This is a genomic window from Mycolicibacterium neworleansense, assembly GCF_001245615.1.
Classification (GTDB): Bacteria; Actinomycetota; Actinomycetes; order Mycobacteriales; family Mycobacteriaceae; genus Mycobacterium; species Mycobacterium neworleansense.
This window is the reverse complement of the sequence record NZ_CWKH01000003.1, coordinates 1-56596: the sequence shown is the minus strand read 5'-3', so window position 1 is coordinate 56596 and position 56596 is coordinate 1. Positions and strand designations below refer to the sequence as shown.

At 65.9% G+C, this 56596-nt stretch carries 54 protein-coding genes, 1 tRNA gene and 3 rRNA genes; 44 read left to right on the top strand and 14 right to left on the bottom strand.

Annotated features, from left to right (window positions below; all coding sequences use genetic code 11):
- Positions 1–76: 76 nt before the first annotated feature.
- Positions 77–568 (top strand): beta-class carbonic anhydrase, encoded by a 492-nt coding sequence (locus BN2156_RS24715; RefSeq protein ID WP_090517670.1) that lies wholly within the window; start codon positions 77–79, stop codon positions 566–568.
- A gap of 3 nt (positions 569–571) precedes the next feature.
- On the opposite strand, the gene BN2156_RS24710 is transcribed toward BN2156_RS24715, so the two are convergent.
- Entirely contained in the window at positions 572–985 is a 414-nt protein-coding gene (locus tag BN2156_RS24710) for a PaaI family thioesterase (RefSeq protein WP_090517669.1), read from the bottom strand.
- 95 nt (positions 986–1080) lie between these two features.
- On the opposite strand from BN2156_RS24710, the gene BN2156_RS24705 reads away from it, so the two are divergent.
- The 5 genes from BN2156_RS24705 to BN2156_RS24685 all read left to right on the top strand — a co-directional run bounded on the left by BN2156_RS24705 (position 1081) and on the right by BN2156_RS24685 (position 6701).
- Positions 1081–2415, top strand: a complete 1335-nt coding sequence (locus tag BN2156_RS24705) for an MFS transporter (protein ID WP_090517668.1) — start codon at positions 1081–1083, stop codon at positions 2413–2415.
- Between the two features lie 90 nt (positions 2416–2505).
- On the top strand, positions 2506–3447 hold the full coding sequence (cysD, locus tag BN2156_RS24700; RefSeq protein ID WP_090517667.1) for a sulfate adenylyltransferase subunit CysD: 942 nt from the start codon (positions 2506–2508) through the stop codon (positions 3445–3447).
- Positions 3392–5326, top strand: coding sequence for a sulfate adenylyltransferase subunit CysN (gene cysN / locus BN2156_RS24695; protein WP_264035269.1), 1935 nt, complete (start codon positions 3392–3394; stop codon positions 5324–5326). The genes cysD and cysN overlap by 56 nt, the downstream gene beginning before the upstream one ends.
- Positions 5323–6066 (top strand): 3'(2'),5'-bisphosphate nucleotidase CysQ, encoded by a 744-nt coding sequence (locus BN2156_RS24690; protein ID WP_090517665.1) that lies wholly within the window; start codon positions 5323–5325, stop codon positions 6064–6066. The genes cysN and BN2156_RS24690 overlap by 4 nt, the downstream gene beginning before the upstream one ends.
- Positions 6067–6104: 38 nt before the next feature.
- The gene (locus BN2156_RS24685) at positions 6105–6701 is read left to right on the top strand and encodes a cysteine hydrolase family protein (protein ID WP_090517664.1); all 597 of its coding nucleotides are present in this window, start codon (positions 6105–6107) and stop codon (positions 6699–6701) included.
- A 9-nt stretch (positions 6702–6710) separates the two neighbouring features.
- Here the strand turns inward: BN2156_RS24685 and BN2156_RS24680 are convergent, their stop codons facing one another.
- The gene (locus tag BN2156_RS24680) at positions 6711–7748 is read right to left on the bottom strand and encodes a hypothetical protein (protein ID WP_090517663.1); all 1038 of its coding nucleotides are present in this window, start codon (positions 7746–7748) and stop codon (positions 6711–6713) included.
- Positions 7749–7926: 178 nt separating this feature from the next.
- Between BN2156_RS24680 and BN2156_RS24675 the strand changes: the two genes are divergently transcribed.
- Positions 7927–8397, top strand: a complete 471-nt coding sequence (locus BN2156_RS24675) for an Rrf2 family transcriptional regulator (RefSeq protein ID WP_090518520.1) — start codon at positions 7927–7929, stop codon at positions 8395–8397.
- Here BN2156_RS24675 and BN2156_RS24670 read toward each other — a convergent pair.
- Positions 8388–9020, bottom strand: a complete 633-nt coding sequence (locus BN2156_RS24670; RefSeq protein ID WP_090517662.1) for a TetR/AcrR family transcriptional regulator C-terminal domain-containing protein — start codon at positions 9018–9020, stop codon at positions 8388–8390. The two genes, BN2156_RS24675 and BN2156_RS24670, sit on opposite strands and share 10 nt — an antisense overlap.
- A 74-nt stretch (positions 9021–9094) precedes the next feature.
- On the opposite strand from BN2156_RS24670, the gene BN2156_RS24665 reads away from it, so the two are divergent.
- Positions 9095–9997: an alpha/beta hydrolase gene (locus BN2156_RS24665; RefSeq protein WP_090517661.1), complete on the top strand. Its 903-nt coding sequence runs from the start codon at positions 9095–9097 to the stop codon at positions 9995–9997.
- A complete protein-coding gene (locus BN2156_RS24660) occupies positions 9984–10634 on the top strand; it encodes a maleylpyruvate isomerase family mycothiol-dependent enzyme (protein ID WP_090517660.1) in 651 nt (216 codons plus the stop codon). The genes BN2156_RS24665 and BN2156_RS24660 overlap by 14 nt, the downstream gene beginning before the upstream one ends.
- Here the strand turns inward: BN2156_RS24660 and BN2156_RS24655 are convergent.
- Positions 10612–10995 (bottom strand): VOC family protein, encoded by a 384-nt coding sequence (locus BN2156_RS24655; protein ID WP_090517659.1) that lies wholly within the window; start codon positions 10993–10995, stop codon positions 10612–10614. The genes BN2156_RS24660 and BN2156_RS24655 overlap by 23 nt on opposite strands.
- Before the next feature lie 55 nt (positions 10996–11050).
- On the opposite strand from BN2156_RS24655, the gene BN2156_RS24650 reads away from it, so the two are divergent.
- The gene (locus tag BN2156_RS24650) at positions 11051–11575 is read left to right on the top strand and encodes a GNAT family N-acetyltransferase (protein ID WP_090518519.1); all 525 of its coding nucleotides are present in this window, start codon (positions 11051–11053) and stop codon (positions 11573–11575) included.
- Positions 11575–12609, top strand: a complete 1035-nt coding sequence (locus BN2156_RS24645) for a nitronate monooxygenase (RefSeq protein ID WP_162490955.1) — start codon at positions 11575–11577, stop codon at positions 12607–12609. Before BN2156_RS24650 ends, BN2156_RS24645 begins: the two co-directional genes overlap by 1 nt.
- Here BN2156_RS24645 and BN2156_RS24640 read toward each other — a convergent pair.
- The 4 genes from BN2156_RS24640 to BN2156_RS24625 all read right to left on the bottom strand — a co-directional run bounded on the left by BN2156_RS24640 (position 12606) and on the right by BN2156_RS24625 (position 15974).
- Positions 12606–13502: a DUF4097 family beta strand repeat-containing protein gene (locus BN2156_RS24640; RefSeq protein WP_090517657.1), complete on the bottom strand. Its 897-nt coding sequence runs from the start codon at positions 13500–13502 to the stop codon at positions 12606–12608. The two genes, BN2156_RS24645 and BN2156_RS24640, sit on opposite strands and share 4 nt — an antisense overlap.
- A 32-nt stretch (positions 13503–13534) precedes the next feature.
- Positions 13535–14179, bottom strand: a complete 645-nt coding sequence (locus tag BN2156_RS24635) for a response regulator transcription factor (protein ID WP_090517656.1) — start codon at positions 14177–14179, stop codon at positions 13535–13537.
- Positions 14167–15477 carry a sensor histidine kinase gene (locus BN2156_RS24630; protein WP_162490954.1) on the bottom strand — a complete coding sequence of 437 codons (1311 nt, stop codon included), beginning with the start codon at positions 15475–15477 and terminating at the stop codon, positions 14167–14169. Before BN2156_RS24630 ends, BN2156_RS24635 begins: the two co-directional genes overlap by 13 nt.
- 83 nt (positions 15478–15560) lie before the next feature.
- On the bottom strand, positions 15561–15974 hold the full coding sequence (locus BN2156_RS24625; RefSeq protein ID WP_090517655.1) for a VOC family protein: 414 nt from the start codon (positions 15972–15974) through the stop codon (positions 15561–15563).
- A 50-nt stretch (positions 15975–16024) separates the two neighbouring features.
- Between BN2156_RS24625 and BN2156_RS24620 the strand changes: the two genes are divergently transcribed.
- From BN2156_RS24620 to BN2156_RS24595, 6 genes are all read left to right on the top strand, one after another.
- A complete protein-coding gene (locus tag BN2156_RS24620) occupies positions 16025–16906 on the top strand; it encodes an LLM class flavin-dependent oxidoreductase (RefSeq protein ID WP_090517654.1) in 882 nt (293 codons plus the stop codon).
- Positions 16907–17230: 324 nt separating this feature from the next.
- Positions 17231–17602, top strand: coding sequence for a hypothetical protein (locus BN2156_RS24615; protein WP_090517653.1), 372 nt, complete (start codon positions 17231–17233; stop codon positions 17600–17602).
- A gap of 124 nt (positions 17603–17726) precedes the next feature.
- Positions 17727–19082, top strand: coding sequence for an LLM class flavin-dependent oxidoreductase (locus BN2156_RS24610; protein WP_090517652.1), 1356 nt, complete (start codon positions 17727–17729; stop codon positions 19080–19082).
- 13 nt (positions 19083–19095) lie between these two features.
- Entirely contained in the window at positions 19096–20154 is a 1059-nt protein-coding gene (locus tag BN2156_RS24605; protein WP_090517651.1) for an ABC transporter substrate-binding protein, read from the top strand.
- 68 nt (positions 20155–20222) lie between these two features.
- Positions 20223–21026 (top strand): ABC transporter permease, encoded by an 804-nt coding sequence (locus BN2156_RS24600; protein ID WP_235625544.1) that lies wholly within the window; start codon positions 20223–20225, stop codon positions 21024–21026.
- Positions 21002–21769 (top strand): ABC transporter ATP-binding protein, encoded by a 768-nt coding sequence (locus BN2156_RS24595; RefSeq protein ID WP_090517649.1) that lies wholly within the window; start codon positions 21002–21004, stop codon positions 21767–21769. Before BN2156_RS24600 ends, BN2156_RS24595 begins: the two co-directional genes overlap by 25 nt.
- Positions 21770–21805: 36 nt before the next feature.
- On the opposite strand, the gene BN2156_RS24590 is transcribed toward BN2156_RS24595, so the two are convergent.
- The 3 genes from BN2156_RS24590 to BN2156_RS24580 all read right to left on the bottom strand — a co-directional run bounded on the left by BN2156_RS24590 (position 21806) and on the right by BN2156_RS24580 (position 24092).
- Positions 21806–22147, bottom strand: a complete 342-nt coding sequence (locus BN2156_RS24590; RefSeq protein WP_090517648.1) for a hypothetical protein — start codon at positions 22145–22147, stop codon at positions 21806–21808.
- Positions 22148–22261: 114 nt separating this feature from the next.
- Positions 22262–22903, bottom strand: coding sequence for a GntR family transcriptional regulator (locus tag BN2156_RS24585; RefSeq protein ID WP_235625493.1), 642 nt, complete (start codon positions 22901–22903; stop codon positions 22262–22264).
- A 31-nt stretch (positions 22904–22934) separates the two neighbouring features.
- Positions 22935–24092, bottom strand: a complete 1158-nt coding sequence (locus BN2156_RS24580; protein WP_210436713.1) for an acyl-CoA dehydrogenase family protein — start codon at positions 24090–24092, stop codon at positions 22935–22937.
- A 49-nt stretch (positions 24093–24141) separates the two neighbouring features.
- On the opposite strand from BN2156_RS24580, the gene BN2156_RS24575 reads away from it, so the two are divergent.
- On the top strand, positions 24142–24555 hold the full coding sequence (locus tag BN2156_RS24575) for a YybH family protein (RefSeq protein WP_090517646.1): 414 nt from the start codon (positions 24142–24144) through the stop codon (positions 24553–24555).
- 34 nt (positions 24556–24589) lie between these two features.
- Here BN2156_RS24575 and BN2156_RS24570 read toward each other — a convergent pair.
- Positions 24590–24662: transfer RNA gene (locus BN2156_RS24570), tRNA-Arg, on the bottom strand.
- A 105-nt stretch (positions 24663–24767) separates the two neighbouring features.
- On the opposite strand from BN2156_RS24570, the gene argS reads away from it, so the two are divergent.
- From argS to rho, 6 genes are all read left to right on the top strand, one after another.
- The gene (gene argS / locus BN2156_RS24565) at positions 24768–26417 is read left to right on the top strand and encodes an arginine--tRNA ligase (RefSeq protein WP_090517645.1); all 1650 of its coding nucleotides are present in this window, start codon (positions 24768–24770) and stop codon (positions 26415–26417) included.
- A complete protein-coding gene (gene lysA / locus BN2156_RS24560; protein ID WP_090517644.1) occupies positions 26414–27838 on the top strand; it encodes a diaminopimelate decarboxylase in 1425 nt (474 codons plus the stop codon). Before argS ends, lysA begins: the two co-directional genes overlap by 4 nt.
- On the top strand, positions 27835–29154 hold the full coding sequence (locus BN2156_RS24555; protein WP_090517643.1) for a homoserine dehydrogenase: 1320 nt from the start codon (positions 27835–27837) through the stop codon (positions 29152–29154). Before lysA ends, BN2156_RS24555 begins: the two co-directional genes overlap by 4 nt.
- On the top strand, positions 29151–30251 hold the full coding sequence (thrC, locus tag BN2156_RS24550; protein WP_090517642.1) for a threonine synthase: 1101 nt from the start codon (positions 29151–29153) through the stop codon (positions 30249–30251). Before BN2156_RS24555 ends, thrC begins: the two co-directional genes overlap by 4 nt.
- 5 nt (positions 30252–30256) lie before the next feature.
- A complete protein-coding gene (gene thrB, locus BN2156_RS24545; protein ID WP_090517641.1) occupies positions 30257–31204 on the top strand; it encodes a homoserine kinase in 948 nt (315 codons plus the stop codon).
- A 313-nt stretch (positions 31205–31517) separates the two neighbouring features.
- On the top strand, positions 31518–33533 hold the full coding sequence (gene rho / locus BN2156_RS24540) for a transcription termination factor Rho (protein WP_090517640.1): 2016 nt from the start codon (positions 31518–31520) through the stop codon (positions 33531–33533).
- A 49-nt stretch (positions 33534–33582) separates the two neighbouring features.
- Here rho and BN2156_RS24535 read toward each other — a convergent pair whose 3' ends face one another.
- Positions 33583–34188, bottom strand: coding sequence for a TetR/AcrR family transcriptional regulator (locus tag BN2156_RS24535; RefSeq protein ID WP_090517639.1), 606 nt, complete (start codon positions 34186–34188; stop codon positions 33583–33585).
- A 125-nt stretch (positions 34189–34313) separates the two neighbouring features.
- Between BN2156_RS24535 and fadD1 the strand changes: the two genes are divergently transcribed.
- From fadD1 to BN2156_RS24450, 16 genes are all read left to right on the top strand, one after another.
- Positions 34314–35867: a fatty-acid--CoA ligase FadD1 gene (gene fadD1 / locus BN2156_RS24530; protein WP_090517638.1), complete on the top strand. Its 1554-nt coding sequence runs from the start codon at positions 34314–34316 to the stop codon at positions 35865–35867.
- A 143-nt stretch (positions 35868–36010) separates the two neighbouring features.
- Positions 36011–36253: a 50S ribosomal protein L31 gene (gene rpmE, locus BN2156_RS24525; RefSeq protein WP_019344296.1), complete on the top strand. Its 243-nt coding sequence runs from the start codon at positions 36011–36013 to the stop codon at positions 36251–36253.
- A gap of 102 nt (positions 36254–36355) precedes the next feature.
- Positions 36356–37432, top strand: a complete 1077-nt coding sequence (prfA, locus tag BN2156_RS24520; protein ID WP_090518516.1) for a peptide chain release factor 1 — start codon at positions 36356–36358, stop codon at positions 37430–37432.
- Positions 37429–38274 carry a peptide chain release factor N(5)-glutamine methyltransferase gene (gene prmC, locus BN2156_RS24515; RefSeq protein ID WP_090517637.1) on the top strand — a complete coding sequence of 282 codons (846 nt, stop codon included), beginning with the start codon at positions 37429–37431 and terminating at the stop codon, positions 38272–38274. The genes prfA and prmC overlap by 4 nt, the downstream gene beginning before the upstream one ends.
- Positions 38275–38304: 30 nt before the next feature.
- The gene (locus BN2156_RS24510; protein ID WP_090517636.1) at positions 38305–38967 is read left to right on the top strand and encodes an L-threonylcarbamoyladenylate synthase; all 663 of its coding nucleotides are present in this window, start codon (positions 38305–38307) and stop codon (positions 38965–38967) included.
- A 7-nt stretch (positions 38968–38974) separates the two neighbouring features.
- The gene (locus BN2156_RS24505; RefSeq protein WP_090517635.1) at positions 38975–40222 is read left to right on the top strand and encodes a glycosyltransferase family 4 protein; all 1248 of its coding nucleotides are present in this window, start codon (positions 38975–38977) and stop codon (positions 40220–40222) included.
- Between the two features lie 266 nt (positions 40223–40488).
- A complete protein-coding gene (locus BN2156_RS24495) occupies positions 40489–40935 on the top strand; it encodes an ATP synthase subunit I (protein ID WP_090517634.1) in 447 nt (148 codons plus the stop codon).
- Between the two features lie 10 nt (positions 40936–40945).
- Positions 40946–41722, top strand: coding sequence for a F0F1 ATP synthase subunit A (gene atpB / locus BN2156_RS24490; RefSeq protein WP_162490953.1), 777 nt, complete (start codon positions 40946–40948; stop codon positions 41720–41722).
- A gap of 88 nt (positions 41723–41810) precedes the next feature.
- The gene (locus BN2156_RS24485; protein ID WP_003888102.1) at positions 41811–42071 is read left to right on the top strand and encodes a F0F1 ATP synthase subunit C; all 261 of its coding nucleotides are present in this window, start codon (positions 41811–41813) and stop codon (positions 42069–42071) included.
- Positions 42072–42080: 9 nt separating this feature from the next.
- Positions 42081–42596 carry a F0F1 ATP synthase subunit B gene (locus BN2156_RS24480; protein ID WP_090517633.1) on the top strand — a complete coding sequence of 172 codons (516 nt, stop codon included), beginning with the start codon at positions 42081–42083 and terminating at the stop codon, positions 42594–42596.
- Positions 42597–43934 (top strand): F0F1 ATP synthase subunit B/delta, encoded by a 1338-nt coding sequence (locus BN2156_RS24475; RefSeq protein WP_090517632.1) that lies wholly within the window; start codon positions 42597–42599, stop codon positions 43932–43934.
- 46 nt (positions 43935–43980) lie between these two features.
- The gene (atpA, locus tag BN2156_RS24470) at positions 43981–45630 is read left to right on the top strand and encodes a F0F1 ATP synthase subunit alpha (RefSeq protein ID WP_090517631.1); all 1650 of its coding nucleotides are present in this window, start codon (positions 43981–43983) and stop codon (positions 45628–45630) included.
- A gap of 7 nt (positions 45631–45637) precedes the next feature.
- On the top strand, positions 45638–46561 hold the full coding sequence (locus BN2156_RS24465; protein WP_090517630.1) for a F0F1 ATP synthase subunit gamma: 924 nt from the start codon (positions 45638–45640) through the stop codon (positions 46559–46561).
- Between the two features lie 41 nt (positions 46562–46602).
- On the top strand, positions 46603–48030 hold the full coding sequence (gene atpD / locus BN2156_RS24460; RefSeq protein WP_039323358.1) for a F0F1 ATP synthase subunit beta: 1428 nt from the start codon (positions 46603–46605) through the stop codon (positions 48028–48030).
- A gap of 54 nt (positions 48031–48084) precedes the next feature.
- Positions 48085–48450: a F0F1 ATP synthase subunit epsilon gene (locus BN2156_RS24455; protein ID WP_090517629.1), complete on the top strand. Its 366-nt coding sequence runs from the start codon at positions 48085–48087 to the stop codon at positions 48448–48450.
- Positions 48451–48465: 15 nt separating this feature from the next.
- Positions 48466–48912, top strand: coding sequence for a DUF2550 domain-containing protein (locus tag BN2156_RS24450; RefSeq protein WP_162490952.1), 447 nt, complete (start codon positions 48466–48468; stop codon positions 48910–48912).
- Positions 48913–48914: 2 nt separating this feature from the next.
- Here BN2156_RS24450 and BN2156_RS24445 read toward each other — a convergent pair whose 3' ends face one another.
- On the bottom strand, positions 48915–49493 hold the full coding sequence (locus BN2156_RS24445) for a cob(I)yrinic acid a,c-diamide adenosyltransferase (RefSeq protein ID WP_090517627.1): 579 nt from the start codon (positions 49491–49493) through the stop codon (positions 48915–48917).
- Positions 49494–49590: 97 nt separating this feature from the next.
- Here BN2156_RS24445 and murA point away from each other — a divergent pair, with 97 nt between their 5' ends.
- The 4 genes from murA (at position 49591) to rrf (ending at position 56586) form a co-directional block, all read left to right on the top strand.
- A complete protein-coding gene (gene murA / locus BN2156_RS24440; protein WP_090517626.1) occupies positions 49591–50847 on the top strand; it encodes a UDP-N-acetylglucosamine 1-carboxyvinyltransferase in 1257 nt (418 codons plus the stop codon).
- A 465-nt stretch (positions 50848–51312) separates the two neighbouring features.
- Positions 51313–52830, top strand: a 16S ribosomal RNA gene (locus BN2156_RS24435).
- 364 nt (positions 52831–53194) lie between these two features.
- Positions 53195–56320: ribosomal RNA gene (locus BN2156_RS24430) — 23S ribosomal RNA — on the top strand.
- Positions 56321–56472: 152 nt separating this feature from the next.
- Positions 56473–56586: ribosomal RNA gene (gene rrf / locus BN2156_RS24425) — 5S ribosomal RNA — on the top strand.
- Together the 16S, 23S and 5S rRNA genes form the textbook arrangement of a ribosomal RNA operon.
- Positions 56587–56596 lie beyond the last annotated feature (10 nt).

Below are 56596 nucleotides of genomic sequence, written 5' to 3'. Positions count from 1 at the left end.
GGACGGCCATCGCTTTATCGGATCAACCTGATTCTGCCTCTGGCCCGGCCACCCACCGCGGGGTTAGCGTCGGATCATGTCTGTCACCGATCAGTACCTGGCCAACAACGAGGTATATGCCACGACCTTCAATGGGCCGTTGCCGCTGCCGCCGAGCAAGCACGTAGCGGTCGTTGCGTGCATGGATGCCCGGCTGGACGTCTATCGCATCCTCGGCCTGGGTGACGGCGAGGCACACGTCATCCGCAACGCCGGCGGCGTCATCACCGACGACGAGATCCGGTCGCTGGCCATCAGCCAGCGGCTGCTGGGGACCAAGGAGATCATCCTTATTCACCACACCGATTGCGGCATGCTGACTTTCACCGATGACGGGTTCAAACAGCAGATCCAGGACGAGATCGGCATCAAGCCCAACTGGGCGGCGGAGGCGTTCGTCGACCTCGAGGAAGACGTCCGTCAGTCCTTACGGCGCATCGAATCGAGCCCATTCGTCACCAAGCATGAGTCGTTGCGCGGGTTCATCTTCGACGTGGCCACGGGCAAGCTCAACGAGGTGACGCTGTGAGGCTCACCCCACCTTGTACGTGGCAATGGCCTTGGCCACCGCCTCGCCGGCGGGCGTGACGATATCGACCTCGCAGCTCACCAGGGACCTGCCCTGACGCAGGACGCGCCCGAGGCCGATCAGGTCGGTGGCCCGCGCCGGTGCCAGATAGTTGATCGTCATCGAGACCGTCACTCCGCGAAGCGAACCCGGAACCTCGGCCTGTGCCCATGCCGCGGCCATCACCGTGACGTCGGCCAGTGCCGCGATCGCACCGCCGTGCACCATGTCGGCAATCGTGATGTTCGAGGGATCCCAGGGCATCCGCAGCCGAACCTCGGGTGCGTCAAGGGTATCGGCGACGATGCCGAGCTTGGTCACGAACGGCGACTGGGGCAGGAACTGCGCCATCACGGCCGGGCCGGTCTGGATGCTCATGGCCGCCAGTGTGTGCCGGCGGCGGTCAGCGTCTCAATTACCTGCGAGGTAACCGCGTGACGTCCGGACCTGGGAATCCGCCCTTCCCGCGGGGTATGGCGTTGCTGGTGGCCGGCGCGTTGTTCATGGAGATCCTCGACGCGACGATCATCGCGCCGGCCATCCCGCTGATCGCCGCGTCGTTCGGCGTCGCCGCCGTCGACGTCAACGTGGCGATCTCGGCCTACCTCGTCACGGTGGCGGTGCTGATCCCGGCCAGCGGATGGCTGGCCGACCGGTTCGGCACGCGGCGGGTGTTCGTCGGGGCCATCGCGGTGTTCACGCTGGCCTCGGTCGGCTGCGCGCTGAGCGTGTCACTGCCGATGCTGGTGTCGATGCGCATCCTGCAGGGGGTCGGCGGCGCCATGATGGTGCCGGTCGGCCGGCTCGCGGTATTGCGCCAGAGCGGCAAGTCGGACCTGGTGCGAGCCATCGCCTTGTTGACCTGGCCGGCGCTGACGGCACCGGTGCTGGCCCCCGTGCTGGGCGGTGCCATCGCGACGCTTGGCAGCTGGCGATGGATCTTCGCGGTCAACCTTCCGATCGGCGTCGTCGGACTCGTGCTGGCGCTCAAACTCGTCCGGGGCGGGCCGCAGCCCACGCTTCGATCGCTGGATTGGCCGGGCCTGCTGGCGCTCGGCTCCGGCATCGCCGCGGGGTTGATCGCCCTGGAGAACATCCGGGTTTCGGGGACCGACTGGGGATTGGTCACTGGGTGCGGTGCCGGAGCGGTCGTGCTGCTCGCCGGTGCGATGTGGCGGCTGCTCACCGCGGCGGCCCCGCTCGTGCAGTTGCGGGTGCTGAAGGTGCACACGCTGCGGATCACCGTGGTGGCAGGCTCGCTGTACCGCCTGGTGATCACCGCGGTGCCGTTCCTGCTGCCGCTGCAGTTCCAGCTGGAGTTCGGCTGGACGCCGCTGGCCGCGGGCGTCATGGTGGCGGCGCTGTTCGCCGGGAACCTGACGATCAAACCGGTCACCACACCGCTGATGCGCCGATTCGGCATCCGGACTGTGCTGCTGACCAACGGGCTGGCCTCGGTCGCCTGTTTCGGCCTGCTGGCGGCGTTGCGGCCGGGACTGCCGGTGGTGGTGATGGCTGTCGTGCTCTACCTGAGTGGCGCGCTGCGCTCGATCGGCTTCACCGCGTACAACAGCCTGGCGTTTTCCGACGTCGAGGGGGAGGAGCTGACGCATGCCAACACGCTCAATGCCTCGGTGCAGGAGCTGGCGGCGGGCCTGGGCATCGCCGTGGCCGCGCTGTTGCTCAGCCAGTTGACCTCGTATTCGTTGACCTACCTGGTGCTGGGCGGGTTGCTGGCGCTGACCCTGGTCGCGACCGTGCGGCTGCCCCATCTGGCCGGTGCCCACGTCACCGGGCACCGAGCCTGAGCGCAACCATTGACACCGCGGCGACCAGCCGGATACATTCCTGGCCATGCTTGCAATTCTGGCCATTCCTACCAACTTAATGGGGAAGTGATGACCACCGCGCAGAAATCCGAAGCGGGTCGAGCCGGCCGCTCAGGTAATTATGAGCTGAGCCACCTGCGGTCCCTGGAGGCAGAGGCCATCCACATCATCCGGGAGGTGGCCGCCGAGTTCGAGAAGCCCGTGCTGCTGTTCTCCGGCGGCAAGGACTCGATCGTCATGCTGCACCTGGCGGTCAAGGCGTTCGCGCCGGGACGGCTGCCTTTCCCGGTCATGCATGTCGACACCGGGCACAACTTCGACGAGGTGTACGAGGCTCGCGATGAACTGGTGGAGCACTACGGTGCACGTCTGGTCGTCGCCAAGGTCCAGGACGACATCGATGCCGGGCGCGTGGTGGAGACCATCCCGTCGCGCAACCCGATCCAGACCGTGACGCTGCTGCGCGGCATCCGGGAGAACAAGTTCGACGCCGCCTTCGGCGGTGCCCGGCGCGACGAGGAGAAGGCCCGCGCCAAGGAGCGCGTGTTCTCCTTCCGCGACGAGTTCGGCCAGTGGGACCCCAAGGCCCAGCGGCCCGAGCTGTGGAACCTGTACAACGGTCGCCACCACAAGGGTGAGCACATCCGCGCGTTCCCGATCTCCAACTGGACCGAGTTCGACATCTGGTCCTACATCGGCGCCGAGAAGATCAAGCTGCCCTCCATCTATTACGCCCACCAGCGCAAGGTGTTCGAGCGCGACGGCATGCTGCTCGCGGTGCACAAGTACATGCAGCCGCGCAAGGACGAACCGGTGATCGAGAAGACCGTGCGTTTCCGCACCGTCGGCGACGTCACCTGCACCGGCTGCGTCGAATCAACGGCTGCAACGGTTTCCGAGGTCATCGCCGAGACCGCGGTGTCCCGGCTCACCGAGCGGGGCGCCACCCGCGCCGATGATCGGATCTCCGAGGCCGGAATGGAAGATCGCAAGCGAGAGGGTTATTTCTGATGAGCGCTTGCGCGAAGAAGAGAGAGCACAGCTGATGAGCACGTTGTTACGCATCGCCACCGCGGGATCCGTCGACGACGGTAAATCCACGCTGATCGGCCGGCTGCTGTACGACTCGAAGGCTGTGATGGAGGACCAGCTGGCCGCGGTCGAGCGGACCTCCAAGGAACGTGGCAACGACTACACCGATCTGGCGCTGGTGACCGACGGCCTGCGGGCCGAGCGGGAACAGGGCATCACCATCGATGTCGCTTACCGCTACTTCGCCACGGCCAAGCGGAAATTCATCATCGCCGACACCCCGGGGCACATCCAGTACACCCGCAACATGGTGACCGGGGCCTCCACCGCACAGCTGGTCATCGTGCTGGTCGATGCGCGGCACGGCCTGCTCGAGCAGTCCCGCAGGCACGCGTTCCTGGCTTCGCTGCTGGGCATCCAGCACATTGTGCTGGCTGTGAACAAGATGGACCTGATCGACTGGGATCAGGAGCGTTTCGAGGCGATCCGCGACGAGTTCCACGCGTTCGCCGCCCGGTTGGACGTGCACGACGTGACCACGATCCCGATGTCGGCGCTCAACGGCGACAACGTGGTGACCAAATCCGACGTCACGCCCTGGTACGAGGGGCCGTCGCTGCTGAGCCACCTCGAAGACGTCTACATCGCCGGTGACCGCAACCTGGTCGACGTGCGTTTCCCGGTGCAGTACGTGATCCGTCCGCAGACCCACGAACACGCCGACCACCGCAGCTACGCCGGGACCGTCGCCAGCGGCGTGCTGCGTCCCGGTGACGACGTGATCGTGCTGCCGGCCGGAAAGCCCACGCGCATCACCCAGATCGACGGACCCAGCGGTGTCGTCGAGGAGGCGTTCCCTCCGATGGCGGTGTCGATCAGCCTGTCCGACGACATCGACATCTCGCGCGGTGACATGATCGCCCGGCCCAACAACCAGCCCCGCGTCACCCAGGACTTCGACGCCACGGTGTGCTGGATGGCCGACGACGCGTCCCTGGAGCCCGGACGCGAATACCTGGTCAAGCACACCACCCGGACCACCCGGGCCAAGATCACCGGCCTGGACTACCGCCTCGACGTCAACACCCTGCACCGGGACAAGTCCGCGAGCGCGCTCAAACTCAATGAGCTGGGCCGTATCTCGCTGCGTACCCAAGCGCCGTTGCTGCTCGACGAGTACAGCCGCAACGCGGCCACCGGATCGTTCATCCTGATCGACCCCAACACCAACGGCACCGTCGGCGCCGGCATGGTGCTGCGCGACACCCGCAACGAGGCCGCGAGCCCCAATGCGGTGCGGCACGAGTCGCTGGTCACCCCGGGGGACCGGCTCAGCCGCGGGCGCACGATCTGGTTCACCGGCTTGTCGGGGTCGGGCAAGTCCTCGGTGGCGATGCTGGTCGAGCAGAAGCTGCTCGAAAAGGGCGTGCCGGCATACGTTCTGGACGGCGACAACCTGCGCCACGGCCTCAACGCCGACCTCGGCTTCTCGATGGCCGACCGGGCTGAGAACCTGCGTCGGCTGGCCCACGTCGCCGCACTGCTGGCCGACTCCGGCCAGATCGTCCTGGTGCCCGCGATCAGCCCGCTGGAGGAGCACCGTGAGCTGGCGCGCAAGGTGGCCAACGAGGGTGGCGTCGACTTCTACGAGGTGTTCTGCGACACCCCGCTGGAAGACTGCGAACGCCGGGATCCCAAGGGGCTCTACGCCAAGGCGCGTGCCGGTGAGATCACCCACTTCACCGGCATCGACAGTCCATACCAGCGGCCGAAGAACCCCGATCTGCGCCTCACGCCGGATCACAGCACCGCTGAACTGGCCGACATGGTGATCGAGCTGCTGGAATTACCGTCGTGAACGATCACGAACTGGCCGCCCGGCTGGCCACCAGGGCCGGGGAACTGCTGCTCGATGTCCGCGCCGACTTCGCCGACGCATCACCCGCCGATCGAAAGGCAGCCGGGGACAAGCAGTCCCACGACTTCCTGATGGCCGAGTTGGCCAGGCTGGTTCCCGGTGACTCGGTGCTGTCCGAGGAGGCCACGGCCGACGAGCGGTCGGACCCGGCACGGCTGAGTGCCGAACGGGTCTGGATCGTCGACCCGCTCGACGGCACCCGCGAGTTCTCCGAACTCGGCCGCGACGACTGGGCCGTGCACGTCGCGCTGTGGAGTGCGGGTGAACTCTTCGCGGGAGCGGTCGCGTTGCCCGCCCAGAACACCACGCTGTCCACCCCCGAGGTAGCCGCACCGCGTGCCTTCGACGGCCCGCCCCGGGTCGTGGTGTCGCGTACCCGCCCGCCCGCGGTCGCGCTGGCCGTGCAGGAGGCACTCGAGGGAACGCTGGTGGAAATGGGTTCGGCCGGGGCCAAAGTCGCCGCGGTGATCCGGGGGATTGCCGACGTGTACGTGCACGCCGGCGGTCAGTACGAGTGGGATTCGGCCGCGCCCGTCGCGGTGGCCCGCGCGGCCGGCCTGCACACCTCGCGCATCGACGGCTCCCGGTTGGTCTACAACTCTGCCGATCCCACGCTGCCCGACCTGATCGTGTGCCGGCCCGAGCTGGCCGAGCGGGTTTTGGCCGTCACTGCGGGTTAGCGCCGTTTTCGCGGCGCCGGCCACCTAGGCTTGCCAAGATGACCCGCCCTACCTTGCGCGAACTGGCCAGCCTGCCGGCCGCACCGGCCCGCCTCGCAGATTCCACCCTGGTGCTGATCGACTGCCAGAACACCTACACCCAGGGAATCATGGAGCTCGAAGGGGTCCAGGCCGCGTTGGAGCAGACCGCGCAACTGCTCGACCGGGCCCGCACCGCGGGCATCCCGATCATCCACATCCAGCATTCCGACGGTCCGGGTTCGCTCTACGACATCGAGGGGGAAAGCGGTGCGATCGTCGCATCGGTGGCTCCGCGTGCGGGAGAACCGGTGGTGGTCAAGCAGTTCCCCAACTCATTCGTGCAGACCGACCTCGACGACCGCCTGAAGGGACTCGACGCGTCGAACCTGGTGCTGGCCGGCTTCATGACGCACATGTGCGTGAACTCCACCGCGCGCGGTGCTTTCAACCTCGGCTATGCCCCGACCGTGGTGGCCGCTGCCACCGCCACCCGCACGCTGGCCGGCCCGGACAGTGCGCCGGTGCCCGCTGCGGTCATGCAGTCGGCGAGCCTGGCCGCCATGGCCGATCTGTTCGCCGTCGTCGTCCCGGACGCCGCAGCCGTCCCGGACTGAACCCGGTCGTCACGGGCGCCTGCAGGTCTCGTACGCGTTCATCAGCGCCTGCTCGGCGGCCGGTGGCTGGTAGACGAGGTAATCACGGGTCGTGCACCCGCCGACGGTGATGGCGATGGGGCCCACCGCCCGCCCGTCACCGGTGATGTGCCCTTGTATCTGGTCGCTGGCGGTGTACAGCGTCGGGGCGGCAAGTGTGGCGACCAGCGGCAGGTGACGCTGCGCGAGCGCGACCGCGTCGGCCGGATCGTGGGACCGGGTTTGTTCGGCGAGCCAGACGGGTGTCTGCACCCGGCCGTTGACGGTCAGCTTGTTGGTGTGCGGGATGGTCTGGTCGGCGTTCATCTGATTCCAGATGTCGAGTTCGGCGGCGGTGGGGAAGCGGCGGGTGCTCTTGATCTCGGCTGGATGGTCGTCGCCTGCGCTGATCGTCCACGTCAGATGGGCCAGGCCGGCGAACTTCTCCGTGAGCGCGGTGACGGTCGCGGCCACGTCCCGGTAATCGGTGTTGTCGGCCAGCCGAATGGAACCGACATCGGAATGCCCCCATTCCTGCATCGGGCTCTCGCCGTGAGGGTGGGTCACCGTGGCGCGTAGACGCACTGCGGCCGTGGGGAATTCGCGGCGCATTGCCACCCAGTTCCGGGCCTGGGCAACGATCTGCTGACCGTTCCCGATCGGGAGCCTGCCGCCGTCGACGGCGAAGGCGTTCCAGCCGTGGTGCGCGATCAGCTCGGTGTGGTAGCCGGTGTAGTTGACCATCGTGAGGTCTTGCAGATAGCGGGATACCACTGCGGCGAGTTGGTTTTCGGTGATGCCCGCCTCGGTCTGGACGTCGACGACGAAGCGCACCACGCCCTGTGCGGGGCGATTGGTCACGGTGTGGCCGACCGTCAGCACACCGGGCATCTCGCCGAGCAGCCCCGCAAGGCGAGCGACATCGGCGTTGCGATCAGGCGGGGTGGCGTGGCATGCGCTCAGGACCGCGATGACGAACGCCAGGCAGAGGCTGATCGTCAGGCGGCGCCACGGGGTCCGGTGCCTCACGCGGCCGACGAGCGGTTCACAGGTACACCTGCCCGCTCAATCCGCTTGTCGGCCTTGTGTCTTTGATGACCTTCACGATCGCCGTCCTCCAGGAACCATCCGCGCCGCTGCAAAGCATTCCATACCGCAACGGACCGTATCGGTCCGGATGGTGGCCGGCCTGGCACAATCTGAGGGCATGCGGATGTCGGCGAAGGCGGAGTATGCCGTCCGAGCCATGGTCCAGCTCGCGACGGTCGGAGATGGCGAGCTGGTCAAGACCGATGACCTGGCCAAGGCGCAGGGCATCCCGGCGCAGTTCCTCGTCGACATCCTCACCGCCCTGCGGACCGACCGGCTGGTGCGCAGTCATCGCGGCCGCGACGGCGGCTACGAGCTGGCCCGCCCGGCCGGTGAGATCAGCATCGCCGACGTGCTGCGCTGCATCGACGGGCCCCTGGCCAGTGTGCGTGACATCGGTCTGGGCGATCTGCCGTACTCCGGCCCGACGGCGGCGCTGACCGACGTCTGGCGTGCGCTGCGGGCCAGCATGCGCTCGGTTCTGGAGGAGACCAGCCTGGCCGATGTGGCGGCCGGCTCGCTGCCCGGTCACGTCGACACGCTGGCCAACGCCTACCGCGATCAGGAACACGAGCGCGGTCACCGCTGACGTCGACGGCCCCGCATCGCGATGCCGTCGATCAGCATCCGCAGACCCCCGTCGAAATCGTCGTCGACCGACGTCGCTGCCGCCACCCGGGACAGCGCTTCGATGTGCGGGTATTCGCCGCCGGCCACCGAGCCGATCCGGGTCGCGGCCTCCGGCGCGCCGCCCGTCAATGGGCCGGCGAGTACGGCCTGAGCGCAGCCGGTGACCAATCCCATCACGGCGTGGAACCCCGACAGGCGATCGGTGTCGGACAGCCCGGCGCGGCCCAGGGCCGCCACCAGTGCGTCGGCGATGGCGAAGCCGGTCGCCGAGGACATCCGCCGGATCAGGACGAGGGGGATGGCGGCCGGATGCGCGCGCACGCCGAGCCACATCGCGGTCGCGATCGCGTGCACGTCGTGCTGCCAGTCGTCGCTGACCTGCGGCACGACGATCTGGGCTACCACGGCGGCGACGACAAGCTCCTCCAGCGCCTCCTTGTCGGCGACGTAGTTGTACATCGTCATGGGCCCGGTGCCCAGTGCGGTGGCCAGCGCCCGCATGCTCAACGCCGAGGGGCCGGATTCATCGACGATTCGTAGTGCGGCTGAGGCGATTTCGTCGACCGTGAAACGTGCGCGCATCAAAACTCCTTGACAAGTACACCGTACGTATCAGAGTCTATCCCATACGTACGCCGTACTTATGAGGAGCTTTCATGACGCGCACCGTCCCCACTACCCGCTCGGATTTCACCTCAGGCGCGCAGCGGTGCGCTGCCTGGCTGACCCTGCCCACCGGGCCTGGGCCGCACCCGGCCGTGGTGCTGGCCCACGGTCTGGGGGCCACCCACGAGATGATGCTCCCGCAGTACGAACAGCACTTCGCCGCGGCGGGCATCGCCACCCTGGCGTTTGACTACCTTCACACCGGCGCCTCAGAAGGCGCGCCGCGGCAACGTTTTTCGATACGGCGCCAATGCCGGGACGTGCACGCCGCGCTGAACCACGTACGTGCACATCCCGCTGTCGACGCGGGCCGGATCGGCCTGTGGGGCACCAGCCTCGGTGGCATGAACGCGGTGCGGGTGGCCGCCGAGCGCAACGACATCGCCGCAGCCGTCGTCCAATGCCCGATCGTGCACGGGCCCGCGGCGGCCCGCAGTCTGGGCCTGCCCGGCACACTGCGGATGGCCCCGGCGATCGGCGCTGACGCGCTGCGCGCACTGGCGCGGCGCGGTCGTCATTACGTTCCGATCGTCGGGCCGCCCGGCGGCAAGGCCATGGTCACCGCGCCCGACGCCGAGTCCGGCTGGAATTCCACGGTGCCGCCCGGCGGAAGTTTCGACAACCGGATCGCCGCGGCGGACATGACGGGGGTGGTGATTGCCTCCGCGTTGCGTCATGCGCGCCGGATATCGGCGCCGCTGCTGGTGTGCGTATGTGACCGGGAAAACCTCATGGACCCGCGCTACGCGGCGCTGGTGGCCGCACGTGCCCCACTGGGCGTTGCCCGGCACTACGATTCCGACCACTTCGCGATCTACCATCCACCGCTGGTGAGTCGGGTGCTCGCTGATCAGACCGCATTCCTCAGGGAGCACCTCGGTGTCCGCGCGTGAACTGCTGCGGGCCAACGACGCCCGGTTCATTTCGGTCGCCGAGACGTTGACGGCCGAGCAGTGGTCGGCCCCCAGCTTGTGCTCGGAGTGGACCAACCACGAGGTACTCGCCCACCTCGTGATCGGCTACAGCTGCGGCATCGGCACCTTCGTCTCGCACATGTATCGCTGCGGCGGATTCGACCCCGCCAATGCCGCCCTGGCCCGGGAACACGCCGCCACCCGCGGCCCGGGGGAGCTGCTGGCGGAATTGCGCAACCACATGGACCGCCCGATCGGCCTCGGCCGGTACTTTCCGGCCCGCCTGCTGATCGGTGACCATGTCACCCACGAGCTCGACATCCTCTACGCCCTGGACCTGGAACCACGAATACCCATCGAGGTTCTCGTCGCGGTGCTCAACACACAAGTGAGCTTTCCCAACCCGTTCGTGCCGGCCTACCGCAACAGCCGCGGGCTACGGCTGGTGGCCGCCGACGCCGACTGGTGCCACGGTGACGGCGATCAGCTCGTCGAGGGCCGCGCGGCCGAACTGGTCTCGGCACTGGGCAACCGGGCAGCCATGCTTCCACGGCTGCGCGGGCCGGGCGCACCGACGCTCGCGGAGCGGGTACTCAGCCCCCGTACGGGCGGGTGATGATCTCCAGGTAATGCCCTGACGGGTCCTGGAAATACACCCCGCGGCCACCGTCGTTGTGGTTGATCTCGCCCGGGTGCTGACCATGTGGATCCGCCCAGTGCTGCATGCCGCGGTCGCGGATCTTGCCGTAGATGGCGTCAAACTCGTCCTCGGACACCAGGAATGCGTAGTGCTGGGGCCGGACTTCCTCGCCGGCGCCGACCTGGGCGTAGTCGAGGTTGACCCCATGATTGAGCGTCACGGCGAGAAACGGCCCGAATTCCTGCGGGCCGGGCAGGCCGAACAACTCGGTGAAGAACTCGGCCGAGGTCCGCCGATCCTTGGCGGCGACAATGGTGTGGTTGAAGGTGATTGCCATATCCATCCAGTAAACCGCTGGACGGGCCACCCCGGCAACGGTGCAGGATGGGGCCATGCCCAACACCCAGATTCTGGCCGGGCCACAGGTGCGGCTGCGGCCACCGGTCGTCGAGGACGCCGAAGCCCTGTACGCCCGCATCGCCTCCGACGCCGAGGTGACGAGGTATCTGTCCTGGCGCCCGCATTCGGGGGTGGCCGAGACGCGCCGCGTCATCACCTCGTTGTTCAACGTCGGTGATGAGCAGACCTGGCTGGTCGAAGTCGACGGCGAGGTGGCCGGCCTGTGCGCGCGGCGACGGCCGCAGCCGTTCGCGGTGGAACTCGGTTACTGCCTGGCCCCGCAATGGTGGGGACGGGGCCTGATGTCGGAAGCGGTTTCGTTGATGCTGACCGATCTGAAGCCTGACCCCACCGTCTACCGGGTCACGGCGTACTGCCACGTCGACAATGCCGGCTCGGCCGGAGTCCTGCGGCGGTGTGGTCTGTCACTGGAGGGAAGGCTCGCGCGCTACGCGCTGTTTCCCAATATCAGTGAAGAACCGCAGGACGTCCTGCTGTTCGGGAAGGCGGTGCGGTGATGGGCACTTTCGACATTCGTGGGCTGCGACGTCCGGTGATCGTGGCACCGATGGCCGGCGGGCCCTCGACCCCGGAACTTGCCGCGGCGGGCAGCGCCGCCGGGGGCCTTGGGTTCCTCGCGGCCGGCTATCTCACTGCCGATGCACTCGCCGAAAGGGTCACTGCCGCACGAGGTTTGACCACAGAACCGCTCGGTGTGAATCTCTTTGCGCCCCAACCGAGCGCTGGCACGCCCGAGCAGATCCAGGCCTATGCCGCTGAACTGGCCGGTGAGGCGCAGCGCTATGGCGTGGCCCTCGGTGACCCGCGCTACGACGACGACGCGTGGGCCGCGAAGCTGGATGCGGTGTTCGACCTGCGCCCTGAGGTGGTGTCGTTCACCTTCGGGTTGCCGAGCGGACCGGAGATCGACCGGTTGCGCGGTGCCGGCATCAGCACGGTGGGGACCGTTACGACGCTCGACGAAGCACGACTGGCGGTGAGCCATGGCGTCGATGTGCTCGCCGTGCAGGGACCCGCCGCCGGTGGGCACCGGGGCACGTTCGACCCGGCCGCAGCGCCCGCGTCGCAACCGCTGGAGACGCTGCTGGCCGAGGTGGTGGCGACGGTGGATGTCCCGGTCGTGGCGGCCGGCGGGCTGGTCAGCTCCGACGACGTGGCGGGCGTGCTGGCCGCCGGTGCGGTGGCCGCCCAACTGGGCACCGCCTTCCTGCTGGCCGACGAAGCCGGCAGCAGCCCGGTGCACCGAGCCGCGCTGCAAAGCCCCGAGTTCACCGAAACCGTTGTCACCCGGGCATTCTCCGGTCGCTATGCCCGCGGCCTGCGCAACCGCTTCATCGCCGAGCACGATGCACAGGCCCCGCTGGGCTACCCCGAGATCCATTACCTGACCAGCCCGGTGCGCAAGGCCTCGGCGGCTGCGGGCGATCCGCAGGCCACCAACGTGTGGGCCGGAACCGGCTGGCGCCAGGTCCGGCCCGGTTCGGTGGCCGAGATCATGGATCGCGTGACCCCGGCCCCCGCCAACCGTTAAGGCCGCCCGAGACCCACACCTTCGACCACACTGTCCACCACGACGTCGCCGTCGTCAGAGCGGACGGTGACCTCCGCGGCCGCCGTGTCGGGCACGGTCGTTTCGGGCACCCGCACCTCGGTCGAGGAACCGGACTGGGCATGCACCAGATACGGTCCGCGCCCGGGCAGTCCGATGACCACATCACCGTTGCGGCTCACCGCATCGACACGCCGTGGTGCGGCGTCGCGGAAGTCGACGGTGATGTCACCGTCGGACGTGGTGGCGCTGAATTCCTCGGTGACCGCGATCGGGTCGCGCGAGACGATCTCACCCTCGACGGCGTGGGCCTCGATACGGCGGGCGGCACCGCGCAGGATGATCGCCCCTTCGGAGACGCGGGAGATCAACTGATCCACGTCGGCCTGGGCGATCACCGTGCCGAGCTCCTGGTCGGTGCGCACGGTCAGGCGCCGGGCCTGCTCGGGCGGCACGGCGATCGTGATCTCCCCGCCGCGGGCCCATTCGAGCATGCGCGAGGGTTTGCCGGCGATCGCGATCCGGGTCTCCTCGCCCGCATTGGTGATCTGCAGCTGGTGCGCGCCGCTGCGGGAGGTGTTCACCAGACGCAGATCCGCCACGGCTTCCCGGGTTTCGCGGTCCGCGGTGATGCGGATCGCGACGGGGATGCGTGCGGTGTCGATCACCAGCGTCCGCATCGTCGGCGGCAATGCCTGGTGATCGGTGACGACACGGACGTTGCTGACTGCCCAGGCCGCCACGCCGAGCGCGGCCACGGTGCCGACCACGAGCAGAGTCGCCGCGGCGATCAGCACGAGACGGAACGTGGTGCGCCCGCCGGGGTTCAACTGGGGCGGCGGGTTGACCGGTGGCGGAGCGGCGATGGTGGTCACGATGAAAGTCCTTCCCGGTAGGGATGTTCGGTCTAGGTCTCGAGGTAGCGCAGCACCGCCAGCACGCGGCGGTTCTCGCTCTCGTCGGGCGCGAGGTCGAATTTCGTGAAGATCGAGGCGATGTGTTTCTCGGCCGAGCCGACCGAGATGTGAAGCGCGGCGGCGATCGCCGAGTTCGTCTTGCCCTCGGCCATCAGCTGCAGGACATCGCGCTCGCGCGGCGTCAGCTGGTCGAGGGCGCTGCGGCGGGCCGAACGCAGCAACATCTGTGACACCACCTCGGGATCGAGTACCGTGCCTCCGCCGCCGACCACGGCGACGGCGTCGAGGAATGCAGGCACATCGGCCACGCGGTCCTTGAGCAGATAACCGAATCCCCTTGTGTCCGAGGCGATCAGATCGGCCGCGTAGCGCTCCTCGACGTAGTGGGAGAGCACCAGTACCGGCGACTCGGGGTTCTGGCTGCGCAACAGCGCCGCCGCCCGGATGCCCTCATCGGTGAATGTCGGTGGCATCCGGACGTCGAGGATGGCCAGGTCGGGGCGATGCTCGTTGACCAGGCGCAGCAGGTTGGTGGCATCGGGCACCCCGGCGACGATCTCGTGCCCGGCGTCGGCCAGGATCCGCTCGATGCCCGCCCGCAGCAGCGCCGAGTCCTCGGCGATCACGATCCGCATGGCAGCACCGCCGTGACGATCGTCGGGCCGGTGGCCGGGCTGGACACCCCGAAGGTCCCGCCTGCGGCGCGCACCCGTTCGTCCAGTCCGCGTAGACCGGTGGCGTTCTCGCCGGCGTCGACGACTGCGCCGCCCCGGCCGTCGTCGAACACCGACACGTGCAGCACGTTGGCCGCCGCATCCAACCGGACGGTGACGACCGCCTGAGAGGCGTTGGCGTGCTTGGCGATGTTGGTCAAGGCCTCGGCGACCACGAAGTAGGCAACCGATTCCACTTCGTCGGGCAGCCGGCGAGGCAACTCGATGTGCAATGTGGTCGGTACTCCGGAGTTCTCCGAACGTTGCACCACCGAGGACAATGCCGCGTCGAGACCGCGATCGGACAGGATCGTCGGGGCGATCCCGCGCACCACGTTGCGCAGTTCCACCAGTGCGCTCTTGGCGTCGTCGTGCGCCTCGGCGATCAATGCCTTGGCAGCGGGTGGATCCGAATCCAGCTTGGTCTGGGCCAGCCCGATCGTCATGGCCAGCGACACCAGCCGGGGCTGCACGCTGTCATGTAGATCCCGTTCGATGCGGTGGCGTTCGGTCTGCGCCGAGGACACGGCGCCCCGCCTGGCATCGGACAGCGCACTCACCTGGTACTCCAGAGCAGCGGTGGACGACGGGGACAGAAGCCATCGGTCGATCGCGGCATCCATGGCCGGGGCGAGGATCAGGATGGCGATTGCGGCGACGACGGCGACGACGGCCAGCAGCCAGGCGAGCGGCGGGGAGAGGAAGATCAGACCGGCGTCGGCGTCGCTCTGGCGGATGGCGGCCGCCGCCGCCGGGCCCACGAACGCGAACGCCAGTAACGCGAACGCGAGGCCGGTAGCCAGCATGTCGTACGTCATCCGCAGATAGTGGTGGCAGAAGCCCTTCCAGAACCGGGTACTGCTGATGTCCAGCCACAGCTGGTGCGCCCAGCCCTGGAATCCGGTGTGAGGCGACAGGTGCCGTGGCGGGATACCGATGCCGAGGCCGAATACCGCCTCACTGCGGGCGCGCTCCACCCACTCGACACCGCGCATCAGGTAGATGAACACCACCCCGGCGAGCAGGAAGCCGATCACCGACGGAATCGAGGAGAACCCGATGACCATGATGGACAACGGAATCCAGAACCACACCAATGCCACCGCGGCGCCGGTGATCATCGATGCGGTCGGTACGAGGCCGATGTTGGTTGATCTCCCCACGGGCTCGCGAGCCGGCTCGACGGGTGCGGGCAGGACGGTTTCGCTCATTGCGACCATGCCTTCAACCTACGAAGTTGTGCGGTCCGGCGACACAGCGTTTTCCCGACAGCCGGCTGGGGGATAACCCCCGGGTGGTGCACCTACTTCGGCGCGGTGAGCTCCAACGCGATGTTGTCGGGGTCGCGGAACTCCAGGATGTAGGCGGGGCCGATGTCCTTGACCGGTTCGTGGGCGATGCCCAGGTCGTCGAGGTGTCGTGCGGCCTCGTCCAGCTCGGCGAGGTTCTTGAGCCGGAAGGCCAAGTGGTCCAGCCCGGTTCGGTTCTCGTCGAACGCATCACGGCCGACCGGGCGCAGGCCGATCAGTGTGCCACCGGCGTCGTAGATGACCCCGCCGAACAGGAAACCCAGCCGTGCGCGGGTGATGGCGTCGGCATCCTGCGGCAGCTCGATCAGAACCGGCCAGCCGAAAACGCTCTCGTAGAACTGCCGGGACTGTTCGACGTCGGTGACCGTGAGCCGCACGTGCGCGACAGAGGACGTGGTGATGGCCATGGGTTCATGCTGCCACCCGAACGTGACAGAATCCCTGCGTGCGCGTGGGGATGACGATGCCGGTCATGGAGCCTCAGTTGGATGCGACGACGCTGCGGTCCTGGGCGCACGTCATCGACGGGGGCCCGTTCTCCTCGCTGTGCTGGGGTGAGCGCATCGCCTTCGACAACCCCGACAGCCTGACCCTGCTGGGGGCACTGGCGGCGTGGACCGACCGGGTTCGGCTGGTGACCACGGTGGTGGTGCCGCAGCTGCATGACCCGGTGATGCTGGCCAAAGGTCTGGCCACCGGTGATCTGCTCAGTGGCGGCCGATTGACCGTGGGCATCGGTGTCGGCGGCCGCCACGAGGACTATCACGCGGTCGGCGCCGACCCGGCCTCCCAGACGAGGCGGGGCATGGCCGAGCGCGTTGCGGTGATGAAGCGGGTGTGGGCCGGGGAGAAAGTCACCGAATCGGTACTTCCGGTCGGGCCGCCGCCGGTGCAGGCCGGCGGGCCGCCCCTGCACATCGGCACCATCGGGCCCAAGACCATCCGTGATGCCGCGGCCTGGGCCGACGGCGTGGCCGGCACCACCTTGGACCTGGATCTGTCCCGCCAGGCCGAATTGTTCGACATCGCCCGGAATGCCTGGGCCCAGGCAGGTAAGCCCAAGCCGCATCTGGCCACCTCGTTCTGGTTCGCGCTCGGCAAGCCCGAGGAAGCCCGCGCCCAGGTGCACCGCCACCTGCGCAGGTACATGAACTGGATCCCGGCCGAGTACGTCGACGCGATGGCTCCCATGACCGGCTGGGCGGGCACCGAGGAGGAATTGATCGAGGTGCTCGGCAAGTTCGAGGACATCGGCACCGACGAGGTGCACCTGATCCCGACCAGCTCCGATATCGACCAACTGCGTCGGGTGGCAGAGGTGGCGAAAGTCTTCGCCTGAGCTGCCCGACCTCGCCCACCTCAGCAAAACGTGATCAAGATCATGTCATGGGGCTCCGCGTAGCCTGGATCTCGAAAATGCAGTGGATCGGTGCGCGCCTGAAGCCGTCGTAAAACTCCTGTTCAATCGGCGTCGTTTCGCGGCGGGACACGACTGTTAACCTGCGCGTCGCCGTCCGTTCGGCATCGGCGGCGACGGTCCTGGGCCGAGCAGGCTACAGCAAACTATCTGGCGCGTCAGGCAGAACAGGCGTTCGGATGGTTTTGGCACTAGCGTGCACATCGTCGTCGTCAGACGGCGTCGGATACGACAGTTGGGGACCCCATGATTCAGAAGAGCTTGATCGCCACGACCCTCGCCGCGGGGGCCGTCGGCGCCGCGGTGGCGCTGTCCGCGCCCGCGTCGGCCGATACCAAGGGCAACAGCACCGTCGGGTGCTCGCCGTGTGACCGCGTCTCTTCGTCGGTCACCGATGCCGTCACCGATGCCGCCAAGAGCGCGCTCACCGGTGGGGTCGAGCTGCCCGAGAGCCCGATCGTCGACAAGTGGACCAACTTCCCCGGCGAGACCGCCGAGAAGTGGGGCGGCTTCCCCGGCAAGACTGCTGAGAAGTGGGCGACGTTCCCCGGCAAGACCGCCGAAAAGTGGGGCGGCTTCCCCGGCAAGGTCCTGAAGAAGTGGACCGGCCTGGGCTGACCCCGGCCGTCAGCGTCAGCTGCCTGGAGTTAGCTGAAATTTCGCTGATCCAAACTGTTCTCGCAGCGCAGCCCGCCCCCTGAAATGGACGCAGCCCGTACCTCGTCCAAAGGAGCTCGTCGCAATGGCTGCGCCAGCAAGGCAGTTGCACCTCAACGCATTCCTGCGCAACATCGGTCAACACGAAGCCGCGTGGCGCCTGCCCGAGACCGATCTGGCGGGCATCACCGACATCGCCCACTACATCGAGCTGGCCCGGATCGCCGAGCGCGGCAAACTCGATGCGGTCTTCTTCGCCGACCACCCGGTCCTCAAGGACCAGACCGAGTTTCGTCCCTTCGACGCGCTCGACCCGATCACCCTCGTCGCGGCGCTGGCCGGGGCGACCACCAAAGTCGGCCTGATCGCGACGGCGTCCACCACCTACAACGACCCGTACGGGCTGGCACGGCGGTTCGCCACCCTCGATCATGTGAGCCGGGGCCGGGCCGGCTGGAACGTCGTGACGACGGCCAATGCGTCGGCTGCGGCCAACTTCGGGGTGCCCACCCACCCCGACCCGGCGGCCCGCTACCGGCGTGCCGACGAGTTCCTGCAAGTGGCGCTGAAGTTGTGGGACAGCTGGGAAGACGACGCCATTGTCGGCGACAAAGACGCGCCGCGCTTCGTGGATCCGGCCAAGATCCACGCGATCAACCACTCCGGTCAGCACTTCGACGTGGCCGGGCCGCTGGAGGTACCGCGATCTCCGCAGGGGAACCCGGTGCTGTTCCAGGCCGGATCGTCCGAACCCGGCAAGGATCTGGCCGCCCGCTACGCCGAGGCCATCTTCACCGCGCAGCCCACCCTGGACGAGGCCCGCGACTTCTACCGCGACGTCAAGGCGCGCGTTCGCCGCTACGGCCGCAACCCCGACCAGGTGCACATCCTGCCCGGGCTGTCGGCGATCATCGGCGGCACCGAAGCCGAGGCGCACCAGCGTCAACGCGAACTCGAAGAACTCACCGTGCCCGATTACGGGCTCGATCAACTGAGTGCCATCGTCGGATTCGCGGTCACCAAGGACGATCTCGACCGCAAACTGAGCTTCCCGGCCGAGGATCCCGGCGACACGTTCATCAAGAGCCGGCTGGCCCTGGTGAAGCGGTTGGTGGAAACCGAGAACCTCACCGTCCGTGAGTTGTTGCTGCGGCTCAGCAGCGGTCGGGGGCATCGCCTGTTCGCCGGCACCCCCGAACAGGTCGCCGACACCATCGAGGAATGGTTCCGCACCGGCGCGGCGGACGGTTTCAACCTCATCCCGCCGGCGCTGCCGTCCTCGCTGACCGACTTCGTCGACCAGGTCGTCCCAGAGTTGCAGCGCCGCGGCATCTTCCGCGAGGACTACACCGGCACCACACTGCGTGACCATCTCGGCTTGGACCGCCCGGCCAGTCGATTCAGTACCGGCACGGACGCCCCCGTGTCGGCCGCGAGCTGACAGGGGACCTGACATGCGTAATCCGTTGACCCGCTTGACCCGGGTGGTTGTTGCCGCCGGCCTCATCGCGGGCATGGTCAGTGCCTGCCAGACATCGGGCTCCGGCACGTCGAATTCCGGCGGACTGTCCGCCGACGCACCGATCCCCGTGGCGGTTCCCGCGGGAACCAGCCTGGTGGTGGCCGACGACGCGAACCGGCTCAAGACCCTGTTCAAACTCTCCGGCGAGCAGGACCGGCTCAGTGCCGACGTCACCTACGCCAACTTCAGCAGCGGGCCGCTGCGTCTGGAGGCGATCCGTTCGGGCAACGCACAGCTGGGCCGGGTCGGCGATGTCCCGCCGATCCTGGCGCAGTATTCGGACGCCGGGGTACCCATCGTCGGCGCGGTGAGATACGACGGAAACGGACTGGTGCTGGCGACCTCGCCGGGTTCGGGCATCAAGACGTTGAAGGACCTGGCCGGCAAGAAGATTGCGATCAACGAAGGCACGGCACAACAGGCGGTCGTGCTGCGTAACCTCAAGTCGGTCGGTCTGAGTATCAAGGACGTGCAGCCGATCAATCTGGGATTGGCCGAGTTCGCCGACGGCTTGCGGGCCGAACAGGTCAACGCCGCGGTGCTCAAGCAACCGGACCGCGTCCGCTACCTCGCCTCCACCGCGGGGGAGGGGAGCATCGAAATCCCCAACGCCCCAGGCGCTTACCCAGGCCTGTACTACGTCTACGCCAGCCGGGACGCGCTGTCCGATCCGGCTCGCGCGGCCGCCATCCGCGAGTTCGTGATCGCGTGGTACCGCGCCGAGCAGTGGCTCAACGACAACAAGCAGACCTGGATCGACGAGTACCTGATCAAGGACCAGAAGGTGAGTCCGGAGGACGCCAAGGCGATTGCGGCGGCCGACGGAAAGTCATCGGTGCCGGGATTCACCGACGAGCTGATCAACACCCAGCAGGAGACCATCGACCTGCTGCAGCAGGCCGGCGCATTCTCCGGGAAACAACTGCACGCCAAGGACGAGTTCGATTCCCGGTTCGCCGATCTGAACGCGACGTCGACGGGCAAGCAGTGACCGCTGTGCACACGGTGCCGGCTACCACGGCGGTACCGGAATACGTTAAGGCCCGGGACTATCCGCATCTGGAGCACCGGTCGGGTACCCAGCGTCGCCGGCGGCTGGGACCGGGGCGGGTCATCCCCGGGGCATTGGCGATCGGACCGCTTCTGCTGGTGGCCGTCTGGATAATCACCTCGCAACTGGGCATCCTCGATCCGCGTACCCTGCCGCACCCCCTGGACATCGTGCGCACCATCGGCGAGATGTGGTCGGACGGACGGTTGCCCACGAACATCCTCGCCTCGCTCAAGCTGGCCTCGATCTCCTTGGCCATCGGGGTCGTACTCGGGCTGGCGCTCGCGCTCATCTCGGGGCTGAGCCGCATCGGGGAGGCCATCGTCGACGGGCCGATCCAGGTCAAGCGGGCGGTGCCGACCCTGGCCATCATCCCGTTGGCGATCATCTGGTTCGGCATCGGTGACACCATGAAGATCATCATCATCGCCACCAGCGTGTTGATTCCGGTGTACATCAACACCACCGCTCAGCTCAAAGGTGTCGACCTGCGCCACGTCGAACTGGCCGAAACCGTTGGGCTTTCCCGCAGTCAGTTCATCCGCAAGGTGGCCATCCCTGGTGCCCTGCCCGGATTCTTCACCGGACTGCGGCTCGCCGTCACCATCTCCTGGACCGCCCTGGTGGTCGTCGAGCAGGTCAACGCCACCAGCGGTATCGGTTATCTGATGACCCAGGCGCGTCTGTACGGGCAGCTGGACATCGTGGTGGTCGGCCTGCTGGTGTACGCGGTATTCGGACTCACCGGCGACTACGTCGTCCGCGCCATCGAGAGGAGGGCCCTGTCGTGGCGGCGCGCACTGGGAACCTGACCGAGGAAGTCGCCGTCGTCCGCCAACTCAGCCGATCATTCGGTGGCACAACGATTCTCGATGCGGTCGACCTAACCATCCGTAAAGGCGAGTTCGTGGCCCTGCTGGGGCGCAGCGGCTCCGGCAAGAGCACGCTGCTGCGCGCCCTGGCCGGGCTCGACCACGGCGTCGCCGGGACAGGCGATTTGTACGTCGCCCGCGACGTGTCGGTGGTGTTCCAGGATTCCCGGCTACTGCCGTGGTCGCGGGTGCTCGACAACGTCGCGCTCGGACTGTCCGGCCGCGAGGTCAGGCAACGGGCGAGCGCGGTGCTGGCCGACGTGGGGCTGGCCGGACGAGAAAACGCCTGGCCGTACGAACTGTCCGGTGGTGAGCAGCAGCGCGTGGCGCTGGCCCGCTCACTGGTGCGCGATCCGGCGCTGCTGCTGGCGGACGAGCCGTTCGGGGCCCTCGACGCCCTCACCCGGGTCCGCATGCACCAACTCCTCAAGGAGCTGTGCGCCAAGTACGAACCCGGGGTGCTGCTGGTGACCCACGATGTCGACGAGGCCGTGACACTGGCCGACCGGGTTCTCGTGCTCGACGGGGGACGTTTCGTCGTTGACCGGAAGCTGGACTTCCACACCCCCGATGCCCGCACTTACCGCAACCCGGAGTTCATCGCGCATCGCGAGGCACTGCTCGCCGCGCTCGGGGTCGGAGAATCAGGCCCCCATAAACAGATCAGTGGTGATCCGCTGTAAACGGATCACCACTGATGTAGGGCGGTGTGCGGAGGTTTACTCCTCTTCACCACCACCGGACCACTTGTCCTGAAGATTCTTGGGGAAGTCGTTCCACTTCTTGGCGACCTCGCCGGGCGCATTGGCCCACTTATCTGCGGTGTCGGCGGGGAAGCTGCCCCACTTACCGGTGATGCTGTCGGGGAAGGTGGCCCACTTGTTCGCCTGGATCTCGGTGGCGCAGGCCCACTTCTCACCGCTGGTGGGCGTGTAGCCGTCCTCGCTGTTGATCTTGTCGACGATGTCGGAGCAGTTCGGTGCGGCCGCGGCCGGTGCGGCGAGCGCGAGCCCCGCGCTGATGGCGCCGGCGGCCACCGCCGCTGCAACGAGCTTGTGCATCGCTTGTCCCCCCATGGAATGTCGAAACGTTGGGGCAACTGTATACCGTGCCGGCCCAGTTTGCTGAAGTTGTTTTTTCATTGCCAACACACCAGTAATCGGTGCGTTTCCGCGTCAGCCGGCTTCGCCGTCTTGTGCCAGGTGATCGGCCAGCAGCGCACCGGCGTTGCGGATGTGGCGGGCCATGGCGGCGCGGGCCTGCTCGGGATCGCCTGCCCGCAGGTGCTCGATGATGGCGCGGTGATCCTGGGCCGAGGCCTCGGGCCAGCCCTCCACCGCGGCGAAGAACTTGCGCGGTGCGTATGCCAGCGTCGTCTTGATCAGCCAGCGCATCTTGCGTGACCCGCTCAGTCGGTAGATCAGGGCATGGAACTCATGGTTGAGACGTTCTTCCTCGTCGAAATCTCTGGCGGCAGCGGCACGTTCGAGCGCGTCCTGGATGCGCTCGAGTTCATCGACGGTTGCGGGGGTGATCGTCGCGGCGGTGCGGGCGGTGAGCTCGCCGCCCAGCAGCGCCTGGGCGTCGTAGATGTCGCGGATGTCCTCGCTCGACAGCGCGGTCACCATGAAGCCGCGCCGAGGCTCCACCGACAGGAAGCCCTCGGTCTGAAGCTGGAGCAGGCCTTCGCGCGCCGGGGTGGCGCTGATCCCGAGTTCGTCGGCGACCATCTCCGGACGGATGAACTCCCCGGAATGCAGCTGCCCCGAAACGATGAGCTCACGAACGTGGGCCGCCGCGACGTCGGACAACCGCATCGGTGTGCGTCTCCTGTTCATCTCGGTGGCCTCAGATGTCCAGCCCGCCGCGTTTGACCAGCTGCTTGGCGATCACGCCGCGCTGGATCTCGTTGGTGCCCTCTCCGACGATCATCAGTGGTGCGTCACGGAAGTAGCGCTCGACGTCGTATTCGGTGGAGTAGCCGTAGCCGCCGTGGATCCGGACCGCGTTCAGCGCGATCTCCATCGCGGTCTCGGAGGCGAACAGTTTGGCCATCCCGGCCTCCATGTCGCAGCGGCCTCCGGCGTCGATGCGCTCGGCCGCATCGAGCAGCAGGCTGCGGGCGGCGTAGAGCTTGGTGCCCATGTCGGCGAGCATGTTGCCGACGGACTGGTGCTGCCAGATCGGCACCCCGAAGCTCTCCCGGTCCTGCGCGTATTGCAGTGCGTCATCGAAGGCGGCCCGTGCCACCCCGGTCGCCCTGGCCGCGACCTGGATCCGCCCGACCTCCAGGCCCTTCATCATCTGGGCGAAGCCGCGTCCTTCGACGTCACCGAGGACGGCGTCCGAATCCACCCGGCAGTCAACGAAATTGATCTCGCAACTCTCGACACCCTTGTAGCCCAGTTTGGGCAGGTCCTTGGAGACCGTGAAGCCGGGCACCTTCTCCACCAACAGGATCGACACACCCTTGTGCGCAGGCGTGGCGGAAGGATCGGTCTTGCACAACAACGCGACGAGACCGGCTTTACGCGCATTACTGATCCAGGTCTTCGACCCGTTGATGACGTAGCCAGACTCGTCCTTTGTCGCCACCGTGCGCATGGCCTGCAGGTCGGAGCCGCCGCCGGGTTCGGTGAGCGCCATCGTCGCGCGCAGCTCGCCGGTGGCCATGCGGGGGAGGTAGCGCTGCTTCTGCTCTTCGGTGCCGAACTGCAGCAGCAGCTTGGAGACCACGGTGTGCCCGCCCATGGCGCCGGCCAGGCTCATCCAGCCGCGCGCGAGCTCCTCGGTGACCTGCGCATAGCAGGGCATCGAAACCGCGGCGAACCCATACGGTTCGGGGATCGCCAGGCCGAAGATGCCCATCTCCTTCATCGCCTCGATGAGGTCTTCGGGATAGGTGTTCGTGTGCTCGAGTTCCCGGACGACGGGCCGGACCTGCTTGTCGACGAAGTCGTGGACGGTGGTGACGATGGCCTGCTCTTCGGCGGACAAGGTGATCACTGTGGCTTTCCTCCCTAACTTTATAGAAAATATTCTATAGAGTTTGGGTATGTCTGACTCGACCGATCCGATGGCGGCGGTCCGCCGGTATATCGACGCCTTCAACAACGGTGATGCCGACGCGATGGCCGCGGTGTGCGCTGATCCCATGCAAATTCTCGACGGCATGGCGCCGCATGTGTGGCAGGGGCCGAGGGCAACTCAAGACTGGTGGCGCGATGTGCTCACCGAAGGGCAACATCTCGGCGCATCGGGGTACCGCATCACGCTCGATGAGCCACGGCATGTCGACGTCAACGGGGACTGCGGCTATGTCGTCGTTCCGGCGACGATGACGTTCGACCTCAAGGGGCAGACGGTCGTGCAGACCGGGGGAGTCTTCACGGTCGCACTCCGCGATGGTGCCGACGGATGGCGGCTGAGCGCCTGGGCGTGGGCCAAGGGAACCAACAGCCCTGCATGAGCTGTTTGTACAGGTGAGAGTGGATTTTGAAGAGTGCCCCCGGCAGGATTCGAACCTGCGGCCTTCTGCTCCGGAGGCAGACGCTCTATCCCCTGAGCTACGGGGGCGCGGGCTGAAGATCAGCTGCGCCGATTGGGCTTGCATAGCGTAGCGCATAGAAGAGCGAATACGGATTCGGGGCGCGGGGACCCCAGACCATAGGATGGACCCTCGTGACCCCCGCCGACCTTGCAGAGCTGCTCAAGGCTACTGCCGCCGCAGTGCTGACCGAACACGACCTGGACACCGCCGCGTTGCCCGACACCGTCACGGTCGAGCGCCCGCGCAACCTTGAGCACGGCGACTACGCGACCAACCTCGCGCTGCAGCTCGGTAAGAAGGTCGGCGTCAATCCGCGCGAGCTGGCCGGCTGGCTGGCCACCGCCCTGACCGCAGCCGACGGCGTCGCCGCCGCCGAGGTCGCCGGGCCCGGGTTCGTCAACCTGCGCATCGAGGCGTCCGCGCAGGGCGTCATCGTCACCAACGTGCTGGGTGCGGGTGCGGCCTACGGCAATTCCACCGAGCTGAACGAGAAGGTCAACCTGGAGTTCGTCTCGGCCAACCCGACCGGACCCATCCATATCGGCGGCACCCGCTGGGCCGCCGTGGGCGATGCGCTTGGCCGGCTGCTGTCCACCCAGGGGGCCGACGTCACCCGCGAGTACTACTTCAACGACCACGGCGCCCAGATCGACCGGTTCGCCCGCTCGTTGGTCGCCGCGGCCAAGGGGGAGCCGGCCCCGGAGGACGGCTACGCCGGTACCTACATCAACGACATCGCCGCGTCCGTGCTGGCCAAACGCCCCGATGTGATGAGCCTGCCCGCCGACGAGCAGCAGGAAACCTTCCGTGTGATCGGCGTGGACCTGATGTTCACCCACATCAAGGAATCGCTGCACGAGTTCGGCACCGACTTCGACGTCTACACCCACGAAGACTCGATGCACACCTCCGGCCGCGTGGACCAGGCCATCGCCAAGCTGCGCGAGACCGGCAACATTTACGAGAAGGACGGCGCAACCTGGTTGCGCACCACCGAATTCGGCGACGACAAGGACCGCGTCGTCATCAAGAGCGACGGCAACGCCGCCTACATCGCTGGTGACCTCGCCTACTACCTCGACAAGCGCCAGCGCGGATTCGACCTGTGCATCTACATGCTCGGCGCCGACCACCACGGTTACATCGCCCGGCTGAAGGCGGCCGCCGCGGCGCTCGGGGACAACCCGGACACCGTCGAGGTGCTGATCGGGCAGATGGTCAATCTGGTCCGCGACGGCCAGCCGGTGCGGATGAGCAAGCGGGCCGGCACCGTCATCACCCTCGACGATCTGGTCGAGGCAATCGGCGTGGACGCCGCGCGGTACTCGCTCATCCGGTCTTCGGTGGACACCCCGATCGACATCGATCTGGCGCTGTGGTCCAGTGCGTCCAACGAAAACCCGGTCTACTACGTGCAATACGCACACGCCCGGCTGTCGGCCCTGGCGCGCAACGCCGCCGACCTCGGCGTCACCGCCGACACCGCCCACCTGGATCTGCTGACCCATGAGAAAGAGGGCATCCTGATCCGCAACCTGGGCGAGTTCCCCCGGGTGCTCAAGGCCGCTGCCGCGCTGCGGGAGCCGCACCGGGTGTGCCGGTACCTGGAAGACCTGGCCGGGGACTACCACCGGTTCTACGACGCCTGCCGCGTGCTGCCGCAGGGCGATGAAAACCCGGGCGAGCTCAATTCGGCACGGCTCGCCCTGTGTGACGCCACCCGTCAGGTGATCGCCAACGGTCTGGCCATCCTCGGTGTCACCGCCCCGGAGCGGATGTGAACGCGCATCCCGCCGGACCCAGGCACGCCGAGGAGATCCACCACCCCGGCGCGCCCGAGAAGCCGCAGACCCCTGACGAAATCCTGCTGCTGGCCCCGAACGTGTGGCCCCGCAACCTGGTTCGCGGCAACGACGGAGTGGTGACGATCGCCGGGGTACCCGTCACCGAGCTGGCGGCCCAATACGGCACCCCGCTGTTCGTGATCGACGAGGACGACTTCCGGTCCCGCTGCCGCGATATCGCCGCGGCCTTCGGCGGTGGCGACTACGTGCACTACGCCGCCAAGGCGTTCCTGTGCAGCGAGATCGCGCGGTGGGTCGACCAGGAGGGCCTGTCCCTCGACGTCGCAACCGGGGGAGAGTTGGCCGTTGCCCTGCACGCGAACTTCCCGCCCGAGCGAATCACCCTGCACGGCAACAACAAATCCGTCGCTGAGCTGACCACCGCGGTCAAGGCCGGGGTCGGGCACGTGGTGGTCGATTCCCTGATCGAGATCGAGCGCCTGGACGAGGTCGCCGCAGCGGCGGGCATCGTCCAGGACGTGCTGGTCCGGGTTACCCCGGGCGTGGAGGCGCACACCCACGAGTTCATCTCGACCGCGCACGAGGACCAGAAGTTCGGCCTGTCGCTGGCCAGCGGTGCGGCGATGGAAGCGGTCCGCAAGGTGTTCGCCACCGACAACCTGCGCCTGGTCGGATTGCACAGCCACATCGGCAGCCAGATCTTCGATGTGGCCGGCTTCGAAGTGGCCGCCCACCGGGTGATCGGCCTACTGCGCGATGTCGTCTCCGAGTTCGGGGTCGAGAAGACGTCGCAGATGTCGGTCATCGACCTGGGTGGCGGTCTGGGCATTTCCTATGTGCCGCAAGATGATCCGCCGCCGATGCAGGAGCTTGCCGACAAGCTCAAGGCCATCGTGCGCAGCGAGTCCGAGGCCGTCGGGCTGCCCACGCCCAAGCTGGTGGTGGAACCGGGCCGCGCCATCGCCGGTCCGGGCACCATCACGCTCTACGAGGTCGGCACCGTCAAGGACGTCGCGGTCAGCGCCTCGGCGCAGCGGCGCTACGTGAGCGTCGACGGCGGGATGAGCGACAACATCCGCCCGGCCCTGTACGACGCCGAATACGACGCGCGACTGGTCTCCCGCGTCAGCGACGCACCCGCGGCCCTGGCGCGCATCGTCGGAAAACACTGCGAGACCGGTGACATCATCGTCCGCGATACCTGGGTCTCCGATGACATCGCGCCGGGCGATCTGCTGGCAGTGGCCGCGACCGGCGCCTACTGCTACTCGATGTCGAGTCGGTACAACCTGCTGTGCCGGCCCGCCGTGGTGGCGGTGAAGGACGGCAAGACGCGGTTGGTGCTCCGCCGGGAGACCGTCGACGATCTTTTGAGCCTGGAGGTGAGTGGTCAATGAGTGAGAAGTCCATCGGCGTAGCGGTCCTGGGGCTGGGCAACGTCGGCAGCGAAGTGGTGCGCATCATCAACGAGAGCGCCACCGATCTCGCAGCCCGTATCGGTGCCCCGCTCGAGCTGCGCGGTATCGGAGTGCGCAAGGTCTCCGGTGACCGTGGCGTGCCGAAGGATCTGCTCACCGACGACATCATGGAGTTGGTGTCACGCGACGACGTCGACATCGTGGTGGAGTTGATGGGTCCGGTGAAGCCGGCCCGCAAGGCCATCCTCGCCGCGCTCGAACAGGGCAAGTCGGTGGTCACCGCCAACAAGGCGCTGATGGCGCAGTCCACCGGTGAACTCGCGCAGGCCGCCGAAAAGGCGCGCGTGGACCTGTATTTCGAGGCCGCGGTGGCGGGTGCCATCCCGGTCATCCGGCCGCTCACCCAATCGCTGGCCGGCGACACGGTGCTGCGGGTGGCCGGCATCGTCAACGGCACCACCAACTACATCCTGTCCGAGATGGACAGCACCGGCGCCGATTACACCTCGGCCCTGGCCGACGCCGGCGCGCTGGGTTACGCCGAGGCCGATCCCACCGCCGACGTCGAGGGCTACGACGCCGCGGCCAAGGCCGCGATCCTGGCCTCGATCGCCTTCCACACCCGGGTCACCGCCGACGACGTGTATCGCGAAGGCATCACCAAGGTGAGCGCGGCCGACTTCGAGTCCGCACGCGCGCTGGGTTGCACCATCAAGCTCCTGGCCATCTGTGAGCGGCTGACCAGTGATGAAGGCAAGCAACGTGTTTCGGCCCGGGTCTACCCGGCACTGGTGCCGTTGTCCCACCCGCTCGCCGCGGTCAACGGCGCCTTCAACGCGGTGGTGGTCGAGGCCGAGGCGGCCGGCCGGCTGATGTTCTACGGCCAGGGCGCCGGGGGAGCGCCGACCGCATCGGCGGTGATGGGCGACGTCGTGATGGCCGCGCGCAACCGGGTCCAGGGTGGCCGTGGCCCGCGCGAATCGAAGTACGCCAAGTTGCCGATCGCCCCGATCGGGTTCATCCCCACCCGTTACTACGTCAACATGAATGTTTCGGACCGGCCCGGCGTGTTGTCCGCCGTGGCAGCCGAATTCGCCAAGCGTGAGGTCAGCATCGCCGAGGTGCGCCAGGAGGGCATGGTCGACGAGGAGGGGCAGCCGTGTGGCGCCCGGATCGTCGTGGTCACCCACCAGGCCACCGATGCCGCGCTCTCGGAAACCGTCGAGGCGCTGGCCGATCTCGACGTGGTGCAGACCATCAACAGCGTGCTGCGTATGGAAGGAACGACCGCATGAACCCCGGGACGCAAGGAAAGACCAGCGCAGGGCCGGTGCACCGGCCCTGGCCGGGATTGATCGAGGCCTACCGTGACCGGCTGCCGGTCGGCGACGACTGGACGCCGATCACCTTGCTCGAGGGCGGCACGCCGCTCATCCACGCCAAGCGTCTGAGTGAACTCACCGGCTGCACAGTGCATCTCAAGGTCGAGGGGCTCAACCCGACCGGGTCCTTCAAGGACCGCGGGATGACCGTGGCGGTCACCGAGTCGCTGGCCCGTGGGCAGCAGGCCGTGCTGTGTGCCTCCACCGGCAACACCTCCGCTTCTGCGGCGGCCTACGCCGCCCAGGCCGGGATCACCTGTGCGGTGCTGATTCCGCAGGGCAAGATCGCGATGGGCAAGCTGGCGCAGGCAGTGATGTACGGCGCCAAGATCATTCAGGTCGACGGCAACTTCGACGACTGCCTGGAGCTGGCCCGCAAGATCACCGCGGACTTCCCGACCATCGCCCTGGTGAACTCGGTCAACCCCTACCGCATCGAGGGCCAGAAGACCGCCGCATTCGAGATCGTCGACGCCCTCGGCACCGCCCCTGACGTGCACTCACTGCCTGTGGGCAACGCGGGCAACATCACTGCCTACTGGAAGGGCTACCGCGAGTACCACCGCGACGGCCTGTCCGAACGGTTGCCGCGCATGCTCGGCACCCAGGCAGCCGGAGCCGCTCCGCTGGTGCTCGGCGAGCCGGTGAAGGAGCCCGAGACCATCGCCACCGCGATCCGGATCGGTTCGCCGGCGTCGTGGTCCGGAGCTGTCGAGGCTCAGCAGCAGTCCAACGGCCGCTTCCTGGCCGCCACCGACGAGGAGATCCTCGCCGCGTATCACCTGGTCGCCCGCAGCGAAGGCGTGTTCGTCGAGCCCGCGTCGGCGGCCAGCATCGCGGGCCTGCTCAAGTCGGTCGAGGACGGGTGGGTCAAGCGTGGCTCCACCGTGGTCTGCACCGTCACCGGCAACGGTCTCAAGGATCCCGACACCGCGCTCAAGGGCATGCCCACCGTCACCGCGGTGCCGGTGGATCCGGTGGCCGTCGTCGCCAAGCTCGGACTGGTCTGAGCCTGGTGACTCAGACCCTGCCCGCCGGGCTCACGGCCACTGCTGTCGTCGCAGCGTCCAGCGCCAACCTCGGCCCAGGCTTCGACAGCCTCGGGCTGGCGTTGAGCCTGTACGACGAGATCATCGTCGAGACAACCGAATCCGGCCTTCAGTTGGAGGTCGAGGGCGAGGGGGCAGGCCAGGTTCCGCTTGATGCGACCCATCTTGTGGTGCGGGCCATCGAGGCGGGGTTGCAGGCCACCGGCCATCGCGCTGCCGGGCTGATCGTGCGCTGCCGCAACGAGATTCCCCATTCTCGTGGCCTCGGGTCATCAGCTGCCGCCGTTGTCGGCGGTCTGGCGGCGGTCAACGGCCTTGTGGCGCAAGCTGGTTCGGACCCGATGAATGAAGAGCAGCTGATTCAGCTGTCCAGCGAGTTCGAGGGGCATTCGGACAACGCCGCGGCAGCGGTGCTGGGTGGAGCGGTGGTGTCCTGGACCGAGACCGGTGACGACGAGCGGCCGCGGTACCGCGCGGCACCGGTGCGGGTGCATCCGGACATCCGGCTGTTTCCCGCGGTTCCGCAGGTACGGTCGTCCACCGCCGAGACCCGCGCGGTGCTGCCCGAGGAGGTCAGCCACCTCGACGCGCGCTTCAACGTCAGCCGGGCGGCCCTGCTCGTCGTGGCGTTGAGCGAGCGCCCGGATCTGTTGATGGCCGCCACGCAGGATGTGTTGCATCAGCCACAACGCGCCGCGGCGATGCCGGCCTCGGCGGAATACCTGCAGCGGTTGCGGCGTTGTGGAGTGGCAGCAGTGCTGTCCGGGGCCGGACCTACGGTCCTGGGGCTGAGTTCGCAGGTGGGACTACCTGATGAGGCCATCGAATACGGCACTGCGCAGGGGTTCACCGTCAGGGAAATGTCGGTCGGAGCGGGCGTCCGCTGGACGTCGGGCGTGGCCGCCAGGAACTGACGATTGAGCGACACGAGAAGAAGCAAACACCACACGCCCAGCGTTGACGTTGCTTGATTACTTCACCAAAGCGGGTTATTCTCGCTCTCGTCCAGCACTCGCAGCGTTTCTGCCTGCGTCGACACCAGGACGACCACCCAATCTTCTTGTGTTCTACTCGTGGACTGACGGTTCGCCGTATATCGGCGAATCCTGGCGATCGCCGTTGCACAGGCGACGGTGTGAGCTACGCGCTCAGCGGTTCAGCTGAACGCGCATCGACCTTTGGGGAACCCTCGTACGACCTGATGCGCGAGGGAAAGAAAGGAAATCCGTGACAGATACGGACCTCTTCACGGCTGACAGCGCCAATGGCGCTGGAGATATACCGAACGCCGTGACATCTGAAAGCACTGCGACCGCTGACACCGCGGCCCCGGCTGCTGCCTCTGCGCCCGGTTCGGACACCGCGCGGCGCGCTTCGAGCGCCCGGCCCGCGTCGCTGTCGACCATGGTGCTGCCTGAGCTGCGAGCGCTGGCCAAGGAAATCGGTGTTGAAGGCGCGTCCGGTTTGCGCAAGAGTGAATTGATCGCAGCCATTCGCGCCCACCGCGGCGAATCCAACGGCGCCACCCAGGCCCCGGAGAACGCCCCCGCCGACGTCCAGCCGGACGCCGGCGCCGAGGCCGCTGAGCAGCCCGCGACCCGTCGTCGTGAACGCCGGGGTTCCTCGCGTCAGGCCGGTGCCCCGGTCGCCGAGGCCACTCAGGACGACTCGGCGGCCGCAGCCGCCGAGGCTCCCAAGGGCGAGGCTAAGGCGCAGTCCGCGGCCGAGGCCGACACCAAGGATGCCGAACCTGCCGCTGAGCAGCAGGAAAAGCCCGCCAAGCAGGACAAGCGTGACCGCCAGGAACGGCGTGAGAAGCGCGAGCAGCGCGACCAGTCCGACGGCGAGAACAAGGGCGACAACAAGGGCGACCGCGACCAGAAGCAGGACAAGGGCCAGGCCCGCGACCAGTCCGATCAGCAGGACAACCAGCAGAACCGGGGCGGAAACTCGTCAGGCAACAACGATGGCGATGACGACGGCGAGGGCCGTCAGGGCCGCCGCGGCCGCCGGTTCCGTGACCGTGACCGTCGCCGCCGTGGAGAGCGCGGCGCCGAGGGTGGAAACGAGACCGAGCTGCGTGAGGACGACGTCGTCCAGCCGGTCGCCGGCATCCTCGATGTCCTCGACAACTACGCATTCGTCCGTACCTCGGGCTACCTGGCCGGGCCGAACGACGTCTACGTGTCGATGAACATGGTGCGCAAGAACGGTCTGCGCCGTGGCGATGCGGTCACCGGCGCGGTGCGCGTGCCCCGAGAGGGCGACGGCGGTGGCAACAACCCGCGGCAGAAGTTCAACCCGCTGGTGCGCCTGGACAGCGTCAACGGTGGTCCCGTCGAAGCGGCCAAGAACCGCCCCGACTTCACCAAGCTGACCCCGCTGTACCCGAACCAGCGGCTGCGCCTGGAGACCACGCCCGAGCGGCTGACCACCCGCGTGATCGACCTGATCATGCCGATCGGTAAGGGCCAGCGCGCCCTGATCGTGTCGCCGCCCAAGGCCGGCAAGACCACGATCATGCAGGACATCGCCAACGCGATCACCAAGAACAACCCGGAATGCCACCTCATGGTGGTGCTCGTCGACGAGCGTCCGGAAGAGGTCACCGACATGCAGCGTTCGGTGAAGGGCGAGGTCATCGCCTCGACGTTCGACCGTCCGCCGTCAGACCACACCCAGGCCGCCGAGCTGGCGATCGAGCGGGCCAAGCGCCTGGTCGAGCAGGGCAAGGACGTCGTGGTGCTGCTGGACTCGATCACCCGGCTGGGCCGCGCGTACAACAACGCGTCCCCGGCCTCGGGCCGCATCCTGTCCGGTGGTGTGGACTCCACCGCGCTGTACCCGCCCAAGCGGTTCCTCGGCGCGGCGCGCAACATCGAGCACGGCGGCTCGCTGACCATCATCGCCACGGCGATGGTCGAGACCGGTTCGACGGGTGACACCGTGATCTTCGAGGAGTTCAAGGGCACCGGTAACGCCGAGCTCAAGCTGGACCGCAAGATCGCCGAGCGCCGGGTGTTCCCCGCGGTCGACGTCAACCCGTCCGGCACCCGCAAGGACGAGCTGCTGCTGTCCCCGGATGAGTTCGCGATCGTGCACAAGCTGCGCCGCGTGCTGTCCGGCCTGGATTCGCACCAGGCCATCGACCTGCTGATGAGCCAGCTGCGCAAGACCAAGAACAACTACGAGTTCCTGGTGCAGGTCTCCAAGACCGCCCCGGGCTCGATGGACGTCGACTAAGTACGACAACGTGAAAGGCCCCCGATATTCGGGGGCCTTTTGCGTGCCGTCAGGAAGTTGTCGCCGGGCGCAGCGCGGGCATCAGGTAGCGCCGAACCTGGGCGAGGACCGCGTCCCCGTCACTGGGATCCAGTGTGTTGCCCGGCACGGTCGCCAGCGAGATCAACACTCGCGCAACCCATTCCGACGCCTCGGGGAGGTTGATGTCGGCGCGGACCTCGCCGCGGTCGCGGGCGGCCGCCAGGTAGGGCGACCAGAATTCGGCGAGATCGGGGATCATGCCCTGTACGCCGGCGCCCGCACAGGCGGCGAACTCCTCGGGCTCGTCGGTGCGGAGCTTCATCAACACCGCGCCGGGATCGTCGTACGCCCGCAGGCCGTTGGCGACACCCCAGGCGATCTGCCGGTCCAGCCCGTCGATCTGCTCGAGCATGGCCTGGGCTTCCGACCAGAACGTGTCGTTGAGCCGCACGATCACCGCGCCCAGCAGGGTCACCTTGTCAGGGAAGTGGCGGTACAGCCACCCGCGCGATACGCCTGCGGCCTCGGCCACCTCGGAGACGGTGGTGGCGCGAATGCCCTTGGTGCGCAGACATTCCTCGGCAGCGTCTATCAGTCGATCTCGCACGCTGCGCGGGGCCGTGGTGCTGGTCAACTGTGGTGTCTCCTGGTCTTCTGGCGGTGGTTAGGTACATGATTCTGCCAAGGGTGTATCCCGTCGCGCCACAACCATGGTAGACAGTTTTCTAAATCTGTTCACTAATCTTTGGGGATCATCGGATGGCCGAAACGCTGCAGCAGCTGCTCCGCGAGCGCGAAGGAGGCGACACGGTCGCCGTCAAGTACGGCGACCGTACCTGGACCTGGCGCGAGCACATCGGCGAGGCGAAGGCCCAGGCGGCCTCCCTGATCGGCATGGCCGATCCGCAGCGCCCGCTGCATGTCGGCACCCTGCTGGGCAACACCCCCGACATGCTGACCGCGCTGGCCGCCGCGGCACTCGGCGGCTACGTGCTGTGCGGGATCAACAACACCCGCCGGGGCGAGGCGCTGGCCCGCGATATCGCCCGGGTCGAATGTCAATTCGTGCTCGTGGACCCGCAGCACCGCGAGCTGCTCGACGGTGTCGAGCTGCCGGGGGTCACCGTCATCGACGTGTCGGAAGCAGTCTGGTCGCCGCAGGAACTCACCCCGCACCGCGAGGTCGGGCCCGACGACACCTTCATGATGATTTTCACCTCGGGCACCAGCGGTGAGCCCAAGGCGGTCGAGGTGGCACATTCCATCGTGCTGTTCTCGGCTGCGGCACTGGTACAGCGTTACGACCTCACCGAGGCGGACACCTGCTACCTGGCCATGCCGTTGTTCCACTCGAACGGCGTGTACGCGGGCTGGGGCGTGGCACTCGGATCCGGTGCCGCCATGGCGCCGGCACAGTTCTCCGCGTCCGGTTTCCTGCCGGACATCCGCCGCTACGGCGCCACCTACATGAACTACGTGGGCAAGCCGCTGGCCTACATCCTGGCCACCCCCGCCCACGACGACGACCACGACAACACGCTGCGGGTGGCGTTCGGCAACGAGGCCGCCGACCGCGACATCGACGAGTTCAGCCGGCGGTTCGGCTGCAGTGTGTGGGATGGGTTCGGCTCTACCGAGCTGGCGATCATCATCACCCGCTCCGAGGGCACCCCGCCCGGCAGCGTCGGCCAGGGATTTCCCGGGGTGGCGATATACAACCCGGAAACCGTTGAGGAGTGCGAGGTCGCCCGGTTCGACGAGACCGGCGCGCTGGTCAACGCCGACGCCGCCACCGGCGAGCTGGTCAACACCAACGGCAGCGGGATGTTCCGCGGCTACCACAACGATCAGGACGCGACCGACGAGCGGCTCCGGCACGGCATGTACTGGTCGGGCGACCTGGCCTACCGCGACGCCGACGGCTGGATCTACCTGGCCGGGCGGACCGCGGACTGGATGCGGGTGGACGGCGAGAACATCACCGCCGCGCCGATCGAGCGGATCCTGTTGCGGGAGGCGGTCATCAGCCGCGTCGCGGTCTACCCTGTCCCCGACGAATTCGTCGGCGATCAGGTGATGGCGGCCATCGTGCTGCGCGACGGTCAGACCCTGACACCGGAATCGTTCGCGGAGTTCCTCGCCGCGCAAGCGGACCTGTCGCCCAAGTCCTGGCCGCGGTACGTCTGGCTCGCCGACGATCTGCCCAGCACCGCGACCAACAAGATCCTCAAGCGTGAACTGGTCGCGCTCGGTGCCGATCCGGCCGGTCGCGTGCTGTGGAAGCGCGACGGCACGGCCTACACAGCCATGTGACCGAACCGGCGAGGAATAGTGGCCGGTCATCGCGCGTTTAGGCTGTTGGCGGTTGACCTGGCATAATGGACCGCCGACCCTCGGTCCCGGTTCACGTCCATCTGAATTGCGGGCGACCCGGGCCAACGATTGAAGAGGAACCCATGAAAACAGGCATTCACCCTGAGTATGTCGAGACCACGGTGCACTGTGGTTGCGGCAATACCTTCCAGACCCGTAGCACCAAGCAGAGCGGCCAGATCGTGGTCGAGGTCTGCTCGCAGTGCCACCCGTTCTACACCGGCAAGCAGAAGATCCTCGACAGCGGCGGCCGCGTGGCCCGCTTCGAGAAGCGGTACGGCAAGCGCAAGCCTGCCGGTGATCAGGCTGCCGCAGCCGACAAGTAGCTACGTCAACGGCGCCCGATCTGTCGCATATGCGTCAGATCTGGGCGCTGTTCTCGTTTTCAGGAACGAGTTGGCGGCATAAGTGGAAAGGATGTGGCTGACGTGACGGATACCGCTCCCGCGATCGAGGCGCTGCTCGCTGAGCACGCGGACCTGGAGCGCCAGCTCGCCGATCCCAACCTGCACGCCGATGCCTCGGCCGCGCGCAAGGTGGGCCGCCGTTTCGCCCAGGTGTCGCCTGTCGTCGGCACCTACCGCAAGCTCGAAGCCGCTCGCGGCGATCTCGAGGCGGCCCGTGAACTCGCGGCCGACGATCCCAGCTTCGCCGACGAGGTGGACGAGCTGACCGCCAAGGTCACCGAGCTCGACGCGCAGCTGACCGACCAGCTCGCGCCCCGCGACCCGCACGACGCCGATGACATCGTGCTTGAGGTCAAGTCCGGGGAAGGCGGAGAGGAATCGGCGCTGTTCGCCGCCGACCTGGCCCGGATGTACATCCGGTACGCTGAGCGGCACGGCTGGACGGTGACCGTGCTCGACGAGACGTGGTCCGACCTCGGCGGCTACAAGGACGCCACGATCACCATCGCCAGCAAGGGCGATTCCGCCGACGGCGTGTGGTCGCGCATGAAGTTCGAGGGCGGCGTCCACCGCGTCCAGCGGGTGCCCGTCACCGAATCGCAGGGCCGCGTGCACACCTCGGCCGCCGGCGTCCTGGTCTATCCCGAGCCCGAAGACGTCGAGCAGGTGCAGATCGACGAGTCCGATCTGCGCATCGACGTCTACCGGTCCTCCGGCAAGGGCGGACAGGGCGTGAACACGACCGACTCCGCGGTCCGCATCACCCACCTGCCCACGGGAATCGTCGTGACATGCCAGAACGAGCGCTCGCAGCTGCAGAACAAGGCCCGGGCCATGGTGGTGCTCGCCGCGCGACTGCAGGCGCTTGCCGAGGAGCAGGCGTCGGCCGACGCATCGGCCGACCGAGCCAGCCAGATCCGCACGGTGGACCGCAGCGAACGGATCCGCACCTACAACTTCCCCGAGAACCGGATCGCGGATCACCGCATCAACTTCAAGGCGCACAACCTCGATCAGGTGCTCGACGGGGACATGGACGCGTTGCTCGATGCGCTGGGTGCCGCCGACAAACAGGCCCGGCTGCAGCAGCAGTCATGACCCGTCTGCGGCAGGCGATCGAGGCCGCAACGGCACGCCTGGCCGCCGCCGGCGTCGCCTCCCCGCGTATCGACGCCGAGCTGCTGGCCGCACACATCGTGGGTGTCGACCGCAGCCGGCTGATGTTTGTCGACGAGCCCGGCGGCCGGTTCGAGCAGGACTATGACGAACTCGTCGCCGCCCGGTCCCGCCGCATCCCTTTGCAGCACCTGGTCGGCACCGCGCCGTTCGGTCCGTTGACGCTCGCCGTCGGCCCCGGTGTGTTCATCCCGCGCCCGGAAACCGAGGCGCTGCTGGAATGGGCGTGTGCACAACGGCTACCGGACAACCCGCTGATCGTCGACCTGTGCACCGGCTCGGGCGCGTTGGCGTTGGGGCTGGCCGCGCGGTGGCCCGATGCGCGGGTGCTGGCCGTCGAGAACTCGTCGGCGGCCCTGGAATTTGCGCGACGCAACGCGGCGGGCACGCCCGTCGAAATCGTCGAAGCCGACGTCACCACGCCGGGCCTGCTGGCCGAGCTCGATGCCCGGGTGGACCTGCTGGTATCCAACCCGCCCTATATCCCAGAGGCTGCGATCCTGGAACCCGAAGTGGCCGAACATGATCCCGCTGCCGCGCTGTTCGGCGGCCCGGACGGCATGTCGGTGATCCGGCCGATCGTCACCCTCGCCGCGCGGTGGTTGCGCGACGGTGCGCCGTGCGGCATCGAACACGATGACACCACTTCCGAGCTGTGCGTCGGCACTTTCGCCGACGACGGACACTTCACCGGGGTCACCGCGCGTCGTGACCTCGCCGGGCGACCCCGCTTTGTCACGGCGACGCGGATTGCGAGAAGCTGAGTTGATGCGCGCACCGACCGGGGAGCCGACATGACCATCTTCGATTGCACCGATGCCGATCAGCGTGCGACCGGCATCGCCTCGGCGGTCAGCGCGGTCAAAGGTGGCCGGCTCGTGGTGATGCCCACCGACACCGTCTACGGCATCGGGGCCGACGCGTTCGATTCGGAAGCGGTGGGTGCACTGCTGGCGGCCAAGGGCCGGGGCCGCAACATGCCCGTCGGTGTGTTCGTCGGTTCGTGGAACACCATCGACGGGCTGGTGTACTCCGTGCCGCCGGCCGCCCGCGAGTTGATCCGGGCGTTCTGGCCGGGTGCGCTGAGCCTGGTGGTCACGCAGGCACCGTCGCTGCAGTGGGATCTCGGTGACGCCAACGGCAGCGTCATGCTGCGGATGCCGCTGCACCCGGTGGCCATCGAGTTGCTGCGGGAAGTCGGGCCCATGGCGCAGTCCAGTGCCAATGTCTCGGGCCAGCCGGCCGCGGTGACCGCTGCCGAGGCCCACGAGCAACTCGGTGACAAGGTCGAGGTCTATCTCGACGGCGGGCCCGCCGAACAACAGGCCGCATCCACGATCGTCGACCTCACCGGCGTCCAGCCGCGCATCCTGCGGACGGGCCCGATCAGTGCGGCGGACATCGCCAGGGTCGTCGGCGTGGAAACGTCCACGCTCACAACAACACCTACGGAGTGATCTCAGCTTGCTGCAGTACGGTTCATCGGTGATGTCGGCCGGTGACGTAGTGATCCCCGCGGTCAATTCCGGCCTTCTCGCGCTGTCGGACCGGGGGGCCGGTGTGCCGCTGCGTGAGCTGGCTCTGGTCGGGCTGACCGCCGCGATCATCACGTACTTCGCCACCGGCTGGGTGCGGGTGCTGGCCATTCGCGTCGGCGCCGTCGCCTACCCGCGGGAACGCGACGTCCACGTACAGCCGATCCCGCGCATGGGCGGGTTGGCCATGTACATCGGGGTCGCCGCGGCGGTGCTGCTGGCCTCGCAACTGCCGGCACTCACACGGGGATTCGTCTACTCGACCGGTATGCCCGCGGTCGTGGTGGCCGGCGGGCTGATCATGGCCATCGGGTTGATCGACGACCGCTGGGGGCTGGACGCGCTGACCAAGTTCGCCGGCCAGATCACCGCGGCCAGCGTGCTGGTCACCATGGGTGTGGCCTGGAGCGTGCTCTACATCCCGATCGGGGGAGTGGGCACGATCGTGCTCGACCAGGTCTCGTCGATCCTGCTGACGCTGGCGCTCACGGTGTCGATCGTCAACGCCATGAACTTCGTCGACGGACTGGACGGTCTGGCCGCCGGGCTCGGACTCATCACCGCGCTGGCCATCTGCATCTTCTCGGTCGGGCTGCTGCGCGATCACGGTGGCGACGTCCTGTTCTACCCGCCGGCGGTGATCTCGGTGGTGCTGGCCGGGGCCTGCCTGGGTTTCCTGCCACACAACTTCCACCGGGCCAGGATCTTCATGGGAGATTCGGGGTCCATGCTGATCGGTCTCATGCTGGGCGCGGCGTCGACGACAGCCGCCGGACCCATCTCACAGAACGCCTACGGGGCGCGTGACGTCTTCGCGCTGATGTCGCCATTCCTGCTCGTGATCGCCGTGATGCTGGTGCCCGCACTGGACACGTTGCTCGCGATCGTGCGACGCACTCGCGCCGGCCGCAGCCCGCTCAGCCCCGACAAGATGCATCTGCATCACCGGTTGCTGCAGATCGGGCACTCGCATCGCCGCGCCGTGTTGCTGATCTACCTGTGGGTCGGCATCATCGCCTTCGGCGCGGCAGCCACGATCTTCTTCGATCCGCGCTACACCGGCGCGGTCGTGGTGGCCGCAATTCTGGTGGCGATCGTGGTGACTCTCATTCCGCTGCTGCAACGCGGGAACGAAGCCGCCGAAGACGAGCACGAGGCGAAGTACGACGAAAAGTAGTAGGCCACGTTTAGGGGTGCCTACCATGTGTTAGGGTGCTGCCAGAACCCGAAAAACCTCGCGGGTTGCCGGCCCGGCCCATCGGTTCGACGAACCGTCAGGTGCCGATCAACGACCGACAAAGGGAGCTACCCCGTGGGTGATTCAAGCCCGCCCGCCGCCCTCCGATATTCTCGGCGGGCACGCACAGGGTTTTGCCAGGGGGCAGCAACCGTTGGCATCTCCGAGTGTGCAGCTTTTCGTGACAGCGGGATTGGGGTGAAGCAGTGACGACGCCAGCGCAAGACGCGCCGTTGGTGTTCCCGTCGGTGGCCTTCCGGCCGCTGCGTCTCCTGATCGTTTGCGTCGCACTGACCGCGCTGGCCATTCTGGCCGCCGGATTCACCGGACACATCTTCTTCGGCGTCTTCTTCGGCGTCGGCCTGGCACTCGGCTTGGTCAACGCCCTACTGGTGCGCCGCGCCGTCGAATCGATCACGGCCGAGGACCACCCGCTCAAGAAGAAGATGGCCGTCAACTCCGCGACGCGGCTGCTGATCATCACCGCGATCGCACTCGGCATCGCATTTGTCTTCAAAACCTCGGGCGGCATCGCGGTGCTGTTCGGGCTGGCGATTTTCCAGGCTCTGCTGGTGATGAGCACCAGCATCCCCGTGCTGCGGAAGATCCGCTCTAACGGCCTGGATGTCTTGGATACGGAATCGAAGGGTTGAGCTGACCTATATGACTCAGACGACGACGGTGCTCGCCGCCGAAGAGGGTGGCGCCGCCATCCACGTCGGCCACCACACGATGGTGTTCGAGCTGTTCGGGATGACGTTCAACGGTGACACCATCCTGGCCACCGCGATCACCGCGGTGATCGTGATCGGCCTGGCGTTCGTCCTGCGCGCCAAGGTCACCTCCACCGGCGTGCCGGGTGGTGTGCAGCTGTTCTGGGAGGCCCTGACCATCCAGATGCGCGGTCAGATCGAGAGCTCGATCGGTATGAAGGTCGCGCCGTTCGTGCTGCCCCTGGCTGTGGCGCTGTTCTCGTTCATCCTGATCTCCAACTGGCTCGCCGTCCTTCCGCTTCAGTACGGCGGGGCTGACGGCGCGGCCGCGGAGTGGTACAAGCCGCCGGCCTCCGACATCAACTTCGTGCTGGCGCTGGCCCTGTTCGTGTTCGTCTGCTACCACGCGGCCGGCATCTGGCGCCGTGGCATCATCGGCCACCCGAAGCAGTTGCTCAAGGGTCACGTCACCGCGCTGATGCCGATCAACATCGTCGAGGAACTCGCCAAGCCGATCTCGCTGGCCCTCCGTCTTTTCGGCAACATCTTCGCCGGCGGCATCCTGGTCGCGCTGATCGCGATGTTCCCCTGGTACATCCAGTGGGCACCCAATGCGATCTGGAAGACCTTCGACCTCTTCGTCGGCCTGATCCAGGCATTCATCTTCTCGCTGCTGACGATCCTGTACTTCAGCCAGTCGATGGAGCTTGAGCACGATGACCATTGAGCCCACTGATCCGCACATCTGACCCCTACAACCGCATCACACGAACCTCTGGCGGCGCAGCCACCAGTTATCAAGGAGGATAAAAGGAATGGAACTCGACCCCAACGCCCTCATCACGGCCGGCGCGCTGATCGGTGGCGGTTTGATCATGGGCGGCGGCGCCATCGGCGCTGGTATCGGTGACGGTATCGCGGGTAACGCGCTGATCTCGGGTATCGCCCGGCAGCCCGAGGCCCAGGGCCGGCTGTTCACCCCGTTCTTCATCACCGTCGGTCTGGTGGAGGCCGCGTACTTCATCAACCTGGCCTTCATGGCGCTGTTCGTATTCGCCACCCCGGGCCTGCAGTAGTCCATCAGCATGGGTGAACTGAGCGCAACGATCCTGGCTGCCAGCCAGGCAGCGGAGGAAGGCGGAGGGGGCCAGAGCAACTTCCTGGTCCCCAACGGCACCTTCTTCGCCGTGCTGATCATCTTCTTGATCACGCTGGCAGTCATCTGGAAATGGGTTGTGCCACCGGTCGGCAAGGTGCTGGCAGAGCGTGAAGCGATGCTGGCCAAGACCGCCGCCGACAATCGGAAGTCAGCCGAGCAGGTGGCCGCGGCGCAGGCCGACTACGACGAGGCGATGGCCGGGGCCCGTACCCAGGCGTCGGCCATTCGTGACCAGGCCCGTGCCGCGGGCCGCGAGGTAGTCGATGCCAAGCGTGCCGAGGCAGGCACCGAGGTGGCCGAGAATGTGCGCCAGGCCGATGAGCAGCTCGCTGCCCAGAGCGCCGAGGTGCGGTCGGGCCTGGAGTCGTCGGTGGACGGACTTTCGCAGACCCTGGCCAGCCGAATTTTGGGCGTCGACGTGAAATCAGGTGGGACGCAGTAGATGTCGATATTTATCGGGCAGCTGATCGGCTTTGCCGTCATCGCATTCATCATCATCAAGTGGGTGGTGCCTCCGGTGCGGAGCCTGATGCAGAAGCAACAGGAAGCCGTGCGGGTCGCCCTCGCAGAGAGCGCTGAAGCGGCCAAGAAACTCGCTGATGCTGATGAGATGCACGCCAAGGCACTCGCCGACGCCAAGGCCGAATCGGCCAAGGTGACCGACGAGGCCACGCAGGACTCTGAGCGGATCACCGCTCAGCTGGCCGAGCAGGCGGGCACGGAGGCCGAGCGGATCAAGGCGCAGGGTGCTCAGCAGGTTCAGCTGATGCGCCAGCAGCTCATCCGCCAGCTGCGGACCGGTCTCGGATCGGAATCGGTGGCCAAGGCCGACGCTCTGGTGCGCGCCCACGTTGCCGACCCGGCCGCGCAGGCGGCCACCGTGGACCGGTTCCTCGCCGAGCTGGACCAGATGGCTCCGTCGGCCTTCGTGATCGACACCGCCGCGACGGCCAAGCTGCGCGCGGCCAGCCGCGAGTCGCTGGCCGTCCTGGTCGACAAATTCGATTCGGTCGCAAGCGGTCTCGATGCCGACGCGCTGACCGCGCTCGCCAACGAGCTGTCGTCGGTGGCCAAGCTGCTGCTGTCGGAGTCCGTGCTCGGCAAGCATCTCGCCGAGCCGACCGACGATGCCGCCCCCAAGGTGCGGCTGCTTGAGACGTTGCTGTCCGGCAAGGTCGGCGACACCGCCCTGGATCTGCTGCGGACCGCGGTCTCGCAGCGCTGGTCGACCGAGTCGAACCTGGTCGACGCCATTGAACACATCGCACGTCTGGCGCTGCTGAAGCGCGCCGAGACCGCGGGTGAGGTCGACGAGGTGGAGGACCAGCTGTTCCGGTTCGGCCGCCTGCTCGACGCAGAGCCCAAGCTCTCGGCTCTGCTCAGTGACTACACCACCCCGGCCGACGGCCGAGTTGCCTTGCTGGACAAGGTTCTCGTCGGAAACACGGGTGTGAACGGAACCGCAGCGGCGCTGCTGACCCAGACCGTGGGGCTGCTGCGCGGTGAGCGGGCCGACGAGGCGGTCATCGACCTCGCCGAGCTCGCAGTGGCCCGTCGCGGTGAGGTGGTCGCCCACGTGACCGCCGCTGCTGAGCTCACCGATACCCAGCGGACCCGGCTGTCGGAGGTGCTCACGCGCATCTACGGACACCCGGTGTCGGTGCAGCTGCACGTCGACCCGGAACTGCTCGGTGGTCTGTCGATCACCGTCGGTGACGAAGTGATCGACGGCTCCATCGCATCCCGCCTGGCTGCGGCACAGAGCCAGCTGCCGGACTGATAACCCCCACGAACCACCCAAGAACAAGGTAGGAAGACGAAAAACCATGGCAGAGTTGACAATCTCGGCTGCTGATATCGAAGGTGCCATCGAGGACTACGTATCCTCGTTTTCCGCCGACACCGAGCGTGAAGAGATCGGCACCGTCGTCGACGCCGGTGACGGCATCGCTCACGTCGAGGGCCTGCCCTCGGTCATGACCCAGGAACTGCTCGAGTTCCCGGGCGGTGTACTGGGTGTGGCGCTCAACCTCGACGAGCACAGCGTCGGCGCCGTCATCCTGGGTGAGTTCGAGAAGATCGAAGAGGGCCAGCAGGTCAAGCGCACCGGCGAGGTGCTCTCGGTGCCGGTCGGCGACGCGTTCCTCGGTCGCGTCGTCAACCCGCTCGGCCAGCCGATCGACGGCCAGGGTGACATCGCCGCCGACGAGCGGCGCGCACTCGAGCTGCAGGCCCCTTCGGTGGTTCAGCGTCAGGGCGTCGGCGAGCCGCTGCAGACCGGTATCAAGGCCATCGACGCCATGACCCCGATCGGCCGCGGCCAGCGCCAGCTGATCATCGGTGACCGCAAGACCGGCAAGACCGCGGTCTGCGTCGACACCATCCTCAACCAGCGCGAAGCCTGGCTGACCGGCGACCCCAAGCAGCAGGTGCGCTGCGTGTACGTCGCCGTCGGCCAGAAGGGCACCACCATCGCCAGCGTGAAGCGCGCGCTGGAAGAGGGCGGCGCGATGGAGTACACCACCATCGTCGCGGCTCCCGCCTCTGACCCGGCCGGCTTCAAGTGGCTGGCGCCGTACACCGGTTCTGCCATCGGCCAGCACTGGATGTACGACGGCAAGCACGTGCTGATCGTCTTCGACGACCTCACCAAGCAGGCCGAGGCCTACCGCGCCATCTCGCTGCTGCTGCGTCGCCCGCCGGGCCGTGAGGCATACCCGGGTGACGTCTTCTACCTGCACTCGCGTCTGCTGGAGCGTTGCGCGAAGCTCTCCGACGAGCTGGGTGGTGGTTCGATGACGGGCCTGCCGATCATCGAGACCAAGGCCAACGACATCTCGGCCTACATCCCGACCAACGTCATCTCCATCACCGACGGCCAGTGCTTCCTGGAGTCCGACCTGTTCAACCAGGGTGTGCGCCCGGCCGTCAACGTCGGTGTGTCGGTGTCCCGCGTCGGTGGCGCCGCGCAGATCAAGGCCATGAAAGAGGTCGCCGGCTCGCTGCGTCTGGATCTGTCGCAGTACCGCGAGCTGGAGGCCTTCGCGGCCTTCGCCTCGGACCTGGACGCGGCCTCCAAGGCCCAGCTGGACCGCGGTGTCCGCCTGGTCGAGCTGCTCAAGCAGGCGCAGTACAGCCCGCTGGCCGTCGAGGACCAGGTCATCGAGATCTTCCTCGGTACCCAGGGCCACCTGGATTCGGTTCCCGCCGAGGACGTCTCGCGCTTCTCGTCCGAGCTGCTGGAGCACGTGAAGGCCAGCCACTCCGACATCCTCACCGGGATCAAGGAGACCAAGAAGCTGTCCGAGGAGAGCGAGGAGAAGCTGGTCTCGGTCATCAACGAGTTCAAGAAGGGCTTCGCCGCCACCGACGGCAGCTCCGTGGTCGTGAAGGACGCAGAGGCCGAAGCCCTGAATCCCGAGGACCTGGAGAAGGAATCGGTCAAGGTCCGCAAGCCGGCTCCGAAGAAGGCCTAGGTAACCAATGGCAGCCACACTTCGCGAGCTACGCGGGCGTATCCGCTCGGCTTCGTCGATCAAGAAGATCACGAAGGCCCAGGAGCTGATCGCCACGTCGCGGATCGCCAAGGCGCAGGCCCGGGTCGATGCGGCCCGGCCCTACTCCACCGAGATCACCAACATGCTCACCGAGCTGGCCGGTGCCAGCGCGCTGGATCATCCGCTGCTCGTTCAGCGGGAGAACCCCAAGCGCGCCGGTGTGCTGGTGGTGTCCTCGGACCGCGGTCTCTGCGGCGGTTACAACGCCAACGTGCTGCGCCGGGCCGAAGAACTGTTCTCGCTGCTGCGAGAAGAGGGCAAGAACCCGGTGCTCTACGTCGTCGGCCGGAAAGCGTTGGGCTACTACAGCTTCCGCCAGCGGACGGTGACCCAGTCGTGGACCGGCTTCTCTGAGCGGCCCACCTACGAGGACGCCAAGGAGATCGCCGACACCTTGGTGGAGGCGTTCATGTCCGGCGCTGACGACGACGGCGACGATGCGGGCGCCGACGGTATCTTGGGTGTCGACGAACTGCACATCGTCTCGACGGAATTCCGTTCGATGCTCTCGCAGACCGCGGTGGCCCATCGGATCGCGCCCTTGGTCGTCGAGTACGTCGGTGAGCCGGAGACCGGTCCGCACACGCTGTACTCGTTCGAGCCGAATGCCGAGGACCTGTTCGACGCGCTACTGCCGCGTTACATCGCCACCCGGGTGTACGCGGCGCTGCTGGAGGCTGCGGCCTCGGAGTCGGCCTCGCGCCGGCGCGCCATGAAGTCGGCCACCGACAACGCCGACGATCTGATCAAGGCACTCACGCTCGCGGCCAACCGTGAACGTCAGGCACAGATCACCCAGGAAATCAGCGAGATCGTGGGCGGCGCGAACGCGCTGGCCGACGCGCGCTAGCCGGACCAAAGACGAAAGCCTCGTAGGAAAGCGAAGAGAGAATGACTGCTACTGCAGAAAAGACCGCGGGCCGCGTAGTCCGCATCACCGGCCCGGTGGTGGATATTGAATTCCCGCGCGGTGCCGTGCCCGAGCTGTTCAACGCGCTGCACGCCGACATCACCTATGGCGCACTCGCGAAGACCCTGACGCTTGAGGTTGCCCAGCACCTCGGCGACAACCTGGTGCGTTGCATCTCCATGCAGCCCACCGACGGCCTGGTGCGTGGCACCGATGTCCGCGACACCGGCGCCTCGATCTCGGTGCCCGTCGGCGACGGCGTCAAGGGCCACGTGTTCAACGCCCTCGGTGACTGCCTCGACGATCCCGGCTACGGCAAGGACTTCGATCACTGGTCGATCCACCGCAAGCCGCCGGCCTTCGCCGACCTGGAGCCCCGCACCGAGATGCTGGAGACCGGTCTGAAGGTCGTCGACCTGCTCACGCCGTACGTGCGTGGTGGCAAGATCGCCCTGTTCGGTGGTGCCGGTGTCGGTAAGACGGTTCTGATCCAGGAGATGATCAACCGTATCGCCCGCAACTTCGGTGGCACCTCGGTGTTCGCCGGCGTGGGTGAGCGCACCCGTGAGGGCAACGACCTGTGGGTCGAGCTCGCCGATGCCAACGTGCTCAAGGACACCGCGTTGGTGTTCGGCCAGATGGACGAGCCGCCAGGCACCCGTATGCGCGTCGCCCTGTCGGCCCTGACCATGGCCGAGTACTTCCGCGACGAGCAGAACCAGGACGTGCTGCTCTTCATCGACAACATCTTCCGGTTCACCCAGGCCGGTTCCGAGGTCTCGACCCTGCTGGGTCGTATGCCTTCGGCCGTGGGTTACCAGCCGACGCTGGCCGACGAGATGGGTGAGCTGCAGGAGCGCATCACCTCGACCCGTGGTCGCTCGATCACCTCGATGCAGGCCGTGTACGTGCCCGCCGACGACTACACCGACCCGGCGCCGGCGACCACCTTCGCCCACCTGGATGCCACCACGGAGCTCTCGCGTGCGGTGTTCTCGAAGGGCATCTTCCCCGCGGTGGACCCGCTGGCTTCGTCCTCGACGATCCTGCACCCCAGCGTCGTCGGCGACGAGCACTACCGCGTCGCCCAGGAAGTCATCCGGATCCTGCAGCGCTACAAGGATCTCCAGGACATCATCGCCATCCTCGGTATCGACGAGCTGTCGGAAGAGGACAAGGTTCTGGTGTACCGCGCCCGTAAGATCGAGCGCTTCCTGAGCCAGAACATGATGGCCGCCGAGCAGTTCACCGGTCAGCCGGGTTCGACCGTGCCGCTCAAGGAGACCATCGAGGCCTTCGACAAGCTGGCCAAGGGCGAGTTCGATCACCTGCCCGAGCAGGCGTTCTTCCTGATCGGTGGTCTGGACGACCTGGCGAAGAAGGCCGAAAGCCTCGGCGCCAAGCTGTGATCGCCCTAGTCCGAAGGCTGCGCACGCGACGAGCACAAAGAAAGGTGGTGTGGAATGGCTGATTTGAACGTCGAGATCGTTGCCGTCGAGCGTGAGCTCTGGTCCGGCAGCGCAACGTTCGTCTTCACCCGGACCACCGCTGGTGAGATCGGCATCCTGCCTCGCCACATTCCGTTGGTGGCGCAGCTGGTCGACGACGCCATGGTGCGGGTCGAGCGTGAAGGCGAAGACGATCTGCGTATCGCCGTCGACGGCGGTTTCCTGTCGGTGACCGAGGAGACGGTCCGGATCCTGGTGGAGAACGCTCAGTTCGAATCCGAGATCGACGCCGACTCCGCCAAGCGGGACGCGGAGTCCGACGACGAGCAGACGGCGGCATGGGGTCGGGCGCGCCTGCGTGCTCTCGGCCAGATCGACTGACGACAGAGACGACAGATGAGCGCGCCCATGATTGTCATGGTCGCGCTCGTCTGCGTTCTGGCGGTATTGGCCGGCGCGCTGAGCTATCGCCTGTGGAAGTTGCGTCAGGTCGGTGGAACAGCAGCCATCCTGCGCGATTTTCCGGCCGAGGGCGGTAGCGGCTGGCGCCACGGTGTGATGCGGTACCGCGGTGGCGAGGCCGGTTTCTACCGGCTGTCCAGCATCCGCTGGTGGCCCGACCGAAGATTGAGCCGACGGGGGCTGGAAGTGGTGTCGCGCCGAGCCCCGCGTGGCGACGAATTCGACATCATGACCGATGCAACGGTCATCCTCGAACTGCGCGACAACAGCCCCGAACGCCGGCAGGGCTACGAGATCGCCCTGGACCGGGGCGCCCTGACGGCATTCACCTCCTGGCTCGAATCCCGGCCATCGCCGCGGGCCCGTCGCCGTAATTACTGAAGCTACTTCTCGGCTCCGCCGCCAGGCTTCCAGAGCACGTCGCCATCCGGGTTCGCGACCCGCGACAGGATGAACAGCAGGTCGGACAGCCGGTTCAGGTATTTCGCGGGCAGGACGCTGACCGAATCATCGTGCTCCTCCACCGCGATCCAGGCCGCGCGCTCGGCGCGGCGGACCACGGTGCGCGCGACGTGCAACAGCGCCGACAGGGGAGTGCCACCGGGCAGGATGAACGAGTTCAGTGCGGGTAGCGCCTCGTTGAACTCGTCGCACCACTTCTCCAGGCGATCGATGTAGGCCTGCGAGATTCGAAGCGGCGGGTGTTCGGGGTTCTCCACGACCGGAGTGGACAGGTCCGCCCCGGCGTCGAACAGGTCGTTCTGAATCTGCCGCAACACCGCCAGGATTTGCTGATCGGGTGCGCCGAGGGCGACCGCGACGCCGATGGCGGCGTTGGCTTCGTCACAGTCGGCGTAGGCGGCCAACCTCGAATCATTCTTGGAAACTCGACTGAAGTCACTGAGCCCGGTCGTGCCGTCGTCGCCGGTGCGGGTGTAGATACGGGTGAGATGAACCGCCATAGCTGAACCGTACCGGGCTTGAGAACAAGCTCGCCGGGCCCGCCGGATCTGTCCGAGCAGGCGGAAACTCGACGGCAGGCTGTTTACACTAACCGGCGTGAGCGAGCGTTTCTTGGTGACCGGTGGTAGTCGGTTATCAGGCGAAGTTGCTGTCGGTGGCGCGAAGAACAGTGTGCTGAAACTGATGGCCGCCTCGTTGCTGGCCGAAGGCACCAGCACGATCACCAATTGCCCCGACATCCTCGACGTCCCCCTGATGGCCGAGGTGCTGCGGGGGTTGGGCGCCACTGTGGAGCTGGACGGCGACACCGTCCGCATCACGTCGCCCGACGAGCCGAAGTACGACGCCGACTTCGCCGCGGTCCGCCAGTTCCGCGCCTCGGTGTGTGTGCTGGGACCATTGGTGGGCCGCTGCAAGAAGGCCAAGGTTGCCCTTCCGGGGGGTGACGCGATCGGATCGCGGCCGCTGGACATGCACCAGGCCGGCCTGCGCCAACTGGGGGCGACCTGCAACATCGAGCACGGTTGTGTGGTGGCCGAAGCCGATCATCTGCGGGGTGCCGAGATCCAGCTGGAGTTCCCGTCCGTGGGGGCGACGGAGAACATCCTGATGGCGGCGGTGCTGGCCGAAGGTGTCACAACGATCCACAACGCGGCACGCGAGCCCGACATCGTCGACATCTGCGCGATGCTCAACCAGATGGGTGCCAAGGTCAGCGGCGCGGGGACGTCGACGCTGACGATCACCGGTGTCGACCGGCTCTATCCCACGCAACACCGGGTGATCGGTGACCGGATCGTGGCGGCGACGTGGGGGATAGCCGCGGCGATGACGCGCGGTGACATCTCCGTGACGGGCGTCGACCCACAACACCTGCAGCTGGTGCTGCACAAGTTGCATGACGCGGGCGCCACCGTGACCCAGAACGACGACGGTTTCCGGGTGGTCCAGTACGAGCGGCCCAAGGCAGTCAACGTGGCGACGCTCCCGTTCCCGGGTTTCCCGACCGACCTGCAGCCGATGGCCATCGGGCTGGCGGCGGTGGCCGACGGTACGTCGATGATCACCGAGAACGTTTTCGAAGCTCGCTTCCGGTTCGTCGAGGAGATGATCCGGCTGGGTGCCGATGCCCGCACCGACGGTCATCACGCGGTGGTGCGCGGAATCCCGCAGCTTTCGAGTGCTCCGGTGTGGTCGTCGGACATCCGGGCCGGCGCCGGCCTGGTGCTCGCCGGTTTGGTCGCCGATGGAGAGACCGAGGTTCACGACGTGTTCCACATCGATCGCGGCTACCCGTTGTTCGTCGAAAACTTGTTGAGCCTCGGAGCTGAGATCGAAAGAGTAGGCTCTTAGGCAGCACGTTTGAGCCTGTCCGCAAGCTCGAAATCGCGCTGACCAGCCGATTTGACCTTGGACGTTGGCCCGCGCTAATCTTTTGAAGTCGCCGCGGAGCGGGGAGAACGAGCCCGGGCCACAGCGACTTGACAAGCCAGCAGAGATCGTACTAAGCTGGCGAGGTTGCCTCAGACCGGATGAAATAAGCCAAAACGAGGCAACTTGACTCACCGGCAAGATGCAAATTAAGCTGGTGGGGTTGCCCCAAAATAGGGCAGCAAAGCAGAAAAGCCTGTTGTTTGAGAACTCAATAGTGTGTTTGGTGGTTTTTGTTTGTTGTTTTTGCCACTCATCTTGGGGGACTCCCCGTCTTCCGATCTTGGTGGGTGGTTTTGTTTTTTGATGCCAGTTTTTTTGGTGTCTTTTGTTTAGGTCAGATTGTTCTGAACTTGAAATTCTGCCCTGTCTTTGATGGGGAGTTTTTGTTTGGAGAGTTTGATCCTGGCTCAGGACGAACGCTGGCGGCGTGCTTAACACATGCAAGTCGAACGGAAAGGCCCTTCGGGGTACTCGAGTGGCGAACGGGTGAGTAACACGTGGGTGATCTGCCCTGCACTTTGGGATAAGCCTGGGAAACTGGGTCTAATACCGAATAGGACCGCGCTCTTCATGGGGTGTGGTGGAAAGCTTTTGCGGTGTGGGATGGGCCCGCGGCCTATCAGCTTGTTGGTGGGGTAATGGCCTACCAAGGCGACGACGGGTAGCCGGCCTGAGAGGGTGACCGGCCACACTGGGACTGAGATACGGCCCAGACTCCTACGGGAGGCAGCAGTGGGGAATATTGCACAATGGGCGCAAGCCTGATGCAGCGACGCCGCGTGAGGGATGACGGCCTTCGGGTTGTAAACCTCTTTCAATAGGGACGAAGCGCAAGTGACGGTACCTATAGAAGAAGGACCGGCCAACTACGTGCCAGCAGCCGCGGTAATACGTAGGGTCCGAGCGTTGTCCGGAATTACTGGGCGTAAAGAGCTCGTAGGTGGTTTGTCGCGTTGTTCGTGAAAACTCACAGCTTAACTGTGGGCGTGCGGGCGATACGGGCAGACTAGAGTACTGCAGGGGAGACTGGAATTCCTGGTGTAGCGGTGGAATGCGCAGATATCAGGAGGAACACCGGTGGCGAAGGCGGGTCTCTGGGCAGTAACTGACGCTGAGGAGCGAAAGCGTGGGGAGCGAACAGGATTAGATACCCTGGTAGTCCACGCCGTAAACGGTGGGTACTAGGTGTGGGTTTCCTTCCTTGGGATCCGTGCCGTAGCTAACGCATTAAGTACCCCGCCTGGGGAGTACGGCCGCAAGGCTAAAACTCAAAGGAATTGACGGGGGCCCGCACAAGCGGCGGAGCATGTGGATTAATTCGATGCAACGCGAAGAACCTTACCTGGGTTTGACATGCACAGGACGCCAGTAGAGATATTGGTTCCCTTGTGGCCTGTGTGCAGGTGGTGCATGGCTGTCGTCAGCTCGTGTCGTGAGATGTTGGGTTAAGTCCCGCAACGAGCGCAACCCTTGTCTCATGTTGCCAGCACGTAATGGTGGGGACTCGTGAGAGACTGCCGGGGTCAACTCGGAGGAAGGTGGGGATGACGTCAAGTCATCATGCCCCTTATGTCCAGGGCTTCACACATGCTACAATGGCCGGTACAAAGGGCTGCGATGCCGTGAGGTGGAGCGAATCCTTTCAAAGCCGGTCTCAGTTCGGATCGGGGTCTGCAACTCGACCCCGTGAAGTCGGAGTCGCTAGTAATCGCAGATCAGCAACGCTGCGGTGAATACGTTCCCGGGCCTTGTACACACCGCCCGTCACGTCATGAAAGTCGGTAACACCCGAAGCCGGTGGCCTAACCCTTGTGGAGGGAGCCGTCGAAGGTGGGATCGGCGATTGGGACGAAGTCGTAACAAGGTAGCCGTACCGGAAGGTGCGGCTGGATCACCTCCTTTCTAAGGAGCACCACGAGACCTGGGCCGGCCCCGTAAATCGCGGGATCAGCTGAGCTTTCAGGCGATTCGTTGGATGGCCTCACACCTGTAGTGGGTGGGGGTCTGGTGCAACAACAAACTTGTGGAACTGCCAGACACACTATTGGGCTTTGAGACAACAGGCCCGTGCCCCTGTTGGGGGTGGCATCCGGTTGCGGGTGTCGGCGTGTTGTTGCCTCACTTTGGTGGTGGGGTGTGGTGTTTGATTTGTGGATAGTGGTTGCGAGCATCTAGCACGCATATGTTGGGTCTCACTCCTTGTGGGTGGGGCCTGGTTTGTGTGTTGATGTGCAATTTCTTTTGAAACTCATTTTTGGTTTTTGTGTTGTAAGTGTTTAAGGGCGCATGGTGGATGCCTTGGCACTGGGAGCCGATGAAGGACGTTGGAGGCTGCGATATGCCTCGGGGAGCTGCCAACCGAGCGTTGATCCGAGGATGTCCGAATGGGGAAACCCGGCACGAGTGATGTCGTGTCACCCTGCACTGAATACATAGGTGTAGGGAGGGAACGCGGGGAAGTGAAACATCTCAGTACCCGTAGGAAGAGAAAACAAAATGTGATTCCGTGAGTAGTGGCGAGCGAAAGCGGAGGATGGCTAAACCGTATGCATGTGATACCGGGTAGGGGTTGTGTGTGCGGGGTTGTGGGACCTGTTTTTCCAGCTCTACCTGGCTGGAGGGTAGTGAGAAAATGTCGTGGTTAGCGGAAGTGGTTTGGGATGACCTGCCGTAGACGGTGAGAGCCCGGTACGTGAAAACCTGACATCTACCTTGAACGGTGTTCCCGAGTAGCAGCGGGCCCGTGAAATCTGCTGTGAATCTGCCGGGACCACCCGGTAAGCCTGAATACTTCCCAGTGACCGATAGCGGATTAGTACCGTGAGGGAATGGTGAAAAGTACCCCGGGAGGGGAGTGAAATAGTACCTGAAACCGTGCGCTTACAATCCGTCAGAGCCCTCGACTTGTCGTGGGGTGATGGCGTGCCTTTTGAAGAATGAGCCTGCGAGTCAGGGACATGTCGCGAGGTTAACCCGTGTGGGGTAGCCGCAGCGAAAGCGAGTCTGAATAGGGCGTATCCACACAACAGTGTGTGGTGTAGTGGTGTGTTCTGGACCCGAAGCGGAGTGATCTACCCATGGCCAGGGTGAAGCGCGGGTAAGACCGCGTGGAGGCCCGAACCCACTTAGGTTGAAGACTGAGGGGATGAGCTGTGGGTAGGGGTGAAAGGCCAATCAAACTCCGTGATAGCTGGTTCTCCCCGAAATGCATTTAGGTGCAGCGTCACATGTTTCTTGTTGGAGGTAGAGCTACTGGATGGCCGATGGGCCCCACAGGGTTACTGACGTCAGCCAAACTCCGAATGCCGACAAGTCCAAGAGTGTGGCAGTGAGACGGCGGGGGATAAGCTCCGTGCGTCGAGAGGGAAACAGCCCAGATCGCCGGCTAAGGCCCCTAAGCGTGTGCTAAGTGGAAAAGGATGTGCAGTCGCGAAGACAACCAGGAGGTTGGCTTAGAAGCAGCCACCCTTGAAAGAGTGCGTAATAGCTCACTGGTCAAGTGATTGTGCGCCGATAATGTAGCGGGGCTCAAGCACACCGCCGAAGCCGCGGCAACGTATTTATACGTTGGGTAGGGGAGCGTCCTGCATCCGGTGAAGCAGCAGAGTGATCTAGCTGTGGAGGGTGTGGGAGTGAGAATGCAGGCATGAGTAGCGAATAGGCAAGTGAGAACCTTGCCCGCCGAAAGACCAAGGGTTCCTGGGCCAGGCCAGTCCTCCCAGGGTGAGTCGGGACCTAAGGCGAGGCCGACAGGCGTAGTCGATGGACAACGGGTTGATATTCCCGTACCCGTGTATGTGCGTCCCTGATGAATCCATTGTGCTAACCATCCAAAACCGTCGTGACCGATCCCTTCGGGGTGAGGCGTTGACGGGGCTGCGTGGGACCCCGGTGGGTAGTAGTCAAGCGATGGGGTGACGCAGGAAGGTAGCCGTACCAGTCAGTGGTTGTACTGGGGTAAGCCTGTAGGGAGAAACGTAGGCAAATCCGCGTTTCACATATCCTGAGAGGTGATGCATAGCCGTTTGAGGCGAATTCGGTGATCCTATGCTGCCAAGAAAAGCCTCTAGCGAGGACATACACGGCCCGTACCCCAAACCAACACAGGTGGTCAGGTAGAGAATACTAAGGCGTACGAGTGAACTATGGTTAAGGAACTCGGCAAAATGCCCCCGTAACTTCGGGAGAAGGGGGACCCCCATATCGTCAAGGCTCTTGCGGCCGGCAGCGGGAGGGGGTGGCACAAACCAGTGAGAAGCGACTGTTTACTAAAAACACAGGTCCGTGCGAAGTCGCAAGACGATGTATACGGACTGACGCCTGCCCGGTGCTGGAAGGTTAAGAGGACCTGTTAACCCTTCGGGGTGAAGCAGAGAATTTAAGCCCCAGTAAACGGCGGTGGTAACTATAACCATCCTAAGGTAGCGAAATTCCTTGTCGGGTAAGTTCCGACCTGCACGAATGGCGTAACGACTTCTCAACTGTCTCAACCATAGACTCGGCGAAATTGCACTACGAGTAAAGATGCTCGTTACGCGCGGCAGGACGAAAAGACCCCGGGACCTTCACTACAACTTGGTATTGGTGCTCGATACGGTTTGTGTAGGATAGGTGGGAGACTGTGAAGCTCACACGCCAGTGTGGGTGGAGTCATTGTTGAAATACCACTCTGATCGTATTGGGCCTCTAACCTCGGACCGTATATCCGGTTCAGGGACAGTGCCTGGTGGGTAGTTTAACTGGGGCGGTTGCCTCCCAAAATGTAACGGAGGCGCCCAAAGGTTCCCTCAACCTGGACGGCAATCAGGTGTTGAGTGTAAGTGCACAAGGGAGCTTGACTGCGAGACGTACATGTCGAGCAGGGACGAAAGTCGGGACTAGTGATCCGGCACCTCTGAGTGGAAGGGGTGTCGCTCAACGGATAAAAGGTACCCCGGGGATAACAGGCTGATCTTCCCCAAGAGTCCATATCGACGGGATGGTTTGGCACCTCGATGTCGGCTCGTCGCATCCTGGGGCTGGAGCAGGTCCCAAGGGTTGGGCTGTTCGCCCATTAAAGCGGCACGCGAGCTGGGTTTAGAACGTCGTGAGACAGTTCGGTCTCTATCCGCCGCGCGCGTCAGAAGCTTGAGGAAATCTGTCCCTAGTACGAGAGGACCGGGACGGACGAACCTCTGGTATACCAGTTGTTCCACCAGGAGCACCGCTGGATAGCCACGTTCGGACAGGATAACCGCTGAAAGCATCTAAGCGGGAAACCCCCTCCAAGACCAGGCTTCTCACCCTTTTAGAGGGATAAGGCCCCCCGCAGACCACGGGATTGATAGACCAGACCTGGAAGCCTAGCAATAGGTGCAGGGAACTGGCACTAACCGGCCGAAAACTTACAACAACCAACAAACACCAAAGTTTGATGAGTTTCAGTAAGACACACACCTGACCTCGCAACCACACCACAAACACCCACACCTCGTGTGACCGGAGTGCACACCGCACCCCACCACCAAAACACAAGGTTCACACCCAAAAACGGGTGAATAAAGTTACGGCGGTCCATAGCGGCAGGGAAACGCCCGGTCCCATCCCGAACCCGGAAGCTAAGCCTGCCAGCGCCGATGATACTACCCTCCCGGGTGGAAAAGTAGGACACCGCCGAACACAAATTAAG

Excerpts from the sequence above, each read along its gene's own strand:
- cysN (WP_264035269.1), top strand. The coding sequence starts at position 3,392 with ATGATCGGATCTCCGAGGCCGGAATGGAAGATCGCAAGCGAGAGGGTT.
- BN2156_RS24665 (WP_090517661.1), top strand. The coding sequence starts at position 9,095 with ATGACGCGCACCGTCCCCACTACCCGCTCGGATTTCACCTCAGGCGCG.
- rpmE (WP_019344296.1), top strand. The coding sequence starts at position 36,011 with ATGAAAACAGGCATTCACCCTGAGTATGTCGAGACCACGGTGCACTGT.
- BN2156_RS24685 (WP_090517664.1), top strand. The coding sequence starts at position 6,105 with ATGACCCGCCCTACCTTGCGCGAACTGGCCAGCCTGCCGGCCGCACCG.
- BN2156_RS24645 (WP_162490955.1), top strand. The coding sequence starts at position 11,575 with ATGGGCACTTTCGACATTCGTGGGCTGCGACGTCCGGTGATCGTGGCA.
- atpB (WP_162490953.1), top strand. The coding sequence starts at position 40,946 with ATGACTCAGACGACGACGGTGCTCGCCGCCGAAGAGGGTGGCGCCGCC.
- BN2156_RS24555 (WP_090517643.1), top strand. The coding sequence starts at position 27,835 with ATGAGTGAGAAGTCCATCGGCGTAGCGGTCCTGGGGCTGGGCAACGTC.
- cysD (WP_090517667.1), top strand. The coding sequence starts at position 2,506 with ATGACCACCGCGCAGAAATCCGAAGCGGGTCGAGCCGGCCGCTCAGGT.
- BN2156_RS24585 (WP_235625493.1), bottom strand. The coding sequence starts at position 22,903 with ATGCGGTTGTCCGACGTCGCGGCGGCCCACGTTCGTGAGCTCATCGTT.
- BN2156_RS24575 (WP_090517646.1), top strand. The coding sequence starts at position 24,142 with ATGTCTGACTCGACCGATCCGATGGCGGCGGTCCGCCGGTATATCGAC.
- BN2156_RS24615 (WP_090517653.1), top strand. The coding sequence starts at position 17,231 with ATGATTCAGAAGAGCTTGATCGCCACGACCCTCGCCGCGGGGGCCGTC.
- BN2156_RS24635 (WP_090517656.1), bottom strand. The coding sequence starts at position 14,179 with ATGCGGATCGTGATCGCCGAGGACTCGGCGCTGCTGCGGGCGGGCATC.
- BN2156_RS24670 (WP_090517662.1), bottom strand. The coding sequence starts at position 9,020 with ATGCGCGCACGTTTCACGGTCGACGAAATCGCCTCAGCCGCACTACGA.
- BN2156_RS24610 (WP_090517652.1), top strand. The coding sequence starts at position 17,727 with ATGGCTGCGCCAGCAAGGCAGTTGCACCTCAACGCATTCCTGCGCAAC.
- BN2156_RS24475 (WP_090517632.1), top strand. The coding sequence starts at position 42,597 with ATGTCGATATTTATCGGGCAGCTGATCGGCTTTGCCGTCATCGCATTC.
- BN2156_RS24655 (WP_090517659.1), bottom strand. The coding sequence starts at position 10,995 with ATGGCAATCACCTTCAACCACACCATTGTCGCCGCCAAGGATCGGCGG.
- BN2156_RS24590 (WP_090517648.1), bottom strand. The coding sequence starts at position 22,147 with ATGCACAAGCTCGTTGCAGCGGCGGTGGCCGCCGGCGCCATCAGCGCG.
- fadD1 (WP_090517638.1), top strand. The coding sequence starts at position 34,314 with ATGGCCGAAACGCTGCAGCAGCTGCTCCGCGAGCGCGAAGGAGGCGAC.
- atpD (WP_039323358.1), top strand. The coding sequence starts at position 46,603 with ATGACTGCTACTGCAGAAAAGACCGCGGGCCGCGTAGTCCGCATCACC.
- BN2156_RS24455 (WP_090517629.1), top strand. The coding sequence starts at position 48,085 with ATGGCTGATTTGAACGTCGAGATCGTTGCCGTCGAGCGTGAGCTCTGG.
- BN2156_RS24650 (WP_090518519.1), top strand. The coding sequence starts at position 11,051 with ATGCCCAACACCCAGATTCTGGCCGGGCCACAGGTGCGGCTGCGGCCA.
- BN2156_RS24480 (WP_090517633.1), top strand. The coding sequence starts at position 42,081 with ATGGGTGAACTGAGCGCAACGATCCTGGCTGCCAGCCAGGCAGCGGAG.
- BN2156_RS24485 (WP_003888102.1), top strand. The coding sequence starts at position 41,811 with ATGGAACTCGACCCCAACGCCCTCATCACGGCCGGCGCGCTGATCGGT.
- BN2156_RS24715 (WP_090517670.1), top strand. The coding sequence starts at position 77 with ATGTCTGTCACCGATCAGTACCTGGCCAACAACGAGGTATATGCCACG.
- BN2156_RS24465 (WP_090517630.1), top strand. The coding sequence starts at position 45,638 with ATGGCAGCCACACTTCGCGAGCTACGCGGGCGTATCCGCTCGGCTTCG.
- BN2156_RS24630 (WP_162490954.1), bottom strand. The coding sequence starts at position 15,477 with ATGGTCGCAATGAGCGAAACCGTCCTGCCCGCACCCGTCGAGCCGGCT.
- BN2156_RS24450 (WP_162490952.1), top strand. The coding sequence starts at position 48,466 with ATGAGCGCGCCCATGATTGTCATGGTCGCGCTCGTCTGCGTTCTGGCG.
- BN2156_RS24445 (WP_090517627.1), bottom strand. The coding sequence starts at position 49,493 with ATGGCGGTTCATCTCACCCGTATCTACACCCGCACCGGCGACGACGGC.
- BN2156_RS24620 (WP_090517654.1), top strand. The coding sequence starts at position 16,025 with ATGACGATGCCGGTCATGGAGCCTCAGTTGGATGCGACGACGCTGCGG.
- BN2156_RS24625 (WP_090517655.1), bottom strand. The coding sequence starts at position 15,974 with ATGGCCATCACCACGTCCTCTGTCGCGCACGTGCGGCTCACGGTCACC.
- BN2156_RS24710 (WP_090517669.1), bottom strand. The coding sequence starts at position 985 with ATGAGCATCCAGACCGGCCCGGCCGTGATGGCGCAGTTCCTGCCCCAG.
- BN2156_RS24675 (WP_090518520.1), top strand. The coding sequence starts at position 7,927 with ATGCGGATGTCGGCGAAGGCGGAGTATGCCGTCCGAGCCATGGTCCAG.
- BN2156_RS24510 (WP_090517636.1), top strand. The coding sequence starts at position 38,305 with ATGACCATCTTCGATTGCACCGATGCCGATCAGCGTGCGACCGGCATC.
- atpA (WP_090517631.1), top strand. The coding sequence starts at position 43,981 with ATGGCAGAGTTGACAATCTCGGCTGCTGATATCGAAGGTGCCATCGAG.
- BN2156_RS24605 (WP_090517651.1), top strand. The coding sequence starts at position 19,096 with ATGCGTAATCCGTTGACCCGCTTGACCCGGGTGGTTGTTGCCGCCGGC.
- thrC (WP_090517642.1), top strand. The coding sequence starts at position 29,151 with ATGAACCCCGGGACGCAAGGAAAGACCAGCGCAGGGCCGGTGCACCGG.
- BN2156_RS24705 (WP_090517668.1), top strand. The coding sequence starts at position 1,081 with ATGGCGTTGCTGGTGGCCGGCGCGTTGTTCATGGAGATCCTCGACGCG.
- prmC (WP_090517637.1), top strand. The coding sequence starts at position 37,429 with ATGACCCGTCTGCGGCAGGCGATCGAGGCCGCAACGGCACGCCTGGCC.